Source organism: Gilliamella sp. BG1 (genome assembly GCF_046635625.1).
Classification (GTDB): domain Bacteria; phylum Pseudomonadota; class Gammaproteobacteria; order Enterobacterales; family Orbaceae; genus Gilliamella; species Gilliamella bombi.
The window spans coordinates 1-57,671 of record NZ_JBIDFG010000009.1 but is presented as its reverse complement, the minus strand read 5'-3'; the positions used below and the strand labels follow the sequence as shown (position 1 = coordinate 57,671).

Annotated in this window: 59 protein-coding genes, 1 tRNA gene and 1 CRISPR repeat array (1 of these 61 running past the window's edge); of the genes, 25 read left to right on the top strand and 35 right to left on the bottom strand. The window is 35.2% G+C overall.

The genetic code is table 11. The features are described from left to right. The 4 genes from ACGH80_RS06130 to ACGH80_RS06115 form a co-directional block, all read right to left on the bottom strand. On the bottom strand, positions 1-326 hold the 5' portion of the coding sequence (locus ACGH80_RS06130; protein WP_411630695.1) for a hypothetical protein. The gene continues 556 nt to the left of window position 1, outside the view; the window shows 326 of its 882 coding nt (coding positions 1-326); the start codon lies at positions 324-326; its stop codon lies off the left edge, out of view. Between the two features lie 127 nt (positions 327-453). Continuing rightward, positions 454-765 carry a hypothetical protein gene (locus ACGH80_RS06125; RefSeq protein WP_411630694.1) on the bottom strand — a complete coding sequence of 104 codons (312 nt, stop codon included), beginning with the start codon at positions 763-765 and terminating at the stop codon, positions 454-456. A 147-nt stretch (positions 766-912) separates the two neighbouring features. Continuing rightward, positions 913-1,506, bottom strand: a complete 594-nt coding sequence (locus ACGH80_RS06120; RefSeq protein WP_411630693.1) for a hypothetical protein — start codon at positions 1,504-1,506, stop codon at positions 913-915. Between the two features lie 183 nt (positions 1,507-1,689). Continuing rightward, entirely contained in the window at positions 1,690-2,142 is a 453-nt protein-coding gene (locus tag ACGH80_RS06115; protein ID WP_411630692.1) for a hypothetical protein, read from the bottom strand. Between the two features lie 131 nt (positions 2,143-2,273). Here ACGH80_RS06115 and ACGH80_RS06110 point away from each other — a divergent pair, with 131 nt between their 5' ends. From ACGH80_RS06110 to comJ, 3 genes are all read left to right on the top strand, one after another. Continuing rightward, positions 2,274-2,774: a CPCC family cysteine-rich protein gene (locus ACGH80_RS06110; RefSeq protein WP_065589974.1), complete on the top strand. Its 501-nt coding sequence runs from the start codon at positions 2,274-2,276 to the stop codon at positions 2,772-2,774. A gap of 78 nt (positions 2,775-2,852) precedes the next feature. Then, positions 2,853-3,287 carry a hypothetical protein gene (locus ACGH80_RS06105; RefSeq protein ID WP_085164770.1) on the top strand — a complete coding sequence of 145 codons (435 nt, stop codon included), beginning with the start codon at positions 2,853-2,855 and terminating at the stop codon, positions 3,285-3,287. 323 nt (positions 3,288-3,610) lie between these two features. Then, positions 3,611-4,093: a competence protein ComJ gene (gene comJ / locus ACGH80_RS06100; RefSeq protein WP_085164772.1), complete on the top strand. Its 483-nt coding sequence runs from the start codon at positions 3,611-3,613 to the stop codon at positions 4,091-4,093. Positions 4,094-4,476: 383 nt separating this feature from the next. Here comJ and ACGH80_RS06095 read toward each other — a convergent pair whose 3' ends face one another. Next, positions 4,477-5,085: a riboflavin synthase subunit alpha gene (locus tag ACGH80_RS06095; protein ID WP_174798153.1), complete on the bottom strand. Its 609-nt coding sequence runs from the start codon at positions 5,083-5,085 to the stop codon at positions 4,477-4,479. A gap of 165 nt (positions 5,086-5,250) precedes the next feature. On the opposite strand from ACGH80_RS06095, the gene crcB reads away from it, so the two are divergent. Together crcB and ACGH80_RS06085 are read left to right on the top strand one after the other, a co-directional pair. Next, positions 5,251-5,628 carry a fluoride efflux transporter CrcB gene (gene crcB, locus ACGH80_RS06090; protein WP_085164775.1) on the top strand — a complete coding sequence of 126 codons (378 nt, stop codon included), beginning with the start codon at positions 5,251-5,253 and terminating at the stop codon, positions 5,626-5,628. Positions 5,629-5,734: 106 nt separating this feature from the next. Beyond that, on the top strand, positions 5,735-6,133 hold the full coding sequence (locus ACGH80_RS06085; protein ID WP_065589978.1) for a cell division inhibitor SulA: 399 nt from the start codon (positions 5,735-5,737) through the stop codon (positions 6,131-6,133). Positions 6,134-6,883: 750 nt separating this feature from the next. Here ACGH80_RS06085 and ACGH80_RS06080 read toward each other — a convergent pair. Further along, on the bottom strand, positions 6,884-8,374 hold the full coding sequence (locus ACGH80_RS06080; protein WP_411630691.1) for a hypothetical protein: 1,491 nt from the start codon (positions 8,372-8,374) through the stop codon (positions 6,884-6,886). Positions 8,375-8,975: 601 nt separating this feature from the next. On the opposite strand from ACGH80_RS06080, the gene asnA reads away from it, so the two are divergent. Continuing rightward, positions 8,976-9,968 (top strand): aspartate--ammonia ligase, encoded by a 993-nt coding sequence (asnA, locus tag ACGH80_RS06075; protein WP_085164779.1) that lies wholly within the window; start codon positions 8,976-8,978, stop codon positions 9,966-9,968. A 71-nt stretch (positions 9,969-10,039) separates the two neighbouring features. Here asnA and ACGH80_RS06070 read toward each other — a convergent pair whose 3' ends face one another. The 3 genes from ACGH80_RS06070 to ACGH80_RS06060 form a co-directional block, all read right to left on the bottom strand. Next, positions 10,040-10,393 (bottom strand): DUF1161 domain-containing protein, encoded by a 354-nt coding sequence (locus tag ACGH80_RS06070; protein ID WP_085164780.1) that lies wholly within the window; start codon positions 10,391-10,393, stop codon positions 10,040-10,042. 419 nt (positions 10,394-10,812) lie between these two features. Continuing rightward, positions 10,813-11,076 (bottom strand): SemiSWEET family transporter, encoded by a 264-nt coding sequence (locus tag ACGH80_RS06065; protein ID WP_034914233.1) that lies wholly within the window; start codon positions 11,074-11,076, stop codon positions 10,813-10,815. A 491-nt stretch (positions 11,077-11,567) separates the two neighbouring features. Then, positions 11,568-12,977, bottom strand: a complete 1,410-nt coding sequence (locus tag ACGH80_RS06060) for a PLP-dependent aminotransferase family protein (protein WP_296318043.1) — start codon at positions 12,975-12,977, stop codon at positions 11,568-11,570. 201 nt (positions 12,978-13,178) lie between these two features. Here ACGH80_RS06060 and pdxS point away from each other — a divergent pair, with 201 nt between their 5' ends. Further along, a complete protein-coding gene (gene pdxS / locus ACGH80_RS06055) occupies positions 13,179-14,066 on the top strand; it encodes a pyridoxal 5'-phosphate synthase lyase subunit PdxS (RefSeq protein ID WP_174798149.1) in 888 nt (295 codons plus the stop codon). Next, positions 14,066-14,665, top strand: a complete 600-nt coding sequence (gene pdxT, locus ACGH80_RS06050) for a pyridoxal 5'-phosphate synthase glutaminase subunit PdxT (RefSeq protein WP_174798148.1) — start codon at positions 14,066-14,068, stop codon at positions 14,663-14,665. Before pdxS ends, pdxT begins: the two co-directional genes overlap by 1 nt. Before the next feature lie 357 nt (positions 14,666-15,022). Here pdxT and ACGH80_RS06045 read toward each other — a convergent pair whose 3' ends face one another. Continuing rightward, on the bottom strand, positions 15,023-16,003 hold the full coding sequence (locus ACGH80_RS06045) for a hypothetical protein (RefSeq protein WP_411630690.1): 981 nt from the start codon (positions 16,001-16,003) through the stop codon (positions 15,023-15,025). Between the two features lie 599 nt (positions 16,004-16,602). Beyond that, positions 16,603-18,310: a CRISPR direct-repeat array (repeat unit 28 nt; unit sequence TTTCTAAACCGCCTACTCGGCGGTAAAC). A 370-nt stretch (positions 18,311-18,680) separates the two neighbouring features. Here ACGH80_RS06045 and ACGH80_RS06040 point away from each other — a divergent pair. The 3 genes from ACGH80_RS06040 to ACGH80_RS06030 all read left to right on the top strand — a co-directional run bounded on the left by ACGH80_RS06040 (position 18,681) and on the right by ACGH80_RS06030 (position 20,452). Then, positions 18,681-19,037 (top strand): ArsC family reductase, encoded by a 357-nt coding sequence (locus tag ACGH80_RS06040; RefSeq protein WP_174798146.1) that lies wholly within the window; start codon positions 18,681-18,683, stop codon positions 19,035-19,037. Positions 19,038-19,051: 14 nt separating this feature from the next. After that, positions 19,052-20,191, top strand: coding sequence for a succinyl-diaminopimelate desuccinylase (gene dapE / locus ACGH80_RS06035; RefSeq protein ID WP_411630689.1), 1,140 nt, complete (start codon positions 19,052-19,054; stop codon positions 20,189-20,191). Between the two features lie 72 nt (positions 20,192-20,263). Further along, a complete protein-coding gene (locus tag ACGH80_RS06030; protein WP_065589987.1) occupies positions 20,264-20,452 on the top strand; it encodes a YpfN family protein in 189 nt (62 codons plus the stop codon). Between the two features lie 8 nt (positions 20,453-20,460). On the opposite strand, the gene cysZ is transcribed toward ACGH80_RS06030, so the two are convergent. From cysZ to ACGH80_RS05995, 7 genes are all read right to left on the bottom strand, one after another. After that, positions 20,461-21,291, bottom strand: a complete 831-nt coding sequence (cysZ, locus tag ACGH80_RS06025) for a sulfate transporter CysZ (protein ID WP_411630688.1) — start codon at positions 21,289-21,291, stop codon at positions 20,461-20,463. Between the two features lie 200 nt (positions 21,292-21,491). Next, the gene (locus ACGH80_RS06020; RefSeq protein WP_411630686.1) at positions 21,492-23,516 is read right to left on the bottom strand and encodes a tRNA(Met) cytidine acetyltransferase TmcA; all 2,025 of its coding nucleotides are present in this window, start codon (positions 23,514-23,516) and stop codon (positions 21,492-21,494) included. Between the two features lie 4 nt (positions 23,517-23,520). Continuing rightward, entirely contained in the window at positions 23,521-23,976 is a 456-nt protein-coding gene (locus tag ACGH80_RS06015; RefSeq protein WP_065560553.1) for a DUF441 domain-containing protein, read from the bottom strand. Continuing rightward, complete coding sequence (gene purC, locus ACGH80_RS06010; RefSeq protein WP_085164803.1) at positions 23,976-24,686, bottom strand: phosphoribosylaminoimidazolesuccinocarboxamide synthase; 711 nt, start codon at positions 24,684-24,686, stop codon at positions 23,976-23,978. Before purC ends, ACGH80_RS06015 begins: the two co-directional genes overlap by 1 nt. 65 nt (positions 24,687-24,751) lie before the next feature. Then, positions 24,752-25,519, bottom strand: coding sequence for an outer membrane protein assembly factor BamC (gene bamC, locus ACGH80_RS06005; protein WP_411578812.1), 768 nt, complete (start codon positions 25,517-25,519; stop codon positions 24,752-24,754). 30 nt (positions 25,520-25,549) lie between these two features. Next, positions 25,550-26,428 carry a 4-hydroxy-tetrahydrodipicolinate synthase gene (gene dapA / locus ACGH80_RS06000; protein WP_065589991.1) on the bottom strand — a complete coding sequence of 293 codons (879 nt, stop codon included), beginning with the start codon at positions 26,426-26,428 and terminating at the stop codon, positions 25,550-25,552. Between the two features lie 95 nt (positions 26,429-26,523). Then, positions 26,524-27,282 (bottom strand): Nif3-like dinuclear metal center hexameric protein, encoded by a 759-nt coding sequence (locus ACGH80_RS05995; protein WP_411592310.1) that lies wholly within the window; start codon positions 27,280-27,282, stop codon positions 26,524-26,526. Between the two features lie 221 nt (positions 27,283-27,503). Between ACGH80_RS05995 and rnt the strand changes: the two genes are divergently transcribed. Continuing rightward, complete coding sequence (gene rnt / locus ACGH80_RS05990) at positions 27,504-28,190, top strand: ribonuclease T (RefSeq protein ID WP_411630685.1); 687 nt, start codon at positions 27,504-27,506, stop codon at positions 28,188-28,190. An 84-nt stretch (positions 28,191-28,274) separates the two neighbouring features. On the opposite strand, the gene ACGH80_RS05985 is transcribed toward rnt, so the two are convergent. From ACGH80_RS05985 to ACGH80_RS05975, 3 genes are all read right to left on the bottom strand, one after another. Beyond that, the gene (locus ACGH80_RS05985) at positions 28,275-28,601 is read right to left on the bottom strand and encodes a Grx4 family monothiol glutaredoxin (RefSeq protein ID WP_034914241.1); all 327 of its coding nucleotides are present in this window, start codon (positions 28,599-28,601) and stop codon (positions 28,275-28,277) included. A gap of 325 nt (positions 28,602-28,926) precedes the next feature. Further along, a complete protein-coding gene (locus tag ACGH80_RS05980) occupies positions 28,927-29,832 on the bottom strand; it encodes a hypothetical protein (RefSeq protein ID WP_411592306.1) in 906 nt (301 codons plus the stop codon). 994 nt (positions 29,833-30,826) lie between these two features. After that, entirely contained in the window at positions 30,827-31,369 is a 543-nt protein-coding gene (locus tag ACGH80_RS05975) for a hypothetical protein (RefSeq protein WP_411578815.1), read from the bottom strand. A gap of 374 nt (positions 31,370-31,743) precedes the next feature. Here ACGH80_RS05975 and ACGH80_RS05970 point away from each other — a divergent pair, with 374 nt between their 5' ends. Next, positions 31,744-31,917 carry a hypothetical protein gene (locus ACGH80_RS05970; protein ID WP_296318052.1) on the top strand — a complete coding sequence of 58 codons (174 nt, stop codon included), beginning with the start codon at positions 31,744-31,746 and terminating at the stop codon, positions 31,915-31,917. Positions 31,918-32,549: 632 nt separating this feature from the next. Beyond that, positions 32,550-33,017, top strand: coding sequence for an STY0301 family protein (locus ACGH80_RS05965; RefSeq protein ID WP_065610104.1), 468 nt, complete (start codon positions 32,550-32,552; stop codon positions 33,015-33,017). Between the two features lie 29 nt (positions 33,018-33,046). On the opposite strand, the gene ACGH80_RS05960 is transcribed toward ACGH80_RS05965, so the two are convergent. After that, positions 33,047-33,118 (bottom strand) — tRNA-Arg (locus tag ACGH80_RS05960). A gap of 125 nt (positions 33,119-33,243) precedes the next feature. Here ACGH80_RS05960 and ACGH80_RS05955 point away from each other — a divergent pair. Then, positions 33,244-34,002: an MlaA family lipoprotein gene (locus ACGH80_RS05955; RefSeq protein ID WP_065589588.1), complete on the top strand. Its 759-nt coding sequence runs from the start codon at positions 33,244-33,246 to the stop codon at positions 34,000-34,002. Between the two features lie 116 nt (positions 34,003-34,118). Here ACGH80_RS05955 and ACGH80_RS05950 read toward each other — a convergent pair whose 3' ends face one another. Next, the gene (locus tag ACGH80_RS05950; protein ID WP_411630683.1) at positions 34,119-34,934 is read right to left on the bottom strand and encodes a TIGR03915 family putative DNA repair protein; all 816 of its coding nucleotides are present in this window, start codon (positions 34,932-34,934) and stop codon (positions 34,119-34,121) included. A gap of 2 nt (positions 34,935-34,936) precedes the next feature. Continuing rightward, positions 34,937-36,202, bottom strand: coding sequence for a putative DNA modification/repair radical SAM protein (locus tag ACGH80_RS05945; protein ID WP_174798126.1), 1,266 nt, complete (start codon positions 36,200-36,202; stop codon positions 34,937-34,939). Between the two features lie 261 nt (positions 36,203-36,463). Between ACGH80_RS05945 and fabB the strand changes: the two genes are divergently transcribed. Further along, positions 36,464-37,675, top strand: a complete 1,212-nt coding sequence (fabB, locus tag ACGH80_RS05940; RefSeq protein ID WP_296303081.1) for a beta-ketoacyl-ACP synthase I — start codon at positions 36,464-36,466, stop codon at positions 37,673-37,675. 629 nt (positions 37,676-38,304) lie between these two features. On the opposite strand, the gene ACGH80_RS05935 is transcribed toward fabB, so the two are convergent. From ACGH80_RS05935 to nlpD, 7 genes are all read right to left on the bottom strand, one after another. Beyond that, positions 38,305-39,750, bottom strand: a complete 1,446-nt coding sequence (locus ACGH80_RS05935; RefSeq protein ID WP_411630682.1) for a hypothetical protein — start codon at positions 39,748-39,750, stop codon at positions 38,305-38,307. 656 nt (positions 39,751-40,406) lie between these two features. Next, positions 40,407-40,721 (bottom strand): hypothetical protein, encoded by a 315-nt coding sequence (locus tag ACGH80_RS05930; protein WP_143421978.1) that lies wholly within the window; start codon positions 40,719-40,721, stop codon positions 40,407-40,409. A 141-nt stretch (positions 40,722-40,862) separates the two neighbouring features. Beyond that, positions 40,863-41,456, bottom strand: coding sequence for a UbiX family flavin prenyltransferase (locus ACGH80_RS05925; RefSeq protein WP_034910921.1), 594 nt, complete (start codon positions 41,454-41,456; stop codon positions 40,863-40,865). Positions 41,457-41,681: 225 nt separating this feature from the next. Next, positions 41,682-42,890 carry an aldose 1-epimerase family protein gene (locus ACGH80_RS05920; RefSeq protein WP_411630680.1) on the bottom strand — a complete coding sequence of 403 codons (1,209 nt, stop codon included), beginning with the start codon at positions 42,888-42,890 and terminating at the stop codon, positions 41,682-41,684. 178 nt (positions 42,891-43,068) lie between these two features. Beyond that, the gene (locus ACGH80_RS05915) at positions 43,069-43,647 is read right to left on the bottom strand and encodes a thymidine kinase (RefSeq protein ID WP_034910926.1); all 579 of its coding nucleotides are present in this window, start codon (positions 43,645-43,647) and stop codon (positions 43,069-43,071) included. A gap of 113 nt (positions 43,648-43,760) precedes the next feature. Further along, positions 43,761-44,513, bottom strand: coding sequence for a 2,3-diphosphoglycerate-dependent phosphoglycerate mutase (gene gpmA / locus ACGH80_RS05910; RefSeq protein ID WP_065590495.1), 753 nt, complete (start codon positions 44,511-44,513; stop codon positions 43,761-43,763). A 118-nt stretch (positions 44,514-44,631) separates the two neighbouring features. Continuing rightward, complete coding sequence (gene nlpD, locus ACGH80_RS05905) at positions 44,632-45,702, bottom strand: murein hydrolase activator NlpD (RefSeq protein ID WP_065590494.1); 1,071 nt, start codon at positions 45,700-45,702, stop codon at positions 44,632-44,634. Between the two features lie 417 nt (positions 45,703-46,119). Between nlpD and rsmI the strand changes: the two genes are divergently transcribed. The 3 genes from rsmI (at position 46,120) to moeA (ending at position 49,635) form a co-directional block, all read left to right on the top strand. Continuing rightward, the gene (gene rsmI / locus ACGH80_RS05900; protein WP_411630679.1) at positions 46,120-46,947 is read left to right on the top strand and encodes a 16S rRNA (cytidine(1402)-2'-O)-methyltransferase; all 828 of its coding nucleotides are present in this window, start codon (positions 46,120-46,122) and stop codon (positions 46,945-46,947) included. 205 nt (positions 46,948-47,152) lie between these two features. Next, positions 47,153-48,244, top strand: coding sequence for a redox-regulated ATPase YchF (ychF, locus tag ACGH80_RS05895; RefSeq protein ID WP_034910937.1), 1,092 nt, complete (start codon positions 47,153-47,155; stop codon positions 48,242-48,244). Between the two features lie 164 nt (positions 48,245-48,408). Next, a complete protein-coding gene (moeA, locus tag ACGH80_RS05890) occupies positions 48,409-49,635 on the top strand; it encodes a molybdopterin molybdotransferase MoeA (protein WP_174798123.1) in 1,227 nt (408 codons plus the stop codon). 30 nt (positions 49,636-49,665) lie between these two features. Here the strand turns inward: moeA and ACGH80_RS05885 are convergent, their stop codons facing one another. The 4 genes from ACGH80_RS05885 to folB form a co-directional block, all read right to left on the bottom strand. Further along, complete coding sequence (locus tag ACGH80_RS05885; protein ID WP_174798122.1) at positions 49,666-50,094, bottom strand: EamA family transporter; 429 nt, start codon at positions 50,092-50,094, stop codon at positions 49,666-49,668. Position 50,095: 1 nt separating this feature from the next. Continuing rightward, positions 50,096-50,302, bottom strand: coding sequence for a hypothetical protein (locus tag ACGH80_RS05880; RefSeq protein WP_296300858.1), 207 nt, complete (start codon positions 50,300-50,302; stop codon positions 50,096-50,098). Positions 50,303-50,364: 62 nt separating this feature from the next. Then, the gene (locus tag ACGH80_RS05875) at positions 50,365-51,369 is read right to left on the bottom strand and encodes an MBL fold metallo-hydrolase (RefSeq protein ID WP_296300857.1); all 1,005 of its coding nucleotides are present in this window, start codon (positions 51,367-51,369) and stop codon (positions 50,365-50,367) included. Positions 51,370-51,397: 28 nt separating this feature from the next. Beyond that, positions 51,398-51,769 (bottom strand): dihydroneopterin aldolase, encoded by a 372-nt coding sequence (folB, locus tag ACGH80_RS05870; protein WP_034910947.1) that lies wholly within the window; start codon positions 51,767-51,769, stop codon positions 51,398-51,400. 97 nt (positions 51,770-51,866) lie between these two features. Between folB and rsmE the strand changes: the two genes are divergently transcribed. The 6 genes from rsmE to purM all read left to right on the top strand — a co-directional run bounded on the left by rsmE (position 51,867) and on the right by purM (position 56,316). Next, entirely contained in the window at positions 51,867-52,592 is a 726-nt protein-coding gene (rsmE, locus tag ACGH80_RS05865) for a 16S rRNA (uracil(1498)-N(3))-methyltransferase (protein WP_174798120.1), read from the top strand. A gap of 182 nt (positions 52,593-52,774) precedes the next feature. Beyond that, positions 52,775-53,731 (top strand): glutathione synthase, encoded by a 957-nt coding sequence (gene gshB, locus ACGH80_RS05860; protein ID WP_411630678.1) that lies wholly within the window; start codon positions 52,775-52,777, stop codon positions 53,729-53,731. A gap of 3 nt (positions 53,732-53,734) precedes the next feature. Further along, positions 53,735-54,187 carry a GNAT family N-acetyltransferase gene (locus tag ACGH80_RS05855; RefSeq protein WP_065590487.1) on the top strand — a complete coding sequence of 151 codons (453 nt, stop codon included), beginning with the start codon at positions 53,735-53,737 and terminating at the stop codon, positions 54,185-54,187. Between the two features lie 21 nt (positions 54,188-54,208). Continuing rightward, positions 54,209-54,766 carry a YqgE/AlgH family protein gene (locus ACGH80_RS05850; protein WP_034910961.1) on the top strand — a complete coding sequence of 186 codons (558 nt, stop codon included), beginning with the start codon at positions 54,209-54,211 and terminating at the stop codon, positions 54,764-54,766. A 3-nt stretch (positions 54,767-54,769) separates the two neighbouring features. After that, complete coding sequence (gene ruvX / locus ACGH80_RS05845; protein WP_065609713.1) at positions 54,770-55,180, top strand: Holliday junction resolvase RuvX; 411 nt, start codon at positions 54,770-54,772, stop codon at positions 55,178-55,180. A 98-nt stretch (positions 55,181-55,278) separates the two neighbouring features. Continuing rightward, complete coding sequence (gene purM / locus ACGH80_RS05840) at positions 55,279-56,316, top strand: phosphoribosylformylglycinamidine cyclo-ligase (protein WP_411630677.1); 1,038 nt, start codon at positions 55,279-55,281, stop codon at positions 56,314-56,316. Between the two features lie 171 nt (positions 56,317-56,487). Here the strand turns inward: purM and ACGH80_RS05835 are convergent. Then, positions 56,488-57,671 (bottom strand): hypothetical protein (locus ACGH80_RS05835; RefSeq protein WP_411630676.1); only part of this gene is annotated, 1,184 nt, incomplete at its 5' end.

The window sequence follows — 57,671 nt, the reverse complement described above, 5'->3', positions numbered from 1 at the left end:
TTTAGACTACCACTAATCGAAAAATTCTTAGGTAATGCTTTGATTTCCGTATTTGTTAAATATAAATAGCCACCAATAAGTATATTTTCAGGTAATTTTTTGATTTCTGTATTTGTTAAATCTAAATCACCACTAACAGAAAAATTTTTAGGTAGTGCTTCAATTCTTGTATAAGTTAAAATCAAATCTCCGTTAACAAACAAGTTTTCAGGTAATACTTTAATTCCTTTATTTCTTAGATTTAAATTACCATCAACTGTGATCGTATTGTCTTCAATGAGGTATTTTATACCTTGTTTATTTAGTAATTCTAAAAATTTTTTCATAATTTCTCTTTAGCGATAAAAACTGTTTTAAATAGACTACATTAATGTGGTTAACAACGGTAAATTTTACTACTACAGATTTTTGCTTAAAAACGGAAAGACCTTTTTTTGACCCTCCCATTTTGGATTAATCAAAAAAATCATCATTTTCAAGGTAATAAATAATAGCATCTAATAAATCTTTTTTTGTAGCATTAGGATGATGTTCAAGTTTATTATCGATAATGGCTTGAAATGTCGGATATTCTAACCATGCATCATATTTATCAGGTGAATCATCCATTTCATCAAATTCATCTTCCGTCTCTGCAATGTAATAATTGGCATTTTTAATGCAATTGATCTCATTTATAAATTCAGGTTCTACAAAAAAAGACCAAGGTTCATTCAAATTTTTATAAATACGGAACAAATTATCAATTCCTCTTAAAGTTTTCATTCATAATCTCCAATTATTATTTACAATAAATTGTATCTGGCTATTTTCTGCCATCATCACAACCATCGTCTTTATTTATTTCATTATTCCACTCTAAACTGACTTGCTCATCATAGCATGGTGGAATTTCTTTAGTTAGTTATTGGTTTATGTTGATTGCTCAAAAGTCATATATGTATTTTTATTTTCATCTAAAAATATATATAAATAGGATATATCATGGCTAATTTGGGTTATATCTAATTGACCTATAAAAATTAACGGTTTGTTATCTACGGTTGGCCAGTTTGGGGATTGAAGCCATTTAGGTCTATTTTTTAAGAATTTAAAATCTTTCTTAATTTCTAATTTTAACGCTCTTTCCAATTCAACTCCAACTTTATCCCGATGTTTATTCATGATTAAATTAAAGTATGGTTCAGTTAAATTTAACCAGCTTGGCTGAATTTTCATAAATAGATCATACTTTTTTTTATGTTCATTATTTAACGAGAAGTTAATATTTCTTTTAGCGAGAAACTTTGAAAGTAAATCTTTACTATCAAGTTCACCTGATGGCAATAAAATATCAATTTCAATAAGATATAAAAATGCGTTTTTATATCTGCTGGTATAGGGGGGAATTTGATGCTCTTCAGATAGAAGATCTTCAATATCCTTATTATAATAAAGTTCTTTTTGAAAATCCTGCGGAGAAAGCGAGCCTGCCAAATAGCTTTTTATAATATCGATAGAGTTCATTTTTTATTACCTTTTGGGTATCGCAACAGATCAAGGGCAACATTTCTTTTTTCATGTAACTCAATTTTAATTGATTAAATTTTGAGATCTTCTTTTGAAATGTTATCTCTATTTTTTCCTTATATAATCAATAATAATCATATATTAATTGATGATGATAAACAAATCACACATTATTCCAATTCAAAAAATGACGCCCTTTAATGTACTGGATATCACCGCAGGCGATAAGTCAGCTTGCTGATAAATTATAGTGCTTCCACTACAGAAGTGGATTTCAATTTGTTCTATATTATCTATATGGTTTACTGTATGCTCAGGCAATAGTTGGATAATATTAGCTGGTAATAAAGCATTAAAATTTGTTTTCATTATTCCATAAGTATCATGGATAGTGATACCACTAAATTTATGGTTATCTTCAGATAAATTAATGAGTTCATAGCCACTATGTTCTTTTTTATCAACACCTACTTCTATATCAAAAAGCCCGATTTTAGCCGTGTACAAAATGGCTGATTTCATTGTTTCTATTCGGCAATGTCGAAAAAAAGCATCTTTCGCTAAAGCAGAAAGGCACTTCAAAAAGCCACCATTGTTAATAATATCAATAAGATCAATATTTAATTTTCCCATATTTAACATTCTATCTTTTTATTGTCCCTGTTTTTCATTTATCATAAGCATAAAATAAAAAGCCAGATAGTAACAAAACTATATATCTGATAAATTAGACGATTTATCATTTCATTATTTACATTAACCCAATGAAAACACTCAGCCGAAAACTTGCTTTAACACTGTTAGCTATCGAAATGATTACACAATCCACAAAACAGGATATTGAAAATATACTCTTTGCAAATTATCTTGATAAAGAAGGCCAACCTTTAGCATATAACAATATTTATGATGATGCCATTGAGCAATTTTTATTAGGCTATTTTGTTGGCATTAAATTGAAAGGCTATTCTAATCAATATCTAAAACAATATATTAGTGCTTTATACCGTGAACCTATTACCATTATAGGGGACGAAGATATCTTGCATGCATGCCCTTGTTGCCATTATTTAACCTTAACTCATCAAGGACAATACGATGTTTGTCCATTATGCTATTGGGAAGATGACGGCACACAAAATAATGAACTAAACCATTATAGTGCAGTTAATCACTCAACATTAAGCAAATATAAAGCAATATTCGACAAACAAAAAGCTACGTTAACAAATATTCCGTATAAATTAGCTAATAGACATTTATAATACTTGCATCAAATCTAGGTTTGATTATGCAATAAATTAACCACGCTTTTGGAGATTAACATATAAAAGAGTGCTTAGATGACAAAAATATTAGCGTTATGGAATAAACAAACATTACCTATAAAAGACGGGATTTACTTTTCTACTGGTGAATCGATATCCCTTTCAACCCAGTTTTATCCCCAATTATTAATTAAAAAAGGGAAACCATTCAATCTTAATCTTTTTTTGGATAAAGATCCTGATAATATCACTAATATAGATATCACAAAAAAAATCACCATAACTAATGGTAATCAATGCTTTTTAGGTGAAGGAAGTTATGGTTCAGAAGGGTTTATTGCCTACTTAACGCCTAAAGATGATTTAAAATGGGTGATCTATTTCGAAACATCAAACCCATTCATTAATGCAACTGAATTGCCAAATCACTTTCTTATAGTGGAATCAAGTGCCGATTTCAAAATAGTGATTGAATTAAATAACCCAATAAATCTTATTTTAACTAAATAAGATTTATTATATTGTTTTTACCCATACAAATAACGCCAAATAACACATGAGGCTAAAATAAATGAGAAACCTGAAAAAGTAATATATGCTTTAACAAAGATATGGCATAATCACCCAATATTCAAAAATCCAAAAGAAAAATAGAAAACAAAAGCCTAGATGGCTTATTAATTTTTACAAAATGGTTAAACCACATAAAGCAATTTTAAGTAAATGCCTTATACATTATTATTTGCGAATTATTTTTATAATTTGATATTAACAATCTGGCAATTTCCTACATTTAATTTGATGATTTTATGGTATGTAAAGGAATATCTCTGATGGAGAAAAACAAACAACAGGTTGTAGATTTATTAATATCTCATAGTCAAATTTTAGTCAGATCTAGACCATACAGTGAAGAATTATCGCAATGGGGTAAACAAAATATTGCACAAGGTGCAGTTATTCATAAGGATTATGTCATTTTTGACCCATTACCTGATGATGTTTTCGGTGCAAACGTTTTTTTAACCTTATCAGATAGTTTTACAATGGATAACCAAACCCAACGATGCATTGTTGTTCCCTTTTACACACATCCCAAAAATACGATTGAGGTTGCCTCTGCCACAGAAAAATTTACTATTAACCTACAATTAGATGCACCATTATATTCACTGTATTATGAAATCTGCGAAGGTGATGAAGTTTTTTATAAATTTACCTTTATACCTGCACTTGTACCAATCACAGCTCACTACATTATTGATGACCAATGGGGTGGCAAAAAAGGAAAAATACTCCAATCGGGTAAAGTATAACCATCTTCAACCTAATTAACACTAATCAAAGCATAAAAATAAACCAACAAGAACTAAATTGTTTTTGTCTGTGGTGGAAATGTTAAAAATCTTGTCAAAAACTTTCAGGTAACTATATGTTTAAGTAAAAAAAGCATTTAAATATAAACAGTATTCAAGTATAAAATTAAATTTTGTTGGTATTAAATTGTCGATATACCTTAACTACTAATCAAAGGTCTCCAAACGTTATAAAAGATTATTACCTATTTTAATAAAACATTCAGGTAGACCATTGATTTCAGGTTAAACTAACGAAAATACTTAATTAAAATAAACCAGTTACTCGATAATAATCTAATAATATTTTTCTCAAATTAATCGAGAATCAAAATTAAATATTATCAATTTTTTGCTGCCAATACCCGTTCAACTGTATCAACAATGGCTTGAGTTTGGGAATCAATTTCGATATTAACTTTATCTCCGACTTTTTTAGCGTCTAACGTGGTAATAGCTAACGTTTCAGGGATTAAATGAATAGCAAAACGATCTTCTTTTACCTGCCCAATTGTTAGGCTTGCACCATCAATGCCAATAAAGCCCTTATATAATACATATTTCATAAATTCTTTCGGCAATTGTAACGTCATCTCACAATTTGTGGCAGTTTTTTGAATATCAACAATAGTTGCAGTGCAAGATATATGCCCTGACATCACATGACCACCAATTTCATCACCATATTTAGCGCTACGCTCAATATTCACAAAATCATCGATTTTTTTATCACCCAATGTCGTTAATGCAAGGGTTTCTTCCATAATATCAAACGACACGATATCTTTATCGACCCTCGTTACTGTTAAGCAACATCCATCATTGGCAATCGACGCCCCTATTTCAATTTTATTAGTTAATTGATGCGGTAATTTAACTTTATATGTTCTTAATTTATTTTGATCAACAATATCAATAATCTGACCAACGCCTTGAACAATGCCTGTAAACATAGATATACCTCAAATTTTCTTAATATTGAATATTCTATCTCAATCTGATTAGGATTTCCTATTTCTATTTTCTACTGGTATGATCGTTTTATATATTTTCCGATCACTTAGTATCTATAGCGATAACAAATTCATATTTCAAAGTATAGTCAAGGATATATCATTATGTTAAAACTGATTTTAGCCATTTCTGTCGGTTCAGTAGCGGGGGGATTAATGCGTTGGTTCTTATCACTTAAACTCAATGTTATTGCTTTTACTATTCCACTAGGTACATTGCTATCTAATTTAGTTGCTGGCTATATTATTGGCTTTGCAATTGCCTTTTTTAATCACTCTAACCTTTCTGCTGAATGGCGGTTATTGGTAATAACAGGTTTTTGTGGTGGCTTATCAACTTTTTCAAGCTTTTCTGCCGAGGTGGTTAACTTTTTACAAGACGGTCGAATATATTGGGGTTTAGCAACAATATTGATTCATGTAATTGGTTCAGTTTTAATGACATATTTAGGTATTTTATCGTATCAATATTTGCGTTCTTAAAATAACTCAATTAATAAATCACATAAAAAATAATCATAAATAGAGTTTACAACCTTAAAATACTGTATTAATATACACTGTATAGAAAAACAGTACAGAGGTTATTATGCTTATTGAACATTCTACACAACAACTTATGGCTATTAATTTTGAGTCCCCTTTTCAACAAGTATTACAACAACAACGCCCTTTATTAAAATCACTTAATAAAGCTAAAAAATGGCAATTATGGCTTTCTGACCGACCAATGTTAAAACGTTCATGGGTTAATACTGCAGGGTTAGATAAACACAAAGTGATTCATCTAGCAAATTTAAATAATGAAGACCTAGTATCAACCATTGAAAAAGTCTTACAATACAAAACCTGTAGCTATATAGTTGCTTGTATCAATAACCTTAATGAACAAGACAAAGCACGTTTACAAAAAGCCGTATCATTAAGTGATACTTGTCTACTTTTAGTACACGATGAGCAAAGTGAACAATCTATCCAATATCATTAAAAACAAACATATTATTTAAATAAAAGCATATTTTTTAATTTTAGAAAGCAAATCTAAAATGTTTAATAAACTAATATACCACTATAAAAATTAAGTTAAGTATTTGATGTATAAAAAATCAGGGCTGAGCATTTAGCAATGTTCAGCTTTTTTTGATAGTTGTTAATAATAGTAATTTATAATAGCAATTGACACAGTTTTTTTCGAGAAACCTTTCCAATCGCCGTCATGGGTAATTAATCTACAATAACGATTTTTTTGGCAAATAGAATTTACTTAGTAATTAAAATTTTTTGCCTTGCTACTACAATCAGCCATTTTAAAGTATTCTGTTGTACTACGCCTAAAACGGTTATTTTCCAAAGATGTGTTACTTTAATTTGAGTTTGATACGTTAATAATAAGGTAGTTAATAAAGAATAATCAGACTATTTGCTTTCATAGTCCAATCTATGTTTTTAATTAAAATCAATGCGTTATAGATTGTATTCTTTTTTATTATTGTGGCTTTATTTTTCAAGAAAAGCGCTTTTATTATTTAATAACAGTCGTTTAATAACAACTGGTTAATAACAAAAGCGCAAATTTTTAAATCTTATTAGTCGGGGCGTTTTTTGGTTTTAAGTTATTAAAGCTTAAGGCCAACTGGTTTTGCCAGCCGATGCTCCATTGAGCAGCGGCTTAGTTCTTGGCTAGATTGTTCTTGATTAACGCCATAAATATCCCTGTGCTTTAAAACTGAACTAACCACTAAAACGTGCAAATAGCAGAAGCATCATAAAACCCATAAGATCCAGTAACCACGCCTTCGTATACAAGAAACGGATTACTTCCCATTATATCACTCGTCCAATGCTGGTATCCGAAATCAGCATCGGTATATCCATCAATCAGTGCGCCCCACTCGGTAAATAAACCAGCGCCTATTCGTCTCTGAGGATAATTACCTATTGATAAAGGAGTAGCGCCATTTATGTCTTCTACACATGGGAAACTATCATCTATACCACATTTCGCATTAGTTAAATCGCTTATCCGAGGCAGACGATAACCTATGCTATTACACCAAGATTCTTGCTCAGAAAATGTCCCTAACTTGTTTCCTCGTGCAACAAACCACTGCTTTAACTTAAATCCATATTTCACTACCACATTACCACTACTATCTCGACCCTCTAATTCAAATACCTGTGGTAAATTTGGCACGGAAATTAGACCTGGACTATCTGACTCTTTTTGACTATCACTTGCCGCTGGCCCTGTCAACTTAACGCGCGTTACAACTTTTTCACCCCCCCCATTAGTAACCACTTCTTTCGTTACTGTCGCTGTGATTCCCCCGTGTGTAACTGGCGACCAAGTCAACTGACTTTCATCTATTCCACCTATGAGTAAATCAAAATATAAATTGTGCGCACCCGTGGTCGGGAAATTTAGGTTGTATAAATCAGGATTAGTTGATTGAACGAAAAATCCGTCCCTATAATTCCATATGTCACCTGGACCATCCAGACCACCAGCGAGATTTGGCTTTACAGAACAGATTTGAGGGAGGGTATTTGGACTAATGTAATACGTTACCGAACCTCCTTCGAGTATACTATAAGATGGGTCACCATACATAGTAGTTAATTGGATATCTGAACTATCTAATCTCACTGCATAAGGTGCACCACATATCGTTAATCTACTATCATTATTACGATCAGAATTAATCCATTGACCATTTTTATCCAATATAGACAAAGTGATACCCCCACCTGCCATTATAAGATCTCCATCATCATCACGCAATTTACCTTGTTCCACCAACTCTGGCATATAGATCGTCTCTCTTAATGGCGGAACTATTATATTAATATTACCCCAAGTATACTCTACAGGTACCTTAATTGGTGCTGTCGGTGATGAGGGATTATTTTGTGGTGTAAATGTTCGACCGTCAGATAACTTAATAGCTAATAAGCTATCTATATTAGTCTCTTTAGTGACACCATCATCAAGCGTTAAATAGGGGGCTGTGCCTTGAATGGTATTTGATGTAGTGGCCGATAACGCTTGCGATTCCAATGAATACGGCAGTAACAACAACGGCGCCAGTACCAATTGAATTTTTAAAAATGATTTTGTAGATAATTTCAGAGATATAAATAAGTTTTGAGCAAACACTCGCCGAATAAAATTATTCGATAAATTTAAGACATAGGCTTGCCAAGTCTTGTGACAAAAATGATATTGCATTATGATTCATCCATCAAGTACATTGTTTTATTGTTTTATTGTTATTGTTTTATTGTTATTGTTTTATTGTTATTGTTTTGTTTTATATTTATTAGCTTGTTAAATAAGCTTGTTTTCCTAAATCGATGGAAGTATAGCCGTTAAAAAAATAGTTGGCTAGTTCTTGAGCTTACTTTTTTGTAAAGAAATGTAAAGATAGAAATGATTCAGCTTTAGCAATAAGTCAATTTTTTAGCAAAATATAATGTTAAGTTTATAATAAATTAACTTTTTATTTTTAATACTTAATATCACTACTAACCGACAAAACACAAAACCGCCAGTTTGGCGTGTTAACCTAACTTAGTGATCATGCATTTTGATGTTGTGATAAGACAAGCATATTAACCTTATGGCGCTATAAGTATGTTTTGCTCTAAAATCGCTCAGGTAGACAATTGATTTTATTGAAGTTTTTAAATTTTATTTTTTAGCAAAATCAAACGTTTATTCAATTTAAACAAGTCAATGCTTTACCTTTCTATCTTCATCTTGCAAAATTCACTCATCTAGTTTACTTTACTGATACACTGAAAATTAAATAAATGATTAGAGCGTAAACATGACGATATCATTTAAAGAGCAGCAACAGCAAATTAGCTTTGTTAAGCAATTTTTTGCTGAGCAACTTGCCGAGCGTTTATCACTTATCGAAGTGCAAGCTCCGTTACTAAGTAAAGTTGGCGATGGTATTCAAGATAACCTTTCAGGTACTGAGCACGCAGTGCAAGTTAAGGTAAAAGCAATACCTAATGCACAATATGAAGTGGTACATTCACTAGCTAAATGGAAACGTAAAATCTTGAGCGATCACCATTTCAAAGTTGGCGAAGGAATCTACACTAATATGAAAGCATTACGCCCAGACGAGGAGCAACTTTCGCCAATTCACTCAGTTTATGTTGATCAGTGGGATTGGGAAAAAGTAATTCGTCCAGAAGATCGCAATTTAACTTATCTAAAACAAGCGGTCGAAAATATTTATGCTGCCATTAAAGCGACCGAAAAAATTGTTTCACAACAGTATCATCTTTCACAATTTTTACCCGAATCTATCACCTTTATCGATAGTGAGCAGTTATTAAAACGCTATCCAAATTTATCCCCAAAAGAGCGTGAAAACGCAATAACTAAAGAGCTTGGAGCTGTGTTTTTAATTGGTATTGGCGGTAAATTATCAAATAATGAAAAGCACGATGCTCGTGCACCTGATTATGATGACTGGAGCAGTGAAAACGATTTAGGATCTAATGGCTTAAATGGCGATATTTTAGTGTGGAATCCAATTTTGCATAGCGCATTGGAAATTTCATCAATGGGGATTCGTGTCAATCCAGAAACGTTAAAACGTCAATTAAAACTAACAAATGACGAAGATCGTTTAGAGCTTGCTTGGCATAAAGCATTAATTAATGGCGATTTGTTGCAAACCATTGGTGGTGGAATTGGGCAATCGCGTTTGGTTATGTTGCTTTTACAACAAAAACACATTGGTCAAGTACAATCAAGTGTATGGGACGAAGAGGTTAAAGCAAATTATAGCCATTTGCTCTAGTCACAAACATATAAATATAGGGCATTACGCCCTATTTTTCTGCAAAAATTACATAATTAATTTTTAACGGGTCATTTACCTTCGACTGGTGTTGATTCGGTTGGGGTGTTTATTGATGGTTCTGCTTTATCATTACGGCTTTCAGTTTCATCTTTTGTATTAGCTGGCTGAGTTTGTGTTTGCGTTGCTAAACCATCCAAACGAACATAAACAATACGTTGTTGACCACGATCGCATGAACCAACAATTTTACCTTCAATTTGTTGTTCTGATTTATCAGATGGTTCAAGTTTTAACTGAAATTGTGAAGGATCAACACCGTTGTTTTTGATTTTTTCAGCAATATTAGCACTAATTTCATCACAATTTGAAGCTACAGCCAACATGGGTAAACTAAGTAAAAATATACCGATTAATTTTTTCATTTTCTTTCCCTTTTGACGGTTATTTGATTTTTGGATGCATTATAAAACTATCTATTAGTCTGTCTATCTTCTTTTAAGATGTACTTAAAAATAATCTGCCAGCATAATTGCAAATTTCAACAAATCTATCATTTTGTCGGTAATATTAAAGCAAATCGATTAACTTGATTTATTCACTGTACAATTTGATAAGTATTTAACAAACCTGTTAATAACTCAATAACATTTTAATTATTAAATAATTTTCTAAATGATTAAATATTAATCTGAACAATTTTTGAGTTAATTTGATAACAAAAAAAAATCTTTTTTTACAATTCTTGTTGAAATTTACTATGAACTCAAACAATAAAAATGCTACCCAAAAAGCGATAATATAAGAGCAACTGATTACTTGTTACATAATGATATTATGTAAATTATAGAGCAGTAAAAAAAGCAATTAACCCAAAAATTACTCCTGGCGAATTAGCAATTGCTAGTGGCCAATCTTTCTTTTCTTGTAGCAGCCCATAGCAGACCCATAGCGAGCAGTTAATGGAAGCGGCCAATGGTTGAATTGGGTTTGTTTTCAATCCATGCAAATTATCGATGATTTGTGGAATATAAGAAACATACATCCCTAATGACGCCACTGTAGCGATAATACCTAAAATACGAAAAGCCTTAGATGAAAGATGCAAAATAGTCTCCTAATATCGTTTATGGTTTTCACCTGATGCTTGTAATTATAACGAGTTAGAATAGTGACAGTAAACTAACATATTTGGTTCAATGGTAAAGTATAGTTAAAAAAAGGTAAGCAATTAGCCAATTTTTAATTAATCCCTAATGTTATTTATAAGTGATTTTATATTTAATCATAATGTTATAAAAATTTTTCATTTGTTTGCATTGCGTTACAAAAGCAAATAACAAGGAAAAACTAATTTCAATAATTGGTTAAAAGGTGATATTTTGCTCAATTGCCTATTGAGCTTTTTTGAGTGTGGTTTATTTGCGGATAATTAAAAAAGGGGCTTAAGATATTTATTCACTTTATGACTTAATAAGTACTGAATAAACCTGTTGATAACTCTGCAATCAATTGATTATTAATATATTTATTAAAAAGATTAAATATTAAACTACCAAAAAATCAATTTTATTTTATCTAAAAAAGCAAGTGTTTTTATCATATTTTTGAGATTATTTGCTGTTCAAAATGCCCATAACTTAATCTAATTGTCCCTAAGTTATCGCCAAAGTCAGCCCCTTGCGATACCGTCACTCCTTTTGATAACAGTTTATTAAGCACAGCTAATTCTTGCGCTACCGTTTTTACAGGTAAATGCGCATATAAATGAAAGCCACCTAGTGGAGGTTGATAAGTAATCTCACCACCGAAATAGCAATCCAACCAATGCATTAACTGCTCTGCTTTGATTTGTAACGTTTGCCGTAGCTGTTGTTGATGGACAGTGTGATGATGTTGTAGATATTCTTGAGCTAATAATTGCGGCAATATACTTAACCCCGAATCAATGTGTTGCCGAATATTGGACAGATTTTTGATAATATTACGCGGTGCCACCATCCACCCAATACGAATATTTCCTCCTATATATTTTGATAGCGATCCTAAATAGATAACTTGATTATGCTGATCCCATTTTTTTATGGGCAATACTGGCAAATTTGGTTTAAACGCTAAACTGCTATAGGCGTCATCCTCAACAATACCTATACATTGCGAACGACAAAATGCAACAATTGCCTGTTTTCGTCTATTACTCATAACAAAGCCCATTGGGTTTTGAAATATAGGATTCAAAAATAACCACTTTATTTGATGTTGTTGTACGCAATTTGATAGGCTTTCAAGGGTAATACCTTCATTATCACATTCAATACCATATAAACGTAATCCAGCAGCCTGAAACAAAGGTAAAGAGTAAAAATAGGAAGGAGATTCAATTCCAACTGCATCTCCTGGCTTAAGTAAACCCTGTGTAATAAGAAATAACGACTGTTGCGTGCCCGATGTAATTAAAATTTCGTTAATATCAACTTGCATAGAAAACTGAGTTTGCATGTAAGTTGCAATTTGAGCTTTAAGCGATGGTAAACCTAATTGTAATGCATCGCTGTTTTTTTCATGCATAATCAATTCATTTAACGAGGTATCAGGTAGCTGGAGTTTGGGAATTAAATTAGTTGGCAAATCACCATTAGCCAGATCGCAAATATGCACTTGTTGCGCACGCACTTGTGCCACTTTTTGTTGATAAAATGATTTTTTATCTCGATAAAAATGGGCTGGTAAACGCCAATTGATCGATGAATAGGTTTGCACGCCCCATTTTTTATTATTGACATAAGTGCCACTGCCTCGACGTCGAAGTAGTATGCTTCGTTCAGTCAACAGCTCCAGTGCATGTACTACAGTTGAGCGGTTAATCTGTAACATTTTAGCTAGCTCCCTTTCTGAAGGTAACTTTTCGCCAGCAATCAAAATTCCTTGCTCAATATAATGTTCAATTAAGTGAGTCAATTGTTGAAAAAGTGATCCTTCAAATTGGGTTAGTTTTTGTTTTTGCCACATATTTTATTTTAGACACTTGTTTTCTTAGAAAATGCATTAAAAATCAAATAAAATCAATAGTCTATCTGAACTATTTTTATAATAACACCAACAAATCTAAAATTGGATGGCTTTATTATAGTCCAATTGGCTGTTTCGTCTAACTGTTTCTTTTTGAATAATACTTTTCAAACAAGGCCAATTTTCAACTAGGAGTAAAAAATGAATCAAATTACAGGAACACAGACTGTTAAACGTGGTATGGCACAAATGCAAAAAGGCGGCGTAATTATGGATGTTGTTAATGCTGAACAAGCTAAAATTGCCGAACAAGCTGGTGCAGTTGCGGTAATGGCTTTAGAGCGAGTACCATCAGATATTCGAGCAGCTGGCGGTGTCGCTCGAATGGCAGATCCTACTATTGTTGAACAAGTCATGAATGCTGTTAGCATACCTGTTATGGCTAAAGCACGTATTGGCCACATTGTTGAAGCACGTATTTTAGAATCAATGGGGGTTGATTATATTGACGAAAGCGAAGTACTAACCCCAGCCGATGAACAGTACCATCTTCTTAAAGATGAATTTACCGTGCCTTTTGTTTGTGGTTGTCGTGATTTGGGTGAAGCACTGCGTCGAATTGGTGAAGGAGCATCAATGTTACGTACCAAAGGCGAACCAGGAACAGGGAATATTGTTGAAGCTGTTCGCCATATACGTAAAGTCAATGAGCAAATCCGTTTGATAACAGGAAAATCAAAAGATGAGCTAATGACTTTTGCTAAAGAAATTGGCGCACCTTATGAACTTGTATTACAAGTAAAACAACTAGGTAAGTTACCAGTTGTGAATTTTGCCGCTGGTGGCGTTGCGACCCCTGCCGATGCAGCACTTATGATGCAACTAGGTGCTGATGGTGTTTTTGTTGGATCGGGCATTTTTAAATCTCAAAATCCAGAAAAATTTGCCAAAGCCATTGTGCAAGCTACTACTTATTTTGATGATTATCCACGATTAGCCGAATTATCAAAAGGATTAGGCGAGGCCATGAAAGGCATTGAAATCAGCACACTTGCTCAATCAGAAAGAATGCAAGATCGAGGTTGGTAATGGCAAAATCATCCAAACTAAGCAATGTTAAGTACATTGGTGTGCTCAACTTACAAGGAGCAGTTAGTGAGCATATTTTGATGCTAAATAGTATTGATAATGTACAAGCAACACTAGTTCAGAAACCGGAACAATTAGCTAATTTAGATGGTTTAATCATTCCCGGCGGAGAGTCGACCACAATTAGTCGATTAATTAAACAAAATGGGCTTTTAGCGCCCATTCAACAATTTGCTAAACAAGGCAAAGGAATTTTAGGTACTTGTGCTGGGCTAGTGCTTTGTGGCAAAACGACAACTCATAACGAAGTCGAATTATTAGATTTGATGGATATTTGCGTTGAACGCAATGGTTTTGGTCGGCAAATTAACAGCTTTGAGACAATGTTAGATATACCAACTATTGGTGAGCAAATTCCAGCAGTATTTATTCGTGCTCCATATATTGCAAAAGCTGGTGAGCAAGTCAATCAGCTAGCTTTTATTGATAATCATTGTGTAATGGCGCAGCAAGATAACATTTTGACTTGCTCATTTCATCCCGAACTAACCGTCGATAATCGAATTATGCGTTACTTTGTTGAGAAATGTTGTAATTAATTTATTAATATTTATTTTATATTGTTGATAATGGATTATTAATGACTAGCTTAAGCGTTCAATAAAATTTCTGAACACAGCTAATAACCATAGCCAGCTATTCTGTCGGTAGACATCCACTGCCCTCGTCTGAGGGCTTTTTTGATTTATATGCCACCTACTCGGCGGTAAACGCACTCTATGAATGCGCTTTGATTTGAATACTTTTCTAAACCGCCTACACGGCAGTGAACGCCAGAAATGCGGGGAGAAACTGTTCGTGGGTTTTCTAAACTGCCTACACGGCGGTAAACAATTTTATGATAGTTAAAGTATCAAAATAGGTGTTTCTAAATATTGGCCTCGGCGACCTCAGGACTAAGGTCTAAGGTCCAAGGAGCAAACAACATAAGTGCTGTAAAACGGGAAGTACCCATAGAAGTTGCCAAAGTGTGAGCCCACAGTGAACGGGTGGCTATCCTTAACCTTAGCAGCTTCCGTCCAGTAGTCGTCGTCGGTATCGCTCATCCAGTAGTTGTCGTCGGTATCGCTCGTCCAGTAGCGGTTGTCGACAAAGCTAGCACCAGTGTAGCCGTACATGCTGCCCCACTCGGAAAAAAAGCCTGCACCAATATAGCGCATGTAATTATTATCTGATGAAGATGGGCTGGCGCCTACAGGACCTGCCGCGTTAGTTAAATCCCTGATCCTTGGCATCCGGTAGCCTATATTATTACACCATGCTAACTGGTCATTATGACGTCTACCATTAACATATCCATTGGGATTATCCCGAACGACGAACCACTGCCTCAACACAAATCCATATTTTACTACCTCAATGCCATATCTATCTCTACCCACTAACTCAAACGTTTGCGGTAACTTTGGTACAGCAATTCGGCTAGGATTTGGATTATCCCATTGATTTCTGGCCTCTGGACCTGTTAACTTAACACGGGCGACAACTTTTGCAAAATCCTCCCAAGGAATCCAATAGTCATTATTAGCTACAACATTTGTCACTGTTGCTGTAATTCCCTCATGCGTGACCGGTTCCCATGTCAAGTCTCTCACATCTATTCCTGTTATAAGTAAATCAAAATATAAATTATGCGCTCCTGTAGTTGGAAAATTGAGGTTGTATGATTTAGGATCGATTGATTGAACTAGGAAGCCCTTCTTAGGATTCCATATGTCAGCTGGACCTGCGTATTCGTCATTACCCAAAAATAGATTCGGCCTTGCATAATGGATAACTGCCGACGGTAGCAGTATTGCATCACTACGATTACCCGTTCGAACCTTTTTGCCATTCGCCTGTACATTCCATAAAGAAGACAATAATAACAATATCAATACTAACGGAACTTTTCGGAATAATTTTGATAATAATTTGAAAAATAACTTTGAAGATATAAACGTGGTGGGGTTAAAAATCCAACTAGTGTGTTTATCTGATAAATTTAAGACATAGTTTTGCCAGGTTTGGTGTTTGGTGTTTGGTGTTTAAAATGATAATGCATTACGGCTCACCTGTCAAGTAAATTAATGATTTATTTTAATTTTTATGTTTATTTGATTGTTTAATGAACTATTCCTTTAAGGAGATTAAAGTATAGCTATTTTAAAAAAACTTGGCTAGTTTTTTATGCAATTTTTTAATTAGAATACGGTGTTAGGTTTTGTAAGTCTTAACTTTTGTGAAAATAATGAATATTGGTGATAATTTCTAAACTAAGGAATTAGTGAATTACCTAACAACCAATGGACATATAATCCTTACCATGTTATGGGATGTATTACGCCCATAAAATCGTTCAGGTAGAGTATTGATTTTATTTAATTTTTTATTTTCATTAAAATCAACCAGTTATACAGAAATTTCTATTTTTTATACAAAATACCGTCTACACGGCAGTGAACTAATCGATTTAAAGCAAGTAGTGATAAAACAATTTCTAAACTGCCTACTCGGCGGTAAACTGGAAATTTGATAAAAATAAATATCCGAAATTTTTCTAAACCGCCTACTCGGCGGTAAACTAGATAGTGAATAGACTGGAGATAAATAAAATTTTCTAAACCGCCTACTCGGCGGTAAACTTTTTTTCGGTCTGTCAAAGTAAACCTTGCGATTTCTAAACCGCCTACTCGGCGGTAAACCATTACTAATTAGCTTTTGTCTTAGCACGCAATTTCTAAACCGCCTACTCGGCGGTAAACCGAAGTCGTGCCGTTCTTGCCCCTGAATAATTTTTCTAAACCGCCTACTCGGCGGTAAACAAGAATCGCAAAAAAGGTTATTTTAATGGCAATTTCTAAACCGCCTACTCGGCGGTAAACTAGATATAAAAACCAAGCCCAAACATTGATATTTTCTAAACCGCCTACTCGGCGGTAAACGATTCTAATTCTAATTTTAATGAAGATTCTAATTTCTAAACCGCCTACTCGGCGGTAAACGAATATCACGATAGACTAAAAGTAGAATTGTGTTTCTAAACCGCCTACTCGGCGGTAAACCTGACTTTAGGCTCACCATAACGAGGAATATATTTCTAAACCGCCTACTCGGCGGTAAACTTTCTACACTGTTAGCGTCACCGTATAAGTATTTTCTAAACCGCCTACTCGGCGGTAAACTTAATGCTGGTGTTTGTGTATTTACATTCTCGTTTCTAAACCGCCTACTCGGCGGTAAACACAAAACGGTAGATTGTTTCGTTGTTCTAACATTTCTAAACCGCCTACTCGGCGGTAAACTTTTAGATGCTGATATGCAAGAATTGCCACACTTTCTAAACCGCCTACTCGGCGGTAAACTCGTGTGCATTGTATGCATTGGTAAACAAACATTTCTAAACCGCCTACTCGGCGGTAAACTGATATTGGTTTGATTAGCGGCTATACAGATTTTTCTAAACCGCCTACTCGGCGGTAAACTCTATTTTACCACCGTCTAAACCATCAGGCTTTTTCTAAACCGCCTACTCGGCGGTAAACAGTTTATCGGGTAGATCAACATAAACGGGTGCTTTCTAAACCGCCTACTCGGCGGTAAACAAGCTCGTGTTAAAGAGCTGCCGTTAAATGGATTTCTAAACCGCCTACTCGGCGGTAAACTTCAAGATTGTCAACAATAAAAACCGTGTGCTTTTCTAAACCGCCTACTCGGCGGTAAACGCCAAATTTTGAAACAGACGCCATTTTTTTTGTTTCTAAACCGCCTACTCGGCGGTAAACATGATTTCAACTTGTTCTCCGTTAATTATCGGTTTCTAAACCGCCTACTCGGCGGTAAACTGTTTATTAATCAACAACTTACATTTTTAGCGTTTCTAAACCGCCTACTCGGCGGTAAACGGATTTGATGCAAATTCTGTAAGCAACGATTTTTTCTAAACCGCCTACTCGGCGGTAAACAGCGAACGGATGAATGGTTTAACGCGCGACTATTTCTAAACCGCCTACTCGGCGGTAAACATTGAATTAGTTCATTACACTGATGACGTTATTTTCTAAACCGCCTACTCGGCGGTAAACAGTTACTTAGCAATAAGTCAATTACAATTTATTTTCTAAACCGCCTACTCGGCGGTAAACTCCCATTAAAAAAAGTGACTAAATGACTACTGTTTCTAAACCGCCTACTCGGCGGTAAACTAGAAACCGATATAATATAAACCTTGTTTCGCAAAAGACAAATAGGATTTTTGCTTTTGAAAACCCTTTTTTTTAGAGCTTTTTTAGTGTGTTGTTTTTATTTGATTTTATTTATTGTTAAAAAAAAAGGGTTAGCAATAGTTTGATCTTTTTAAAATGAGTGAAATTATCTGTTCAAAAATTCATTTCTTAACTCACCATCCAAAATATTTAAAATTTCAAGCTTTCACTAGCGACTATTTGGCATTAACAACTAACATTAGCTATGAGTATTAATATGAATTAAAACAAATAAATCCCTTTAGTTTGCCGCATCAGGCCGATAACTGTTATAATCTTTATTATTATTTTCAATGTTGGATCACCTACTATGTACATCATCTACGGTATCAAAAACTGCAACACGATGAAAAAAGCTTTTACTTGGCTTGATGATCATCATGTAAGCTATCAATTTCATAATTATAAAACCAACGGGCTTTCAGACGAGCTGTTGGATGATTTTTTACAATTAGTTGATTGGCAAAGCTTGCTCAATACCCGAGGTACTACTTGGCGTAAGTTAGATGAATCTATTCGTGCTGAGGTCAATAATGCTCAAACGGCTAAAAAGATTATGTTAGCCAATCCATCTATTTTAAAACGCCCTTTGCTTATCGATGGGAAGCGTGCATTGTTGGGCTTTTCAGAGGAACTTTATTCACAATTTATTTCGCAATCTAAATAAAAATCGAGACCACTATGACTGAACCTGTTATTGCACTGACTCAAGCACTCATCGCCGAAAAATCAATAAGTCCTGACGATAAAAATTGTCAAAAAATGATTATTGAACGGCTAAAACCGCTCGGTTTTACTATTGAAGAAGTTAATATTGGAAAGACCAAAAACTTATGGGCTTATCATGGCGAAGCTAACAGCAAAACCTTAATGTTTGCAGGACATACCGATGTCGTACCTGCTGGTGATGAAAGCAAATGGCTTTATCCTCCGTTTTCGCCAACCATTGATGAACAAGGCGTGCTTTATGGACGTGGTGCATCTGACATGAAAAGTGGCGTTGCTGCCATGGTTTGTGCGGCTGAAGATTTTGTTAAGCAACATCCAAATCACGCTGGGCGAGTAGCTTTTTTAATTACATCGGACGAAGAAGCCGATGCAACCGATGGCACTGTTAAGGTTGTCGATTTGCTAATGAAACGTCAAGAACGTGTTGATTATTGTATCGTGGGCGAACCGTCAAGCGATGCTGTACTTGGCGATCAAATTAAAAACGGTCGCCGTGGTTCACTAACAGCTAATTTAGTTGTGCATGGTATTCAAGGTCATGTGGCCTATCCTCACCTTGCCGATAACCCTGTCCATCGCTTTGCTCCTGCATTAAATGAACTAGTTAGCACTGTTTGGGATGAAGGCAATCAGTATTTTCCTCAAACAACTATGCAAATTGCCAATATTAATGGTGGTACAGGTGCCGAAAACGTTGTGCCGGGTGATCTAAGTGTGCAATTTAACTTTCGCTATAGTAGTGAATTGACCGATACGATAATTAAAGCGCGCGTTGAGCAAATTTTACAAAAACATAATTTGAACTATACGTTATCTTGGCGATTATCAGGGCATCCTTTTTTAACGCCACAAGGCGATTTAACTAATGCTGCTGCAAGTGCTATTAAGGAATTTACCAACATTGATACTAAGCTATCGACCAGCGGCGGTACGTCGGATGGACGCTTTATTGCTAAAATGGGCTGTCAAGTGATCGAACTAGGTGTATTAAATAAGACTATTCACAAAGTCAACGAAAACGCCAACTGCAAAGATATAATTACCTTAACTGCAATTTATAACCGCATATTGGAAAAATTACTGTTGGCATAATTGTGGCACAATTGTTATTGTGCCTAGCTATTATAACTTGGAGATAGCGATTTTAATCTAAGAGGAAGTACGATGGAATGGCTTAAAGATTACTGGTGGATAATTGTGGTAATTTTAATTGGGATTTTTATTAATACTATTAAGGCGCTGAATCGACTAAGTTATAAAGCGTATCTTGAAAAAAAGAAAGGGATAAAACCTATCCCTTATCAAGATGATGACGACGATTGGCCATCAACAAATTCGACGAAGAAAAAATAACTCCCTGCTTAACGAAAGTCTTGGCTACTACTATCAAATAAGGCTTGATGACGGTAGCGATCAACCCACATTGCCGTTGCGCCACATACCGCAATAGGCATAACAATTAAATTAAGCAATGGCACCATGGTAAAAAAGCTGACTATCATACCAAAAGTTAAATTATCTACCCGATCTTGCTTGAGTAATTCACGCATACGGTGAAAAGTAATTTTGTGGTTATCAAAGGCATAATCAGCATATTGGATATTAATTTGCCAAGCGGTAAATAAAAACCAAACCACTGGCGTTACTGATTGCCCAATAACAGGAATAAAGTAAGTTAACAGTATCGGAATTGCCCATAATAAATAGTTAACTAGTTTTTGTAATTCACGGCTAAAAATACGAGGAAGATCCTTAATAAGACTTATCCACGACATATCTGCTGCGGGAATCCCCGTTAATTGTGCTTCAACTTGTTCAGCTAACAAGCCATTAAACGGAGCCGCTATAATATTGGTTACCGTACTAAAGAAATAACAAAACAAAATAACCAAAGCTAAAATAACCATAAAAACAATAATATAACCAAGCCAATGCAACCAACTTGGCATATACGACACTCCCCAATCAACCATGCCCGAGATAGCCGTAAAGAACCAATAAAATAATGCTGACATAATCACAACATTGGCAATTAATGGTAAAAAAACAAATCGCTTAATACCTGGACTAAACGCCAATGACCAGCCTTTAAAAAAATACTCAATGCCTGTTGTGGGTTGATTGTTTGGTTTTTGAGTTTGTTTTTTTGAATGGCGATGTTGTGCTTGGTTTTCTAATTTATTTTGCGTCACATTCGATTCCTTTTTAATTAAAACGAATTATGTTGAAACTAGTTAAGTTTAAACTAGTTGGGTAAAAATTAAGTTGAACTTAAACATGGTAACTATTGTAAACATAGCCCTTGGTAACCTGCAATGATAATCAGCTATCTTTATTATTGGTTTTTTCGTCAAAAAGCACATTATTGCCATTATTTACTAACTATGAATCGCTAACTATGAATTGCTAACCATGTTTTGATCTCTTGCTTGATGGTTTGCATTAATGCATTTTTTCCTGCAAGTTGATATGAACTAATGAGCAAAGATTGATTGTTTTTGCTTTTTATCAGTGCTGATAACACAGGCAATGTTAGTTGTTGCTGTGGTTGTGATTGTGGTTTTTGCGATTGTTGATGCTTTTGATTATAGCGAACTAATCGACACAGTGTGGCATAAGTGGCTTCAAACGGTCGATGATAGTAAGCAAATCCATTTAGTTCATCAAAATCGTAGGCGTCTAAATCTTGTGTTAGTTGTGACTTATCCTTACTTTCAATCATCTCAGTAAATGGTAAATCAATAATATCTTTGAGCCAATAAACATTACGATGTAATTTTTGTTTTAATTTAATGGTTAGATTTCGCCCTGAATCAGTTAATGGCTTTAGCGCCATAACTGAATAACTACCACTATTTGCCTGTTTATGACTACTGACGTGCACCAAAACAAACCCACAAGCAATCCAAAATTGGTAATTAGACGGGGTATAAGCAAAGCTAACCGATAAAAAGTCAATATTCTGAGCTTTGGCATCTTCAAAGATAGCTTGCACAAGTTGCCTTGCTATATTCCGTCGCCGATAGGCACTAATAACCGCAATACGATTAATCCGAACTGAGCGCAATTTAGCCGCCTGCGGCTCACCTGCGTGGGCGACTAACGACTGTGCTACTAAATTACCTTTTGGTCGACGCTTACCTTGCCACACTTCGGTGATTAAACTATCAGGTAAGTTACCTTCAATAACAGTCAGTGCAGCAGCTATTTGGTTATTGTTAGCTGTCGCTTGCCAAATTGTCAAATTTTGCGCATCAAACAGACGTCTTAAATCAACTAACGTAGTTTGGTAATGAGCTACTTTCAATAAATAAAATATTGACCTTAATATATCAACATTATTACGTTCAACTTTTGAATATTGGATTAATGATGGGCATGCATCAAAATTATCGCCCTGTGTTAATAAACCATTAAGTAACAATCGATCGCTAAATTGCTCTAGCATATCGCCTGCCTGCCAGCGGATAGGGCTAAATAGCTGAAAATATTGATATGCTTTATTTGATAACAATTTCAACAAAAAGCCCTGTCCTGTGCCCTCATACCCATCAGCAGTCGTTGTTAATAATACTCGAGTGTTATTTGTTTTAGCTAGTTTTAACAATTTTTCCAGCATGGGAAGTGGGATCATGGCAGCTTCATCAATAATTAAATAATCGGCAACGGTAATACATGATTGAGCAATTAATTCATCTGGGGCAAAAAATGGGGTATCGGACTTAGCAAAAGCAAAAAAGGTGGTCAGTGCTGATTTATTTGGTGCTGTCACAATACAACGTTGGTAATGGCTAAATAATCCAGCTAGTGCCGATTTACCGCGTCCACGTTTAGCGACTAATACGTTAATAGGCTTAGTGCTATTTAATAATTGTTTTAAAGTTGCTTGTTGCTCGGCTAAATCACAAACGTCATCAATAATAACTTCAGGCAGGGATATCTTAGAGGATATAACCTGTTTTGATGAAATTTTAGGATAAATTGATAAACCAAATTCAGTTAAAGTCTGTATTAAATGGGCAACGAAATTAGGCACATTAATGGGCATTTGGCTTTCGTTCCAGCGTAAGCTATCTTGATCATGCCAAGTAGACAGATTCTTAGGCAATAATAAAACCAATATACTACCTTTAACTAACGTGCCAACAAGCATAGCAAAGGCATCAAGATTAAATCCTACCGTTGCATCAAAAATAGCATGTCGATACTGCCGTCCCAACAACTGTTTAGTTTGATTGGGCGGTATTACATCAGAAATTAATGTATTGGGTAAATAACTAGAAAGTTCAAAGTGAGATGTAACCGTTAACCAATCACCTGAGTAATGGCAAATAGCCTGGCTAAGTTGCTCGAATAACTGTGTGGCTTCACCCTGTAACACCCATAGCGTTCTTGTGCTGTTGGGATACTTGTGCATAAGGTTAACTTTTTCCAATTAACAACGACAAAATACCTGCAGCAATCAGAGGACCAACAGGAATACCTTTGAAAAAAGCCACACCAATTAGCGTACCAATAATTAAACCATTAATAATTGTAGGGTGCGCACCAATGAGGGATATACCTCGCGTACCTAGCCACGATACTAAAATTCCAACAAAAATAGCTAATATAGATTGCCAAGTGGTAAATGATTTAGCAATATCGCCTATTTTTAACGAGCCATCAGCTAAAGGCACCATCATTGCGGCAGTTAAAATAACAATACCAATTGTTAAGCCATATTGATTTAAAAACGGAAAATAAGTGGCAAGCGGCGTTAATTTAAACAGTAACAATAACAGCACTGCAAATGTCACGGTATTATTGTGTGTTAAATAACAAAGCGCCGCTAACCCCAAAAGTAGAAAAAAAGAGATATCAAACTGTGCGAACATTACAAAGGAACACCAATTCGTTTTGCTACTTCTTCATAGGCTTCAATCACACCCCCTAAACCTTGGCGAAAGCGATCTTTGTCCATTTTTTTCATTGTCTCTTTTTCCCACAAACGACAACCATCAGGAGAAAACTCATCACCCAAAGTGATTTCGCCTTTAAATAATCCAAATTCGAGTTTGTAATCAACCAATATTAGTCCTGCTTTATCAAACAAATCAGTCAAGATGGTGTTAATTTTAAAGCTAAGTTCTTTCATTCTAGCAAGTTGATCATCGCTAGCCCAACCGAAAGCCTTGCAGTGTGATTCATTAACCATTGGATCATGCAATGCATCGTTTTTTAGGAATAATTCAAACGTAGGAGGATTTAAAACTTTACCTTCTTCAACTCCTAAACGTTTAACTAAAGAGCCCGCGGCTCGATTACGTACCACACACTCAACAGGTATCATTTGCAACTTTTTAACCAGCACTTCATTGTCAGATAATAAGGCTTCAACTTGAGTTGGAATGCCAGCTTCACGCAATTTGCTCATAATAAAATAGTTAAATTTATTATTAACCATGCCTTTACGATCTAACTGTTCAATACGCAAGCCATCAAATGCCGATGTATCATTACGAAACTCAAGAATTAATAAATCGGAGTTTTCGGTGGTATATACTGTTTTAGCTTTACCACGATAAAGCTCAGCCAACTTTTTCATGTTTATAACCTTATATCAATTGCCAATAAATAATTAAGGAGCTATTCGCTCCTTAAATTCCAAACTTACTCTTGATTTGCACCGCTTACTGCTGTTGCTGGTTTTTTGCCTTCGGCGTTTTCTTTTTCAGCCTCTTTATCTTGTGCTTTTCGTGGTACAGTCCGAACTGAATCAGGTGCAACATCATCCATTATGTCATTAAATAAACTTACAACATAGCGTTGCACTTCAATTGGTTGCGAAATTAAATCTTCAGTACCACGGGTTAATGAGGTGATTGAAATGGTGATTGTTTCAGTATCGCCTACCAAGTTTCGTGTCATTGAATAAGTGGCTTCAACGGCTCGATTTTCGTCTGCACGCACCATAAAGGCTTTATTGGTTTTAATGCTGTTATTATCACGGCTAGCGATAAAGATATTTTTCTTATTTAGGCTGTTAGGAATACGATCCCAGACATTATTGCTTAATGGCACATTAAAAGTGACCGAACCGTTATTATAAATCGCAAATGCATCTTGAATAGTTGGGATCGGTAAAATTGGCGGTCTAATATCAAGCTTTTTACCTAATTCGCCTTTAACCTCAGTTTTAACAACATAAAAATCGCCACTTTCCGCAGGCACCGAAACACCTTCAGGAATAATTAACGGTTTTAACGTAGGTGATTTAAGGTAATCTTCATTACCTTCAACTTCACGCTTATAATTTTGATCACTACCACAGCCAACAAGAAATAAAGAAGTCACAACGGTTAAAACAGCTGTTTTTTTAATGACGTTACCTTTAAATAAGGTTAAGTTTAATGTTCTGTTTAATGTGCTATTTAACATAAATATCTGCTTTTAAAATTAAAGGTTATATTACAATAAATTCGCGTCTTTTAACGCTTGTTCAACCGCAGGAATTGACGATGTGCTCAATGAGACCATTGGTAATCTAATTGTTGCATTTTGCATTAAACCTAATCTTGCACAAGCCCACTTAGCTGGTGTTGGATTGGGTTCAATGAACAAATTGTGATGTAAAGCCATTAAAGTATCGTTTAAATTGCGGGCTTCTTTAATTTGATTATTAGCCGCAAGCTGACAAACTGTAGCAACCGCCTTAGCTGCAACATTAGCTGTAACAGAAATAACGCCATCGCCACCTAAAATCATAAAATCTAAAAAGGTTGAATCATCACCACTCAATAATTTAAAATCAGGCCCAACCAATTTTCGAGTAGGATAAACTCTCGAAAGATCGCCTGTTGCATCTTTTAATGCAACAATATTTTTGATTTTAGCTAACCGTCCAACAGTTTCAGGCTTGATATCACTACTCGTACGGCCTGGTACATTATATAAAATCTGTGGCAACTCCGTACTTTCGGCAATAGCTTTAAAGTGCTGATACATACCTTCTTGTGTCGGTTTATTATAATAAGGTGCAACCGTTAAACAGCCTACGACGCCAATATTTTCGACCTTACTGGTTAATTCTATAGCCTCCTTCGTTGCATTTGCGCCTGTGCCAGCAATAATGGCAATGCGCCCATCAGCATAGTCAATTGTTCTTTTAATTACATCAATATGCTCATGGTGATCAAGTGTTGCTGATTCGCCTGTTGTACCAACCGAAACAATACCCGATGTTCCATTTGCAATATGATATTCGACCAATTTTTTTAAGCTTACGTGGTCAACGTTTCCTTTTGTATCCATGGGAGTAACAAGTGCGACCAGACTTCCTGTAAACATAAAATGACCTCTCATATAATTGGTTTATAACACAACGTAAAGAATAAAAATCTGCGGATAAGTATGCGATATTTCTAGACTAAATTCAACTTTTGTTATACAGGATTATCAATATCGACAAAAATAACCTCAACACCGTAACAGCTCGCTAACCATTCACCCAATTTTTTAATACCGTAACGTTCGGTAGCATGGTGTCCAGCGGCATAAAAATTAATACCATATTCACGTGCAATATGGATAGTGCGTTCAGACACTTCGCCAGTAAAAAAAGCATCCACTCCCATTAATGCTGCTTGTTCAATATAATCTTGCCCTCCACCACTACACCATGCAATACGATTAATAACTTGTGGAGCATTATCTCCACAAAATAGTACACGTTGTTGGTTATTGTGTAATACTTGCTCAAGTTGTTGTTTAAATTGTAAAGCAGTAAGTGGCTTGTTTAATGTACCAGTAAAAAGCAGATCGGTAATGTCATTGCGTTTATCGACTGAAATCCCCAATAAGTTAGCCAGTTCAATATTGTTGCCCAAAACAGCATGACCATCTAATGGCAAGTGATAACCATATAAATTAATATCGTTAGTTAACAGTGTTTTAATCCTTTGATATTTAATACCTGTAATGGTTTGTGGTTCACTCTTCCAAAAATAACCATGATGAACCAGAACTGCGTCAGCTTTTAATTCAACCGCCTTATCTAACAATAACTGGCAAGCGGTCACGCCTGTGACAATTTTATTCACTTGCTTGCGCCCCTGCACTTGCAATCCATTTGGCGCATAGTCACGATAACGACTAATTTGTAGTTCGTTATTAATAATCTGTTCTAATTCAAAGTTGTGCATTATTCGCTCAATTTTAATATTATTTAATAATAATTGATGATTATAATCACTTTAACCAATAATCGCACCTACTCATTGGTTTAATGTAATTTGAATAAAACTACTGTATTGGCTTTTTACAAAGATTAACAAATTGAATACAAACTCTTGTAGCCAATGCTAGGCGAACTGGTTAAAAGATGGCATAATAACACCTTTTTTGATAGATAAGAAAAATTAACGTGCCAAACGCCAAATTATGTGAACGCTTTCGTGGGTTTTATCCTGTTGTAATTGATATTGAAACGTCTGGATTCGATCCAAAACTCAACGCTATTTTAGAAATCGCCGCTATCACCTTAAAAATGACCCCAGATGGTTGGCTAGAGCCAGATCAATCCTTACAATTTAATGTCAATCCATTTAGTGGTGCAATTTTAGAACCAGCAGCCCTTGCTTTTAATGGCATCGATCCTGATAATCCACTTCGTGACGGTGTTGACGAAAAGCTCGCCTTAGACGAAATTTTTAAAATGGTTAGATCTGGCATAAAAGCTAGTGAATGTACTCGAGCAGTGATTGTTGCTCATAACGCACACTTTGATCATAGTTTTTTAATGGCGGCTGCTGAACGCACAGGCATAAAACGCAACCCATTCCACCCATTTGCTACCTTTGACACTGCGTCACTCAGTGGTTTGGTTTTTGGCCAAACAGTGCTCGCCAAAGCCTGTCAAGCAGCGCAAATCACATTCGATCATAAGCAAGCTCACAGTGCGCTATATGATACACAAAAAACGGCAATACTTTTTTGTAAAATTGTTAATCGACTTAAATCACTTGGAGGATGGCCTTTGGCTGTTACAGATTCCGATGTAGATACAAAAATCGAAAAAGATTTAGATAATAAACAACAATATGAACAGTAACAATTTCAAGAGTAAACAGTATTAATTTACAAAAATAAAAAAGCGCGCCTATTTTGCGCGCTTAATTTACCATACTGCATTAAATTAGGATTTATACTTTTCCGCAGTTTGCTTAATAAGCGTTTGCAGTTCGCCTGTTTGAAACATCTCTAGCATAATATCACAACCACCTACTAATTCGCCTTCAACCCATAATTGTGGAAACGTTGGCCAATTAGCGAATTTAGGTAATTCGGCACGAATATCAGGGTTTTGTAAAATATCAACGTAAGCAAACGCTTCACCACATTGCGACAAAACCTGCACCGCCTGAGCCGAAAAGCCACAGCTTGGCAATTTTGGCGAACCTTTCATATATAAAATAATCGGGTTATCGGCAATTTGTTTTTTGATTTTGTCGAGTGTTGTCATTTCAGTCGTCATGCGATTTCCTTGGTAATTTATTGTAATAATGCGAGCTATTTTAACGTACAATTTTGCTTGTTCCTACTGGTATCTTATAACCAAGCTACTTAATGGGGATTTTTAGAGCAAATTATGGAGGCGTTATTTTTTAAAACAATTAAAATAGAAAATAATAAAACCAACCTAATCCCTGACGTTTTTTAGCTGGGATAAGTGGGTTTTACTGGATTTACCTTTGCACAAGGAGCCTCTTTGTCGACTCGTGGCCTTCTGCTTAAGCAGAAGGCGCTTTCTTTAATTAGCCTATCACTCAAGGATTAAGAATTAAATGCTAAGGAGTTGTACAAATCACATACGAGGAGAAACTTGGAAAAAGACCCATCACGCTACCATTTCCATTTACAACGAATGAATCATCACCTGTCCAGTACTCTCCGAAGCGGTTGAAGTTTGTACCAGAGTAACCGGCCAACAGCCCCCATTCCGTAAGAAATCCTGCCCCTATTCGGCGCTGATAATGATTACCTGTTGATGATGGCGTAGCACCGACAGCTCCATTACATCGCCTATCTGTATTCAAACCAAAACACACAGCATTAGTCAGATCCTTTACCTGTGGTATACGATATCCTAACCCCCTACACCAATCAGCTTGCTGAAAAGAATACGCTCCTTGATCTCCTCTGTGAACAAACCACTTTTGTAATACAAATGCATATCTTACTATCTCATTACCGCTTCTATCTCTCCCCACTAATACGAATTCCCACGGTAACCTTGGTACAGTAATTCGACTTGGATAAGGATTATACCATTGAAATCTAGCCTCTGGCCCCTTTAGAGTAACACGTGTTACCATTTCTTTAGTCCATCTATCGTTTGTCATTGTCCTTTTTACGGTGACGGTTATTCCATCATGCGTGACTGGTGTCCATGTCAATTGATCTGGATCAACTCCCTTTATCGCTAAATCAAAAAATAATCCATCAGCCCCTGTGGTTGGAAAATTAGATTTTGGATCTGATTGAATGGGAAATCCCTCTTTTGTATTCCATGCGTCAATAGGACCTGCATATTGATCTGTACCCCAATCCTTATTTGGCCTTACATAACTAATAGCAGGTACAAAAGGTTCATCTGGTAATGGTTCCTCTGGTAATATTGTGGCATCACTACGATAATTATTCGCTCGACCACTTGTGCTAGCTAATGCATCTAAACTCCATGAATAGGGCAATAATAACAGCCCCAACACCAACAAGATTTTTCGGGACAACTTCGATGATGAGTTGAGAAATAATTTGGAAAATATAAATGAGTTTCGAGCAAAAACTCGTCGGATAGAATTATTTGATAAATTTAAGGCGTAGGTTTGCCAGTGCTTGTGCCTTGTGCCTTGTGCCTAAAATAATAATGCATTTTATTTCACCTGTCAAGTAATTATTTGTTTTATTTAGATTTTTATAATTATTCGCTTATTTAATAAGCATGTTTTCCTATAGTGATAAAAGTATAACCATTAAAAAAATAGTTGGCTAGTTTTTTAGCGAATTTTTTGTAAAGAAATGTAAAGATGAAAACAATTCAGCCTTAGATAGGAATAAATTTTCAATAAAAATATAAAGTTATATTTATGGCCATTTAGCTTTTTGTGGAATTATTAATATTGGTGATAACGTTTGAGTTAGTAAATTTTTATGCTTTCTTCCACTTTAATCATTTATCCATAATATTCTCCTCGTCCCAAATTGGACAGAAGTTGCCTTCAAAATATAAATAAAAATCATAAGAGAAAATACTAAAGTCAAAAATTTGAGTGTCAAATTCAAACAACAAACAGCAAATTATTCGTTATCTGATGCTCGTCTCTCTATCAGCAAACTTACTAACACCTAGGCAGGATAAATTAACAAAAAACTTAAAGACATTGAGTCTGCATCATAATGCAAAGGACATAAAATACTCAATAATACATGGGTAACTGATACAACTTATATTAAAACAGATAAAGATGGTTATATTTGCCCATAATTATCGATTTATATAGACAAACAGTAATGACTAGTCAAACTAGTTATCACATATGTTATGTTTTTAGCAAAATTATATTATACAAAATTTTATGCCTTTCAATTGAAAGAAGCACCTACTTTATTTTCTTTAACTTAATGTAATAATGCGATTATTCCTACAATTAGCTAAATAAAGTGAATAATCGCAACCAATTACCACTAGTGATTTATGGACTTATTATTAATTTTTTGTGTTATGAATGTAGTAAAAAATTTCATCACTTTTAAAATAAGAAGAATAAAAAAATAAATGACGAAAGGGAATACAAATATATAACTCCACATAATAACAAAAACAAAGAAATCAGTTAGAAAATAATCTGTATCAATAAATAAATAGACAGCATTATCAAAATCTTCCTTAGTTAAATAATTGATACGGAATAAAAATGTACCCAGTCCTAGAATCGATATAATGGCAAATACAAATAATAAAAATTTAATAATTAACGATTTAAATGAAGTTGATTTATTATCTTTAGGACCAAATAGGATCATTTTCGCTGATTTAATAAACATGGTAATAAAAAAAAATAAATAGCAAATTGATGCCAATATCATCACCATACCAGCACTACCAGCTTGTTCACAATTATCAGCTCGCATACAAAATATGTAAAATAACAAAAATACCCCATAACTAATTAATAACTCTTTAATCAATTTCCTATCTTTTACATAATCTTTAATTGTTTCAATCATTCCCTACACCATCTTCTAATTAAATAAACCTATATCAACCTAAGCAGAACTAATGCTAATAATAATTTTATCTTAAATTTAATAAGCTGAAGAATAATGCATTATGATCTGTTTAATTTCAATTATTATTTAATATAAATTTTTTATTGTTATTTTGACAAATTTACTAATTTGGAAACAAATTTTAGATGTTAATTGATATATTGATTTAGAATTATGGTCCTTGCTGAACTTAGACCAACGACCAATTGGTTAAGAGTGACACGTATTATTTTAATTTATTATAAATTAATAAAAGAAGATGTTAGCTAATTCGATTACTGTATACTTATTCACTATTTTTTAGTTTACTTTACATTATTTACAGCACAAATATGTCACAACAACATAAGTTTCCTGTTTTTTGGAAACACCCTAAAACCAAAATCCAAGTCGCTGAAGCTCACCTAAATGAAAAATCATTTAATAACCTATTTCATAACCAAGGTGTGTCAATTACTTGGCGTCAGTACATCAGGTTATTATGTCTGGCTAAAATACCGCATTAAATCAGTAAAATTCTAGTATATCAAAAAGCAGTATTGGCACCATAAGGCTAGTTTGAGTAAGCAGAGTCGCCTCATGATGCCAGAGATATAGACTATCAAGTTTCATATTAGCCATGTTTTGCAACAATTTAGATTACGAAGTCAACCATGACATAAATACCAGCATCCATAATAATATCGTTCCCAATACGTTAGATTGACAATTTAACCTTATAAGCCTAATGCAATATAAATAACTGATATCGCTTATATTAAAATAAGTGAAGGTTGGTTATATTTGTTGGTGATTATCGATTCATACGGACAAAAATTGATTACTAGGCAAGCTAAGTTTAATTGTTAACAAGTGTAAACCAGTATCATGCCAATAATCACTTAAGCTTAAGGGATTGATGGTATATTCGCTATATAAACCCTTAATTTACTAAAAATAGCCAAACAAAGAAATCAACAAAATCAATAAGTTTTCTGTCTGATTTTTATCACTATTAGTTTAAAAAACGAGCCACCTATAAATCTACCATAACATACTAAATATCTTTAAAAAACTGAGTAATATCTTCTTTTTTACACTTGACGTAATTGATAACATTGGCATAATTGCACAATCAACACTTTATCTGGATCTATCCATGAAATATAAAATAATCAACCTTAGTATTTTCTTTTTAGCTTCGATTAGTGCTTTACCCTCTGCTCAAGCCAACGAAATAATTTGCCCAAGCTCAATAACAATTAAATCTGCTCATTTAGATATAGATAATCTACCTGACGATTGGATGGTTTCTGAAAAGAAAGATGCGTTATTATTGCTTGATGGCTTTGGCGTCTATTCTGACAACCCCGCTAAAAAAATCCAGCAAAAACCAGATGCTGGTATCATTGATGGCAAAGAACATCAAACAACCTGGAGCGTAAACACCACTTACGACCAAGGAGGTAGTTGGGTCAGTTGTGATTACAATTATGGTGAAGTAAATCTAATAAAAAAAATCGCTACAACCATGAAAAGTTGCTGGGAAATTGATTCGATGGATCAATTCGATCGATTACACATCACGCTTAAGTGTAGTACTAGTGAATTGCAAGAAGTTAAATAGGTTTTGAATTTTATTGAACGGTATAATTTCGACCCCAGCAGGAATCGAACCTGCAACTAGCCCTTAGGAGGGGCTTGTTATATCCATTTAACTATGAGGTCATAGGTTGTACATTTTAATAAATTTTATTAGATAATGCCATTTAAATAACGAAAAATTTTCTATTTTAAGTAATCATGATACAATCGCATCATAATTAACCTCATTACTTTTAATCGAAGATACTATGAAAAAACGAATTGTTGGTATGATGTTTTCTGTAATGGCACTCACAAGTTGTGCTACTTATCAAGCCGAAACTAATTCCTATAGTGATCCGTTATCAGGTTTTAACAAAACCATGTTTGATGTTAACTACTATGCGCTTGATCCCTATGTTTTGCGTCCTGCCGCAGTAGCTTGGAAAGATTATGTTCCGTCTCCTGTTCGTACAGGTGTAGTTAACTTTTCATCTAACCTTTCTGAACCCGCTTCAATGGTGAACAACTTATTACAAGGTGACGTTCATAAAGCTGGAACACATTTAGCACGATTCTTTTTAAATACCGTTTTCGGTTTTGCTGGTTTGATGGATGTTGCTAGCATGTCTGATCCACAATTACAAAAAGGCGGCAAACGAACTTTTGGTGATGTTCTTGGTCATTACGATGTACCTTATGGTCCTTATGTTGTACTGCCATTTTATGGTTCAGCAACATTGAGAGAAGAAGGTGGTGGTATTGTTGACACCCTTTATCCTCCACTTGTTTGGATAGATTGGCAATGGATGTTGGCACGTGGTGTAATTGATGGCGTTGAAGCACGTGCAATGGCAATCGAGTATGAAGATCTGATTAAAAATAGCGATGATCCTTATAACTTTATGCGTAATGCTTACTTCCAGCGTAATGACTTTATTGCATCGGGTGGTAAAGTAGATGAAAATAAACAAAAACAACGTGAAGAATCGATTAATGATGTTATTAATGATATCGATTCGCAATAACTTTTGTTAAATTATGTACTTTTATTAAATCATGTTAAAAACCGCCGTTATTTGGCGGTTTTTTTATGTTCTTTTATTTATGATAATACTAATTTAGTCATTTTTTATTTACATATTTATTTTGATATTGATTTCATTTCTGGTAAATATTGCCAAAATCGGCTTGGCATTTGCTGACGTTGTAATTTAGGATTGATTCGTTCTTTTATAGTTAATGCATTACAATAACGTAACCACATATTCTGAAATAGTACTTCGTCCTTAGATAGGTAATGTTGATTCACCTGACTATTAATAATCAGATCATCTTTATCAACGAGCGAGATCGGTTCAATACTGTGTAAATTATAGATATAACCATATTTGCGCTTTTCATCATATATAACCCACTTTTGATCGGCAAAACGATCTTTAAAAAATTTAAGAACCAAAGGCAATACGTTATAAATAGGAGCAATATTCGAAAAATAGATCTTATCTTCCCTTTCATTAGGCATTGTCGTATCTTTAAGAGGATTGTCAATTGCACTAAAACGAACAAATTGCATTATACGATGTCGCTCCCGACTAACTTTTTTGGCAATATCATGTACAAATAACACATCTTTATCGGCAAAATCCGTTTCGATTGATTTAGATGATTTAAATACCTTGCAAATATAACGAAAAACAATTAAATCACTTTCAGGCAATTCTGATAACCAAACATACATTAAATGACGAAGCGCTGCTTTACTAATCTTATTAATTAACGCCAAACGTACACGCTCATATTTAAGATCACAAAATTCAACATTATGCCTATTAGACACTAATAGCGGTTTAACCTGCCCAATAGCCAACAGGCATTCAGGCATCTTTTTGAGTTTAAAAGCATCAAATACCGCACATAGCAATCCTTCAAAGCTTTTATCATAATAAAACGCCAACATGTCTACCACTCCATGACTAATTGCTGTGAAATATTATCTTGTTTATCTTCTAACAAAGGCGGATCTTGCAACGATAGTCGGATATATTCGGCCGAAGAATCAAGCAATTTAAATTTTCTCATTTCATGACAAACAACAAAAAATTTTGCTCGCTTTAAAACAACACCAATACGTTTAAGCGCATCAAAAGTAAGCTTACGATGACGTCTTGCCATCACAATTAACTTGGCCGATTTAACACCAATGCCTGGTACTCGCAAAATTTTTTGATAGCTATCACGGTTAACATCAACGGGAAAAAACTGCGGATTACGGATAGCCCAAGCCAGTTTAGGATCAACGCTTAAATCAAGATCAGGATATTGATCGTTAACAATTTCATCAACATTAAAATCATAAAAACGCAATAACCAATCGGCTTGATATAAACGATTTTCTCGTACTCTTGGTACGTCTTGTACAACAGGCAACCGCTTATCGTAACCATTAACAGGAATAAATCCCGAATAATAAACTCGTTTCATACTTGGGCGTTTGTAAAGCTTGGCGGTTAATTGCAAAATCTGTTTATCTGATTCATCGGTTGCGCCAATAATAACTTGAGTACTTTGCCCAGCAGGTACAAATTTGGGTGTAGTGCGAAATTTTTTGCGATCTTCGATATTTTCTAACACATTTTGATGTATTTGACGCATAGGCTGATAGATACTTTGATGATCTTTATCAGGTGCTAATAATTTAAGATTTTCTTCAGTTGGAATTTCTAAATTAACACTCATTCTATCAACCAATAAACCTGCTTGATTAATTAACTCATTACTAGCACCAGGAATCGCTTTCATATGAATATAGCCATTAAAACCATATTCATTTCGCAAAATCTTTACCACTTTAATCATTCTTTCCATGGTATGATCTGGACTTCTTACAATGCCTGAACTAATAAATAAACCTTCAATATAATTACGGCGATAAAATTCAATGGTCACATCAGCCAACTCACGTGGTGTAAAACCTGCTCTTGGAATATCATTACTTTGACGATTAATACAATAAGCACAATCAAACATACAATAATTAGTGAGCATAATTTTAAGTAACGAAACGCATCGCCCATCGGCAGTAAATGTATGACAAATACCAGACTTATGTGCACTACCAATGCCTTTACCTTTATTACCTCTTGAAGTGCCACTTGATGAGCAAGAAATATCATACTTTGCCGATTCAGCTAATATCTCAAGTTTAGTTATCATTTTTTCGTTCATATTGTGCCATCAAAATAACTGTTTATTTATACAGTATACAGTAATTATATTAAGCTTAGCAAGTAAATATTGTCGACAAAATCACTGTTACCTACGCTACTTAGGCAATTCTATTGATTTGATTACTTTTATATAAATAATTAAGACAATATCAAAAGATATAAATAAAAACATGGCAAGGTATTGTTCAGCTTACAACTGTACGCTATAATCAACAAACTTTTTTATATGAAGCCAGATAACTTAGGAGCTAAATAGTAAATGAAACGAGTTGTAATTACAGGGTTAGGAATTCTTTCAAGTATTGGGAATAATACTAAAGAAGTCTTAGAATCACTAAAAGTAGGTCGTAGTGGTATTACCTTTTCTCAAGAAATGAAAGATAGCGGGATGCGTAGCCATGTATGCGGAAATGTAAAACTTGACACTACTGGACTCATTGATCGCAAAGTTGTTCGTTTTATGAATGATGCTTCTATTTACGGTTATCTTGCTTTACAACAGGCTATTGAAGACGCAAAATTAACCCCTGAACAAGTCTCTAACCCTCGTACTGGCTTAATTGCTGGTTATGGTGGCTCAACTAAAACACAATACAATGTAGTAGCCGGAATGAAAGAAAAGGGATTACGAGGTGTAGGTCCTTATGCTGTAACCAAATCAATGTCATCGGCGATTTCGGCTTGCTTAGCAACTCCATTTAAAATTAAAGGAATTAGCTACTCAATGACATCTGCTTGTGCGACATCAGTTCACTGTATTGGTCATGCTGCTGAACTTATTCAACTTGGCAAACAAGACATCGTCTTTGCGGGTGGTGGTGAAGAACTTTGCTGGGAAATGTCTTGCGAATTTGATGCCATGGGCGCTTTATCAACCAAATATAACGACAACCCAGAAAAAGCATCACGTGCTTATGATAAAAACCGTGATGGTTTTGTTATTGCTGGCGGTGCAGGTATGGTTGTAGTTGAAGAATTAGAACATGCGCTTGCTCGTGGTGCTCATATTTATGGCGAACTGGTTGGATATGGCGCAACGTCGGACGGTCATGACATGGTTGCCCCATCAGGTGAAGGCGCAATGCGCTGTATGCAACTTGCCATTCAAGATTTAGATGTACCAGTTGATTACATCAACACCCACGGCACATCAACCCCAGTTGGTGATGTCAAAGAATTATGGGCAATCAAACAAGTATTTGGCGATAACATCCCTGCTATTTCATCAACCAAATCAATGACTGGTCATTCATTAAGTGCAACAGGTGCGCAAGAGCTTATCTATTCATTATTAATGTTAGAACATGGCTTTATTACACCAAGTATCAATATTGATGAACTTGATGAAGCAGCAATCGGCATGAACATTATTACTGAACCAACCGAGCGTGAACTAACAACAGTCATGTCAAATAGCTTTGGTTTTGGTGGTACTAATGCCTCAATTGTAATGAAAAAATATAAAGTTTGATAAGTAAATTTGATTAATATCAATCGAAAAAACCGTTCTAGATTGAACGGTTTTTTGTAAGGTTGATAATAAAAATTAAATATTTATAAAACGTTACTTAAAAATAGCCGTGTTTGTTCAGCAGCAATCTTAATCAACAACGGCAATAGCAACAAGCAAAGCTTCGGCTTTAGCAATAGCATCGATTTTAATCATCTTTTTGACATCCATATAATTATCTGCATTCGGCTTTGATGCCATGATGAGGCAAACTTATCAAAATTATGGTGCTATAAACGTCTTTCTTACTTTAAAATTGTTCAGTTAGACTATTGATTTTTTATTTTTAAATAAAGTCATATACTTATAGGCTAGTTGTTTATTACATTGAATTTGGCTTTTTAAGAAAGGCGCTTTTGTTATTTGATAATAGCTATTTAATAACAACTTGTTAATAACAAAAGCGCAAACTTTAAAATTGTCTCGGTCTGGCGTTATTTTGGCTTTTAGTCATTAAAGCACTAGGCTCGCAGGCTTTGCCTGCTCAAAGCCCCAACATGCGCTGGGGTTTTATTTTTCTTATATTTTCCTCTCAGGCACCATAAGCCCCCCCTTTTCGCCCTAGGGATTAAGGACTAAACACCTAATAACTAAGGTGTGGTGCAAACAGCCCAAAGGCCTCTGTTAGGAATGTCGCTGTAGAGGTCGCCTGAGTGAGAGACGACAGCAAACCAGTAGTTACCTGCTGCGTCACTTGTCCAGTAATCGTAGAAGACGAAGCCCGCATCAGCGTAGTAGAGCATGACGCCCCATTCCGTGAAAAAGCCTGCTCCTATGTGACGCATGTGATAATTACCATCAGACGACGGAATGGCGCCATCTATGCCATTTATACAAGGAAAGTAACTATGTACACCACACTTCGCATTGGTTAAATCGCTTACCCTTGGCATTCGATAACCCAAACTATTACACCATGTAGTTTGATTAGAATGGCTAGTTCTTTGACCTCCTCGATTAACGAACCACTGCCTCAATTCAAATCCATACCGAACCTCATTACCACTTCTATCCCTTCCAACCAATTCAAAGGTTTGTGGCAAAGATGGACGTCTAAGTGAACTTGGATTATCTGAATTTATCTGAGTACTATTAGCTTTAGGACCATTCAGCGTTACCCTCGTTACGTTCTTGGACTTATCTCTAATCCAAATATCAGCTGATATAGTGCTCCCTTGTGGGTCTGTGAATGTTCCTGTATGCGGCCTAACCCAACTCACCGTTGCCGTTATATCACCACGTGTGGTAACCGTCCAACTCAACTGACTTGCATCTACCCCAGCAATAAGCAAATCAAAATACAATCCATCTGACCCCGTAGTTGGAAAATTCAATCCGTAAGATGACGGGTTTGTTGACTGAACTAAAAAGCCCTTAGCTGGATTCCATATGTTAGCTGGGCCTGCATAACGTGGGCCGTCGTAAGAAACAATACCACTTGTTCCACCCACCAACAAATTCGACCTGACCGAACAAATAACGGGTTGTGACGGTGGAGTGATATAATACTCCGCTGTTCCTCCACTAAAAGTACTACTATCTGGCAAACCATATTGTGTAGTTAAACTACCTCCAGTACTACTTAAAGTTACCTTATAAGGTGCATTACATATATCTAATGCATCACTACGATTAATGGTATTGCCATCTTTATCCGTTATTGCTAACGATATACTTCCTGATGCAGTAATTTCACTTGCTCCCTGTCCATCTCCATCATCGTCTCTCCATTTACCTTGTGTCACTAAATCATTTATATTTATTGAGTCGCTTGATGGCGGGACTATCATTTCAATATCAGCCAAGGTATCCCCTACATTAGATAACTCGATTGGCGAGGTTGGTGATGAAGGATTATCTTGCGGTGCGAATGTTCGACCATCCGATAACTTAATACCTAATAAATCCTCTGTTTTAGTCACTTTAGTAACACCACCATCAAAGGTTAAATAAGGCGCAGTACCGTGAATGCGCTCAGAAGTCGTGGCCGATAATGCCTGCGATTCAAAAGAGTACGACAATAACAACAACGGCACTAATGCCAATGGGATTTTTGAAAATAATTTTGTGGATAATTTCGATGATATAAATAAGTTTCGTGCAAAAACTCGTCGAATAGGATTATTTGATAAATTTAAGACATAAGTTTGCCAGTGCTTGTGCCTTGTGCCTTGTGCCTAAAATGGTACTGCATTTTGTTCCACCTGTCAAGTAATATTTTGTTTTATTTAGATTTTTTATAACTGCTCGCTTATTTAATAAGCTTATCTTTCTAAAGCGATTAAAGTATAGCCATTTAAGAAATAGTTGGCTAGTTTTTTTGCGGACTTTTTTGTAAAGAAATGTAAATAAATTTAAAGAAACATAAAGATAAAAACAATTCAGTTATAAAAATAGGTGAATTTTTTAATTAAAATGTGGTGTTAGCTTTAGGACTTTTTGACTTTTACGGAATGATTAATATTGATGATAACATCTAACACGCAAACACACCAAATAGCCCTGTTTGGCGTGCTAGCTTTACTTCGTTATCGGCATATTTTGGCGCTCTGATAAGGCAAACTTATTAACATTGTGGTGCCATAGGCGTGTTTTTGCTCTAAAATTATTTATATAAAACATTGATTTTTTGATTTTATTTAAATGAGCTAATTACAGGAGGGATGAGTAAAATTATAGTTTTTAGAGAAATCTAAAAATCTTCTTCTTTTTTCCAATAAATTTTACGCCCAAATCCCAGCAAATTATTCGTCATTTTCACATAATGTAACTGTAATGCCCAAATTGGTGCTTTAATAACTCTTGCAAAGGGAAATGCCCGATAATATAGCGCATAGGCATGCTCAGCTTGTTGTTTTTGTAATCGTGTTGCTTGAGCTTGAAATTGGATCCCTTGGATCTGTGCAACCGTCTTAGGCGTAATACTGATGGTGCCCGCTATTAGTGGGTTTGTTAACATGGCTTTAGCGTGTTCGGTTTTTAATTCGGAAAGAAGATACAGACACATTACCGATTCATCAAAAACATAAAAGGTGTTACATGCCCATGGTTTGTTGTCAGGTAAGATTACGTTTAGCGATAATACATGGTTATTTTTAATAAATTTTATGATTTTAGAGTCGGCTTGCATATTTTTTATTTATTGGTGTTATTCGGTTTTAGTGTTTAGGTGCAGATCTTCGCCCCATCGTGGTAGCGATGGGATGTTAATATCAAATAGGTCAAGTGCTCTTGCTACGCTATGGGTGATGATATCATCCAAACATTCAATATGCTGATATAAAGCTGGTACTGGCGGGCATATTACACCACCCATAAGTGTCACGGTTTCCATGTTTTTTAGGTGCGTTAAATTTAAGGGTGATTCACGAACCATTAATACCAAGCGACGACGCTCTTTTAATGCAACATCAGCAGCACGAGTAAGTAAGTTATCTGATAAGCCATGTGCTATGGCAGCTAGAGTCCTCATTGAGCAAGGTGCAATTAGCATACCCATAGTTTTAAACGATCCGCTTGCAATGGCCGCACCAATATTATTGACAGAATATACTTTATCAGCTAGTGATTCTATTTGTGCTATGCTGGTGTTAGGGAATTCGTAAGCGCGCGTTATTTGTGCTGCTTTTGATATTACTAAATGAGTCTGAATATCAAGTGATTTTAAAAGCTCTAACGCTTTTATTCCATAAGCAAACCCTGTTGCACCACTAATGCCAATCACTATCCGCTGGAGAGTCATGTTTATCCTATATTAATAAAATTGTTAATCATTATTTTATTTAGTCTACAAATTATATTGTACATTTAAAAATAAGCGATATTAAAGCTAGTTATTAATTTAGTGACTATACCTATCTATTGATAGCGAATCAAGTAGCTAAGGCTACTATCATGAATATTAAGTGTTGAGATTATTAGGTTGTTTTATGGCTACCATATAAGGTTGGTAGCCATTTTTAATAATTTATTCTTTAGCTATTGGTTCATTTACAATTTTTGTTTCTTGCTTACCTTGAATAGCTTTAATTTTTTGTTCATATTTTGTTACAGCATCTTTGCTAGATAATAAACTATAAGTTAAAGTAAATTCAGTGCTTTGTCCTGGTTTAAGCTGACGTACACGTTTTTGCTCACGTTCGATAGTCACTGGATAAGCAAAACTGGTACCTGGCTCTAAGCCTGTAACATAACCTTGCTTGAGGGTATCGGTATTTTTCCATAATGATAGTACGGGTAGCTGTTTAGTATTAAAACTAATACCAGCTGCTTTATCACCTGCTTTATTGGTCACCATAACTTGTGTTTCGCCATTCTCCTCAGAAAAAGGATAAACATTAAATACCATTTCATCAAAATCTTTAGTTGGACCTAGATAAGTTTGCCATGTATCAAGGCCACCTTTTGCATAATCGTTAAATGGAGATATTTCTTTAACTGGTGCAACAAATTTAGCACCATCTTCAAGAATAGGTGTACCAAAATTACTATGGTAGATAATTTGATAATCACGGATATAATCACTCTTATTGGTGAGAACGTCGTGGACCGTAAATTCTCTACTTCCTGGCACATAGATCAGCGATGCCCAAGTTTCTAAATTGCTTTTTTTGAAAGTATTTTCTTTAATTAACCCTTTAACTGTAATGGTGTACGGTGCTTTGTCCGATACATCAACAATTAATTTAGAAACAGGTGTATTTTGCGCACGACCATGAAGCGTATACATGATGCCACTATCTTGCACAGCATGACCTGTCCATTCAAAACCACAACGAACCATCATTTCGTTAAAGCCATCTAGCCAACCAAGCCCTGCCCGACTTTCTAAGTTAATATATTTAGGATGAACGATTTCATCTACTGGTGAATCCCATCCCATGCGAACACCATCACCAACAACAGACAAAATACCTAATCCACGCGTTGGAATTAATTTAATAGTGAAATTATCACTAGAAATTGTTAGTAGTTCAGTTCCGTCTTGTTTACCACCTTTAAGGATCGTATTTTGAATAGCGAATTTTGAACCTTTTATTCCTAAATCTTGACTCGAAACTGACCAATTACCTTTGGCAATACCTTTTTCGTTATCAGTTAATACAAATTCTTTAGCATTGGCATTATAACTAACTAAACTAATCACAACAGCTAGTGAAATAATTTTGATTTTCATGGTGATTCCTCATAGTTAACAAAATAATACTGAATCGTGTCAGTTAATATGACATAAAATAAAAAGAATCAACAAAAAGAAAATCGCAAAAATGAGAGTTTATTCACACTTTTCCAAAAGCATATTGCATATGTACAAGCAATTTGTTGAAAGAAATAAGTGTGAAATTTTAAGAGGATCAGTTTTTAGGCCTTATTTGCCCTGCTTTCCAGTGTTTTCGGCATACTGAGTGGTATTCGCTATCACCTAGATGAATAGAATTTCCGAATTTAACAATTTTACCGTCTTGTCCTTCCAATAAAATCATAGTTGCTTTTTTGCCACACCAGCATACAGTTTTGAGCTCTCTAAAATTGTCGGCTATTTCAAGTAGTGTTTTAGAACCTTCAAACAGGTGTCCCATATAATCGGTTTTGATACCAAAAAACATGATTGGTACGCCATATTCGTCACATACATCAGATAACTTCCAAATAGTATTACGCGATAAAAACTGGCTTTCATCGATTAGTATACAGGCATAATTGCTTTGTTTGATATGCTCAATAATTTCATCAACCGTTGTGTCATCAAGCTGTAACGCTTTTTTGCGTAATCCTAAGCGAGAAACAATTTCAACTGCCGAGTCACGAGTATCGACTGATGATTTAAGTAATAAAGTCTGCATATTATTACTTAAATAATTATGGTCAATTTGTAAAAGCTCTGTGGATTTTCCGGCATTCATTACGCCATATATATAATAGATTTTAGACAAAATTAAATTCTCAAAATTAGATTAAATCAATAAAAGTGGTTAAATAAAATGATAATTTGGATAATAAAAAAGGTAAGTTAAATAACCTACCTCTTTAATAGTTTATTGAATAATTATTTTGCTTTACCTTGGTTGGCAACAGCAGCTTGTTTTGCAGCGATTTCGTCAGCATTGCCTAGGTAGTAGTGTTTGATAACTTTCATATTGTCATCAAATTCATACACTAATGGCACACCAGTTGGGATGTTTAGTTCGATAATATCATCATCGCTGATGTTGTCTAAATGTTTTACCAATGCACGAAGTGAATTACCATGAGCAGCAATGATAACACGTTCACCTTTAGCTACACGTGGAGCAATTGTTGATTCCCAGTAAGGTAGTACACGTTTAATAGTTAATGCTAGGCTTTCGGTTAATGGTAATTCTGATTCAGGTAGTTTGCTATAACGTGAATCGTGACCAGGAAAACGTTCATCTGATTTTTCAAGTGCAGGAGGTGTAATTGCAAAGCCACGACGCCATAATTTTACTTGTTCATCACCATATTTTGCTGCTGTTTCAGCTTTATTCAAACCTTGTAATGCACCATAATGACGTTCGTTTAGCTTCCAGCTTTTTTCAACAGGTAACCATGCTTGATCTACTTCGTCTAAAACGTGCCATAATGTGTGAATTGCACGTTTTAATACTGAAGTGTAAGCATAATCAAATGCGAAACCTTCTTGTTTTAGTAATTTACCTGCTTCAGCCGCTTCTTTGTTACCTTTATCAGATAAATCAACATCAGTCCAACCACAAAAACGGTTTTCTTGGTTCCAAACACTTTCTCCATGTCGAATTAGCACTAATTTTTTAACTGCCATGAATATAACTCCTTTGTTACGTAGATTAAATTTTTGGTATATTCTGTCATAGACATGCTAGGTTATTACCGTGCATGCCCATTTATTTTGAGCCAACCAGACTGACTCAAAACGTTTATTATTTGGGTAAGTATTTTAACGGGTCAACTGATTGCGCTTTGTAACGAATTTCAAAGTGTAATCTAACTGACGAAGTGCCAGTTGCACCCATTGTGGCTATTTGCTCACCTGCGCGAACGGCTTGTTGTTCTTTTACTAATATAGATTGGTTATGCGCATATGCTGTTAAATAGTCATCATTATGTTTAATAATGATTAAATTACCATAACCTGGTAACGCATTACCAGAATAAACAACGCGTCCATCAGCCGCAGCCAAAACCTTATCGCCAATTGAACCCGAAATATCAATACCTTTACTTGCCTTTGAGAATTTCTCAATAATCTTGCCTCGTGCAGGCCATCGCCATGAAATATTGACTGCTTTTGAATTTATAGTTGGACTTCTAGTAGAATCATCTAGCGGTTCAGTGATTGTTTCAGTTGTTTCAGTTGTTGTTGGACGTTTATTTTTATCTATTGTGGTAATTGAAGTCGTTGTTGTTTTGGTTATTGTTGGTTTAGTTTTAGCTTGTCCAATCACTACAGATGAATTATTGTTGTTTGATTTATTTGTTGTTGTATTATTGGTTGTGGTTTTTTGTGTTACCACAACAGTTCCGCCACTAACGTCTAATACTTGCCCAACATTAACGGCAAATGGTTCTTTGATATTATTTTTAGCTGCTAGTGAACGGTAATCATTACCAGTTACCCATGCAATATAGAATAAAGTATCGCCTCGTTTAACAGTGTAAGTATCGCCTTGATATCCGCCTTTTGGAATGTCGTCGTAATTACGATTATAGACAATACGCTCATTACTAATCACCGTGCTAGTATTGTTAGCGGTGTTGGAATTTGAAACCGTCGCCTGCCTTGATGATGGAAGGTTATGATTAGTAGGAGTAGAAACTGTTCTACCGCCTGTTGATATATTGGCAGGTGGTTTGGTATAGACAGAAGAAGTTGATGATCCACCTGCGCCAGAAATATCTTCAATTTCGGCCTGCTCAGTTTGCGTACAAGCAACAATCAACAAACTTAAGCAACTTAATGTAAGTATTTTTTTCAAAGCAACACCTTTCATTCGTAAATTTTGTTTTTGACTATTTTGTGTTCAATAGCATTTATACATCTTATTTTATCAGCACATTTTAGCGTTTTTATAGTAAAAACGCTATTATATTGATTAGTTATTAGTTAAATCAATAAATTCATCTAGAATTTCACGATGAAAACCTTAAATTTGTTATTTGATTATTCTTGCGATCTATAACCACTAAAATTCAAACTGAGCTAATATAATTTCTTTATTATCCAAAGGTATAATCCCAATCAGCTTATGCTTAATTTTGTTATAAGCAAGCTATTTTTCTACTTTTGATTAACTAATTATTCAGGCTTTGTCGGATTTATTTTGAATGTAACGAGTATATACAATAAAATAGGTTTTCGTACAGTACCTTTGCCGTATTTCTAAAAAAATTTAATGTGATTTAAAATAATGACTTTATATATTGTTGCCACCCCCATCGGAAACTTAGATGATATTACACTCAGAGCCATCAATACACTGAAAAGTGTCGATCTTATTGCGGCTGAAGATACTCGCCATAGTGGTTTACTTTTACAACATCTTGGAATAAAAGCAAAATTGTTTGCTTTACATGATCATAATGAACAAGAAAAGTCCAGTATTTTGATTGAAAAACTTAAATCTGGCTTATCAATTGCTTTGATTTCTGATGCTGGCACTCCGTTAATTAATGATCCCGGGTATCATTTAGTTAAGGCTTGTCGCGAAAATAACATAAAAGTAGTTCCCGTTCCTGGTGCTTGTGCTGCGATTGCTGCTTTATGTGCATCAGGGTTGCCGTCAGATAAGTTTATTTATGAAGGTTTTTTACCAGCTAAAACTAAAGCTCGCCAAGATTGTCTTGTAAAATTGTTAGACGAACCACGAACAATGATTTTTTATGAATCAACACATCGTTTATTAGACACGCTTAACGATATGCAAACTATTTGGGGACCAAATAAGCAGATCATTTTAGCTAAGGAACTAACCAAAACATGGGAGACCATTGTCAGTTTTAAGGTTAATGAGCTGATTAATTGGCTAAACGAGGATACTTCTCGTCAAAAAGGTGAATTTGTATTGATTGTTCAAGGTCATATCAAATGCGATGATGATATCGATCCTCAGGTAATTAGTACCCTTAAACTATTGCAAAAAGAATTACCGCTAAAAAAGGCAGCAGCCATTACTGCTGAAATATATGGACTTAAAAAAAATCAACTTTATCAAATTGGTTTAGATTCCGAACAATAATTGGGTCGTTAAGTAACATTACTTGGTATGGCTTATAAAACGGTTTTTAAAAAGCGTTGACTGGATAATAAACTAAATGATTATTACTAATTTGCTTAATTATCGGTTGATTTATTGATAAGAAGATTAGCACAAATAGCGCAATTTAGTATATAATCGCCCCTTATTTTTAAGATATTTTAAAACAAAAAAGGTAACAAACAGTATGGGATTTAAATGTGGGATTGTCGGATTACCGAATGTAGGTAAGTCAACACTTTTTAACGCACTAACTAAAGCTGGCATTGAAGCGGCTAATTTTCCGTTTTGTACTATCGAGCCAAATACTGGGGTTGTACCAATGCCCGATCCCCGTTTAGATGAGTTAGCTAAAATTGTTAAACCACAACGCACATTACCTACTACCATGGAATTTGTTGATATTGCTGGGCTTGTTAAAGGCGCATCAAAAGGCGAAGGTTTAGGAAATCAATTTTTAGCTAATATTCGTGAAACAGAAGCTATCGGTCATGTAGTGCGTTGCTTTGAAAACGAGAACATTGTCCACGTTGCGGGTAAAATCGATCCTGCTGAAGATATCGAAATTATCAATACCGAGCTAGCATTAGCCGATCTTGAAGCGTGTGAACGAGCAATAACTCGCCAACAAAAACGCGCTAAAGGTGGTGATAAAGACGCCAAATTTGAAGTGGAAATCCTTGAAAAGTGTTTACCTCATCTTGAGCAAGGCAAAAAGCTACTCTTATTAGATCTTAGCAAAGAAGAACTTGAAGCCATCAAATACCTTAGTTTTTTAACATTAAAACCAACAATGTATATCGCTAATGTGAATGAAGATGGTTTTGAAAATAACCCTTATTTAGATAAAGTAAAAGCAATAGCAGAGCAAGAAAAAGCTGTTGTCGTACCTGTTTGTGCTGCAATTGAAGCAGAACTTGCTGAACTTGATGATGCCGATCGTGATGAGTTTATGCAAGATTTAGGTTTAACCGAACCAGGCTTAAATCGTGTAATTCGTGCTGGCTATAGCTTACTTAATCTGCAAACTTATTTTACCGCAGGTGTAAAAGAAGTTCGTGCTTGGACAATTTCAGTTGGTGATACCGCACCTCAAGCAGCAGGAAAAATTCATACTGATTTTGAAAAAGGCTTTATTCGTGCGCAAACCATTGCTTTTGATGATTTTATTAAATACGGTGGTGAACAAGGAGCTAAAGAGGCAGGCAAAATGCGTGCTGAAGGTAAAGATTATATCGTGCAAGATGGCGATATTATGAACTTCTTATTTAATGTATAGTTGATTATTTTACGTCGCCTTTTGGCGACGTTGTTATATTGATATCCATAATAACTAATTAATATTGATATAAAATTTGTTTTTTACTTAAACGTAGTGTTACCTGAAACTTTTTGTCAACTGAACCAATAATAGATTGGTAAATATAAGGACAGCCCACTTTTATGTTACTCACTTTTCAACAAGCCAAGCAACAACTACTTCAAAGCGCATCAACCATAAAATCGCTGCATAGTGAAAAAGTTACGTTATTTGATGCATTAGAAAGGATTACCGCTGAACCTGTAATTTCCCCTATTAATGTACCTAGTTTTGATAATTCAGCTATGGATGGTTATGCGGTTCGGTTAGCAGATTTTAAACAATCAAAATTGTTGCCACTGGCTGGTGCTATTTTTGCAGGTGATGATATAAACAATCTTCATTGGCCACAAGGCACTTGTTTACGCATTATGACAGGAGCTCCAGTGCCAAATGATGCCGATGCGGTTGTTATGCAGGAGCAGACCGAAAAATCTGATCTAGGGATTACCTTTTTAAGTAACGTAAAAGCTGGCGATAATATTCGTCGTATAGGTGAAGATGTTAAAAAAGGTGCGATCACAGTCAAAAAAGGGACTAAATTAACGATACCAACACTATCGACACTTGCAACATTAGGCATTAGTGATCTTGTTGTCTTTAAAAAATTAAAGGTAGCCATCTTATCAACGGGTGATGAATTAACCCCCATTGGTCAGCCATTATCTGGCAATGGCGCTATTTATGACAGCAACCGCTTCACACTAAAATTATTATTAACCAAACTTAACTGTGAGGTTATTGATCTCGGTATTATTGCTGATGATCTTACCGAAATCAAAAAAGCGTTAATAACTGCATCAAGTCAAGCTGACTTGGTGATAACAAGTGGAGGCGTATCCGTCGGTGACGCTGATTATACCAAAACTGCACTTGAAACATTAGGACTAATCAATTTTTGGAAGATTGCAATGAAACCAGGCAAGCCTTTTGCCTTTGGCAAAATTGGCAATGCACTATTTTGTGGTTTACCTGGTAATCCCGTTTCGACCTTGGTGACATTTTACCAATTAGTGCAACCTTTGATTTTGACGCTTTCAGGGCTTGAATATTCATCCATGGATTTTAGCTTTAAAGTTAAAACAGCAACAAATCTTAAAAAGACTGTCGGTAGGTTAGACTTTCAACGTGGTATGCTGCAAATCAATGCACAGGGCGAATTAGAAGTAAGTATAACTGGAGCGCAAGGTTCGCATATTACTCAGTCATTTAATCAAGCAAACTGTTTTATTGTGCTTGAACAAGAACGAGGCAATGTAGCTAAAGGTGAACTTGTTACTGTTGAGCTATTCAATGCGCTATTAAAGTAGCCTAGGTTCAGGTTAATGCACTATTTAATATCAAAATAGTGCAACCAATATAGCCCCTGCCGCAATCATAGCGACACCAACGCCAGCTAACAACGAGATCTTTTCACCAAATAAAACAGCAGCAAACACAACAGCAAAAACTACGCTTAATTTGTCAATTGGCGCAACTTGCGACACCTTGCCTTCTTTGATCGCCATAAAGTAAAATAGCCAAGATAGCGCACCTGCAATACCGCTTAGCGCAATAATAAGTAATGCCTTTTTATCATTAAAAAAGGTGTTGATAAGATTTAATTTACCCTGAACAACCACCACACCAACTAAAAAAATAGCCATTACAATGGCACGAATTGCAGTAGCGGTGTTAGCATCAAGATGTTGTAAACCAATTTTCCCTAAAATAGCAACACTGGCCGCAGTAATGGCAGAAAGTAATGCGTAAATCAGCCATGCACTCATATTAATATTTATCTACTTTGAATAAATATTGTTGATTATTGGAATTAGTATTACATTGTTGCGATTTATTCATTACACCACGACAATCTTCTAAAACACCGTGCGCTTTTGACCAATGATAAGTTTTGCCTTCGTCGTTTTTCCCTCCACATCCAACTAATGCTAGGCTAAACATTAAACAAGATAGCCCAATAATTGCTACTTTCATTTCTTTCTCCTTTTGGCAAATACATTAAATAATTATAGGTATTACATTTGTTTCTATTGAAGTTATTTTAATTCATAATTAATACGTTTAATAGCTAAATTACCACCTATTTTTAATAGATGAAAAGCGCGCTCGGCTTTGTGTTCAATTAATAATTGAGGTGGTTCATCTAATGGTTCATCAGCTAATTCAAATGCCCCCCAATGAATGGCTATTGCACAATGACAATTGAGTTCGTCATATAACTGCACAGCTTGTTTAGGATCGATATGCTGTGATTGCATATACCAACGTGGTGCATAAGCCCCAATTGGAATTAATGCCAAATCAATTGAAGGAAATCGCTTAGCGATCTCTTTTAATTCAGCAGAGTAGCATGTATCACCCATAAAATAGACCGTCTTTGATTGATCTTGATTATCAATATTAGATTGAATCACCCAACCACACCATAATGCTTTGTTTACATCAAATAACCCACGATTGCTCCAGTGTATAGCCGATGTTGCGGAAAAAGTAAGCCCATCAACAGTTACACTATCCCACCAATCTAATTCAGTAATCTGTTTTGCTCCCAATTTTAATAATGCTTTTTTTAAACCAAGAGGAGCCATTATTACAATATTAGGAAAGCGCGCAATTAATTTCCGAATGCTATGATAATCAAGATGATCATAATGGTTATGTGAAATTACAATAAAATCAATCTGCGGTAGTTGTTCGATTTCTAAAGCTGGAGGTGTGCGACGTTTCGGTCCGATCAATTGTAATGGCGAAGCTCGTTTAGAAAAGATAGGATCTGTCAAAATCATTTTACCGCCCAAACGAATCAATGTTGTTGAGTGACCAATCCACCAAACTCTATCATCGGGCAAGTCAAGATTTATTTGCTCAAACCACGTCTGATTAAAGTTGTGATAACCCTCTTTAGGAGGTAAAACTTTACGTTCAAAACGCCAACGCAAAAACTCACTTATTTTTATTTTAAAAGATTCGTCGTGCCTAAACCCTTTAGCTGTATGATGTTTTTTGTTAGTAATTAAATCTTGCTTTTTATTATCTATCATTGTTACAGTATCTTTACCACTAGTTAGTTTATTTATTTGCCGTACGTTCAATTATTACAGCAACATTTCGAGCATTAGCTATTGCATTCGGTTTGGATACTTTAACTTTAAGCCAATTAACCGAAAATTGTTGAATAATACGCTCAGCAATACGCTCAGCAACACATTCAATCAATTCAAAATTCGAACATTCAACCAATTGTGTTATAGTTTGACTAACCACAAAATAATCTAAGCAAAGTGATACGTTATCACTTTCTCCAGCAGGTTTATTATCCCACGCCATTTCAAGATCAATAATTAATTTTTGTTTGATGGTCTTTTCCCACTCATATACGCCGATGGTGGTTAAAACAGTTAATCCTTCGATTAATACCCTATCTTTGCTATATGTATTCATACCTGATTCCAAAACATAAGTTACATTAAATAGAGATTACCGAATCTTGTTAAATTACGCTATAATTTATTGCAAATAATATAAGATATACAAAATTATGACTCGAATTTTTCAACCATTTACCATTGAGCCAAATAGTCTTGTTACCCTAGATGATAATGCATTTAACCATCTTATTCGCGTGTTACGCATGAAAGTAGGTGAAAATATTATTTTATTTGATGGTTCAAACCATATTACTCCTGCAGTTATACATGAAATCAATAAAAAAACAGTTACAGTAAAAACCTCTTTGCCCATTTTAGATAATCGTGAATCACCATTAGATATTCACTTAGGGCAAGTGATTTCACGCGGTGAAAAAATGGAGTTTACAATTCAAAAATCAGTCGAATTAGGCGTAGCGAGTATTACCCCACTCCTTTCTGAACGTTGTGGCGTCAAACTTCATGAAGAAAGGCTCGAAAAGAAAATCCAGCAATGGCAAAAAATTGTTATTTCTGCTTGTGAACAATGCGGTCGAAACGTGATCCCAGTTATTCATCCAGTAATGAAGTTAGAAAGTTGGTGTGCTAGTTTAACCGAAGGCTTAAAACTCAATCTACACCCCAAAGCTGAATATGGTATTAAACAGTTAACTAATACGCATAAACAAATTTACTTACTAATTGGACCTGAAGGTGGTTTATCTGATAATGAAATTAGCATGACACATAACTATCATTTTTCTGACATTTTACTCGGTCCTAGAGTGTTGCGAACAGAAACTGCAGCATTAACGGCTCTCACCGCCTTACAAGTACATTTAGGCGATCTAGGATAAATATATCTTATACAAATGATAAGTAATGATTGCTTTGCAACTGAACTTGTAACGAGTATGATAACAACAAATATTAAATTTTAATTTGGGTATTATGATTAAAAACCTGTTAAAAAGTTTCAGGAATACCCATGTTTCAGTATAAAACAATTTTATAAAGACAAAATAGGTAAGGAGTCATCATGATAAAGCTGGGCATTGTAATGGATCCAATTAGTCACATCAAAATAAAAAAAGATACCAGTTTTGCCATGTTACTTGAGGCGCAAAAAAGGGGTTATGAACTTTTTTATATTGAAATGAATGACCTTTTTCTAGATAATGGCGAAGCTTATGCCACAACTCGCTCTTTAACAGTTTATAACGATAAAGATCATTGGTTTGAGTTTGGGCAAGAACAGACCATTGCACTTAGTGACCTTGATACGATTTTAATGCGTAAGGATCCCCCTTTTGATACTGAGTTTATTTATGCCACTTATATCCTAGAAAGAGCCGAGGCAAAAGGTGTATTAGTGGTCAATAAACCACAAAGCCTACGCGATTGTAACGAAAAGCTTTTTACCGCTTGGTTTGCCGAGTTTACACCAAAAACCTTGGTTACACGTCAAACACAGCATATCAAAGCTTTTCACGAACAACACCATGATATCATTTTAAAACCACTTGATGGCATGGGGGGCTCATCCATTTTTCGAATCAAACAAGACGATCCCAATGTTTCAGTGATTATTGAAACGTTAACCGAACATAACACACGTTATTGCATGGCTCAAAACTTTATTCCTGCGATTAAAGACGGTGATAAACGTGTATTAGTGGTTGATGGTGAACCTGTACCTTATTGTTTAGCACGAATCCCTCAAAAAGGTGAAACTCGTGGCAACCTTGCTGCTGGAGGACATGGCGAAGTTAGAGCTTTAAGCGAAAGCGATTGGCATATAGCTAAAAGCATCGCCCCAGTTTTAAAAGAAAAAGGCCTACTATTTGTAGGACTTGATATCATTGGTGATAAGTTAACCGAAATTAACGTTACCAGCCCAACCTGTGTTCGTGAAATTGAAGCAGCTAACCCAGGCCTTTCAATTACCGGTATGTTAATGGACGCAATAGAACATCGATTAAATAAAAAGAGTTAAACAATGATTAGACAATATAAATCTGAAGATTTAAATAGCGTAATGACAATATGGTTGCAAGGTAATTTGCAAGCTCATAACTTTATCAATCCTGAGTTTTTTAAACAAAATTGTGATTTAGTAAAAATGTTAATTCCAATGTCTACTTTATACGTTCAAGACCTTGATGGAGTTAAAGGGTTTATCGGTATAACTGAAAATTATATTTCAGGTCTATTTGTAGATGAAGCTTTTCGCCGGCAAGGAACAGGTAAAGCTCTTGTTGAAAAAGCAAAACAACGCCATAACGAACTGTTGGTACATGTTTATAAAAAAAATACTAATGCGATCAACTTTTATCTTTCTCAAAATTTTGAAATTGTTTCAGAATCGATCAATGAAGAAACAAATGAACCAGAATTATTAATGCACTGTAATGTTGAACACAACGTTAAAATTGGCAAATGTGCATTATAAAATTAACTTGAATGTGAAACTATGAATTTAAAAAACCATTTTATTATCGCAATGCCAACACTTGATGATTCTATGTTTAGTCATTCAGTTATTTATATTTGTGAACATAATCGTGATGGCGCTATGGGGATTATGATTAATAAACCAATTATTGAACTTAATGTGGCAACCGTTCTTGCACGTTTAGAAATTACATCACCTACAAGTTGCGCAGAACTAGAACAACCTGTATTTTGTGGTGGCCCCATTGCTGATGAACAGGGTTTTATTTTACACACACCTTTAGATGGGTTTGCTTCTAGTATTCAGATTTCAGATGATGTGATGATTAGTACTTCGCTTGATGCACTTAAATCAATCGGCTCTCCTGAACAGCCCCAAAATATCTTTTTGGCTTTAGGTTATTCAAGCTGGCAGTCTCTACAACTCGAAAATGAAATTGCTCGTAATGATTGGTTAGTGGTTGATGCCGATCCTCAAATTATTTATGAAGTTGCCATTGATGAACGTTGGCAAAAAGCCGCTCAATCACTTGGAATCAATATGAATACTATTTCACACCAAATGGGAAATGCATGACCCATGGCAACCATTATCGCATTTGATTTTGGCACTGCCAGTATTGGAGCGGCTATTGGACAAGATATAACTAAAACAGCCAATCCTTTATGCTCGTTTAAAGCCCGCGATGGTATTCCTAACTGGCAAGCTATCGAAAAGGTATTAAATGAGTGGAAACCTGATTTTTTAGTCGTTGGGCTTCCCCTAAATATGGATGGCACCGAACAACCATTAACAGCCCGAGCTCGTAAATTTGCTAATCGGTTGCATGGCAGATTTGGTTATCAAGTACATTTGCAAGATGAGCGGTTATCGACCGTTGAAGCAAAATCACATATTTTTGCTTCACGAGGTTATCGAGCACTTGAAAAGGGTCATGTTGATGCAACTTCTGCCATTATTATTTTGGAAAGTTGGTTTGAAAATAATTAGTAATTTTATTTAATTGGTTATTTTGTAAATAATTAATCGCCATTAAATTTCATCCTTGCTAAAATAGTAACAACTTTTTATTGTAAGGACTACTTACCGTGTCAAACAACAATTCTCTTAGTTATAAAGATGCTGGTGTCGATATTGATGCTGGCAATGAACTTGTTAATCGTATTAAATCTGTTGTTAAAGAAACCAAACGACCTGAGGTTATGGGTGGACTGGGTGGCTTTGGCGCACTGTGTGCTATTCCACAAAAATATAAAGAACCTATTTTAGTATCTGGTACCGATGGTGTCGGAACTAAATTACGTCTAGCCATGGATTTAAATCGCCACGAATCAATCGGCATCGATTTAGTAGCAATGTGTGTTAACGATCTGATTGTACAAGGTGCTGAACCTTTATTCTTCCTTGATTATTATGCTACCGGCAAACTTAATGTTGATGTTGCAGCCACTGTGGTAACTGGTATTGCTGAGGGTTGTAAACAATCGGGTTGTGCTTTAGTTGGCGGTGAAACAGCCGAAATGCCGGGTATGTATCATGGTAATGACTATGATTTAGCAGGATTTTGCGTTGGTGTTGTTGAAAAGTCGGCTATGATTGACGGTAGTAAAGTACAAGATGGTGATGCATTAATTGCATTAGCATCAAGCGGTGCTCATTCTAATGGTTATTCATTAGTGCGTAAAATTATTGAAGTCAGTGGCGTAAACCCTGCTACCGAACAGTTAAATGGCAAAACACTTGCTGATCATTTACTTGCACCAACTAAGATCTACGTTAAGTCCGTTCTTGACCTTATTACTCAAGTTGATGTGCATGCCATTGCCCATATTACAGGCGGCGGATTTTGGGAAAACATCCCTCGTGTTCTGCCTGAAAATACTCAAGCAGTCATTAATGAAGCAAGTTGGCAATGGCCAGCAATATTTAATTGGTTACAACAATCGGGAAATGTTAGCCGTCACGAAATGTATCGAACTTTTAACTGTGGTGTTGGCTTAATTATTGCTTTACCAAAACAGTTAGCCAATAAAGCAATTACTTTACTAAATAATCATGGTGAAAAGGCTTGGCTATTAGGTGAAATTAAACACGCTACATCAGGCGAGCGCGTTGTAATAAAATAAATTGTATTTTCATATTATCCATCCATTAATATAATGAATTAGATGGATAATATGCTACTTTTTCAGATCGTTATTGCCAGCTGGTAACAATTTGCAAACGTCTAACTGTACCATTTAATAAATCTTTTTTAGCTATTATTTTGTGACAAACGATCGAGTTACTTTATCACATTAAGGACTTACACATGCTACTCTATTTGTATTATATAAATGACTAGAAATAGCCATAGTATTAATGTTACCACCACCCGAACCAACGCTATACCATTCATTCCTACTTCGCATTTGATAAGCCCAATAGTCGTAGACATTCCAGTCAGTACCAGGATAACCACTATTTGCGTCGCTCATAACGCCCCACTCATTAAAGAATCCTCCAACCCAGTGGTTACCGTCTCGGTAACTTAAAGCTCTTCGGTACATATCGATATTTCTGCCAGGTATACCACTATTCCAACCAATATCTGGACGATTCGCATTAGTATAATCTTCAACACCAGGAATCCGATAACCATATCCTAAACTGTTACAAAAATTATGTGCATTCCAATACCCGTTTGCTTCTCCAGAGAGAGGGATAAACCAACGCTCTATTTTAAAATTATAAATTAAGTGACCACCAATATTATCAGAATATATTTTAAATTCTGTTGGTAAGAATTTTTTATTTTCCCAGCTTCGAGTCGGTCCAATTAGTTCAACTTTTAGAGCCCGCACCCTCTCTGGATAGCTAATACTTCCCCAACCATGCGTAGTTGCCACACTTAATTGCAATGTTACGTTCCCTTCAGTTCCCTGTACTGTTGAGCCATTGACTGCAATAACTTGCTCTGGTGTAATACCTGCCAACAGCAGGTAGAAAAACATTTTGTTTGAGCCTGTCGTTGGAAAATTATTAGTTGGGTTGTTAAATGGTTGCACTTTAAAACCTTTTTTTCTAACCCAATATTCCCTTTGTTCATCACCTTGTTGTGCGTGTAAACTTGGCTGTGCAAAACAGACTTTTGCATTTATTCGATTCGGATTAATATAGTAACTATGGTTAGCATTATTAAAGTAAGTAGTTTTAGGTATACCGTATTCAGTTGATAAGTAGCCCTCCGTTGCACTTAATGTGAGCTGATAAGGTGCATTACAAAAATCTAATTCCCTATTTGAGTTAGCTTTAACATCCTCCGTAATATCTTTTCCACTGCTATCTTGCCATTTAATCGTTAATTTGCCAGTTGCATTAATGCCATCATCCCCGTCATCATCTCGACCATAATTATACGGTGTATTAACCAAATTAGTTAACGAAACTTCAGGATAATTTGAAACAGGCACTATGGTTTGAATATCAGCAAAAGTGTTGG

Coding starts and splice junctions, on each gene's coding strand:
- ruvX (WP_065609713.1), top strand. CDS start 54,770: ATGGCAACCATTATCGCATTTGATTTTGGCACTGCCAGTATTGGAGCG.
- dapA (WP_065589991.1), bottom strand. CDS start 26,428: ATGTTTACAGGAAGTCTGGTCGCACTTGTTACTCCCATGGATACAAAA.
- ACGH80_RS05920 (WP_411630680.1), bottom strand. CDS start 42,890: ATGAAAATCAAAATTATTTCACTAGCTGTTGTGATTAGTTTAGTTAGT.
- asnA (WP_085164779.1), top strand. CDS start 8,976: ATGACGATATCATTTAAAGAGCAGCAACAGCAAATTAGCTTTGTTAAG.
- gpmA (WP_065590495.1), bottom strand. CDS start 44,513: ATGGCAGTTAAAAAATTAGTGCTAATTCGACATGGAGAAAGTGTTTGG.
- ACGH80_RS06105 (WP_085164770.1), top strand. CDS start 2,853: ATGACAAAAATATTAGCGTTATGGAATAAACAAACATTACCTATAAAA.
- ACGH80_RS05855 (WP_065590487.1), top strand. CDS start 53,735: ATGATTAGACAATATAAATCTGAAGATTTAAATAGCGTAATGACAATA.
- bamC (WP_411578812.1), bottom strand. CDS start 25,519: ATGTTAAATAGCACATTAAACAGAACATTAAACTTAACCTTATTTAAA.
- ACGH80_RS06060 (WP_296318043.1), bottom strand. CDS start 12,977: ATGTGGCAAAAACAAAAACTAACCCAATTTGAAGGATCACTTTTTCAA.
- ACGH80_RS05985 (WP_034914241.1), bottom strand. CDS start 28,601: ATGACAACACTCGACAAAATCAAAAAACAAATTGCCGATAACCCGATT.
- ACGH80_RS06120 (WP_411630693.1), bottom strand. CDS start 1,506: ATGAACTCTATCGATATTATAAAAAGCTATTTGGCAGGCTCGCTTTCT.
- ACGH80_RS05945 (WP_174798126.1), bottom strand. CDS start 36,202: ATGAACGAAAAAATGATAACTAAACTTGAGATATTAGCTGAATCGGCA.
- ACGH80_RS06095 (WP_174798153.1), bottom strand. CDS start 5,085: ATGTTTACAGGCATTGTTCAAGGCGTTGGTCAGATTATTGATATTGTT.
- ACGH80_RS06020 (WP_411630686.1), bottom strand. CDS start 23,516: ATGCACAAGTATCCCAACAGCACAAGAACGCTATGGGTGTTACAGGGT.
- nlpD (WP_065590494.1), bottom strand. CDS start 45,702: ATGAAAGGTGTTGCTTTGAAAAAAATACTTACATTAAGTTGCTTAAGT.
- pdxS (WP_174798149.1), top strand. CDS start 13,179: ATGAATCAAATTACAGGAACACAGACTGTTAAACGTGGTATGGCACAA.
- ACGH80_RS06015 (WP_065560553.1), bottom strand. CDS start 23,976: ATGTTCGCACAGTTTGATATCTCTTTTTTTCTACTTTTGGGGTTAGCG.
- ACGH80_RS05970 (WP_296318052.1), top strand. CDS start 31,744: ATGTCACAACAACATAAGTTTCCTGTTTTTTGGAAACACCCTAAAACC.
- ACGH80_RS05850 (WP_034910961.1), top strand. CDS start 54,209: ATGAATTTAAAAAACCATTTTATTATCGCAATGCCAACACTTGATGAT.
- fabB (WP_296303081.1), top strand. CDS start 36,464: ATGAAACGAGTTGTAATTACAGGGTTAGGAATTCTTTCAAGTATTGGG.
- folB (WP_034910947.1), bottom strand. CDS start 51,769: ATGAATACATATAGCAAAGATAGGGTATTAATCGAAGGATTAACTGTT.
- rsmE (WP_174798120.1), top strand. CDS start 51,867: ATGACTCGAATTTTTCAACCATTTACCATTGAGCCAAATAGTCTTGTT.
- dapE (WP_411630689.1), top strand. CDS start 19,052: ATGACTGAACCTGTTATTGCACTGACTCAAGCACTCATCGCCGAAAAA.
- moeA (WP_174798123.1), top strand. CDS start 48,409: ATGTTACTCACTTTTCAACAAGCCAAGCAACAACTACTTCAAAGCGCA.
- ACGH80_RS05880 (WP_296300858.1), bottom strand. CDS start 50,302: ATGAAAGTAGCAATTATTGGGCTATCTTGTTTAATGTTTAGCCTAGCA.
- ACGH80_RS06085 (WP_065589978.1), top strand. CDS start 5,735: ATGCTTATTGAACATTCTACACAACAACTTATGGCTATTAATTTTGAG.
- ACGH80_RS06125 (WP_411630694.1), bottom strand. CDS start 765: ATGAAAACTTTAAGAGGAATTGATAATTTGTTCCGTATTTATAAAAAT.
- ACGH80_RS05875 (WP_296300857.1), bottom strand. CDS start 51,369: ATGATAGATAATAAAAAGCAAGATTTAATTACTAACAAAAAACATCAT.
- ACGH80_RS06115 (WP_411630692.1), bottom strand. CDS start 2,142: ATGGGAAAATTAAATATTGATCTTATTGATATTATTAACAATGGTGGC.
- ACGH80_RS05950 (WP_411630683.1), bottom strand. CDS start 34,934: ATGTTGGCGTTTTATTATGATAAAAGCTTTGAAGGATTGCTATGTGCG.
- purC (WP_085164803.1), bottom strand. CDS start 24,686: ATGAAAAAGTTGGCTGAGCTTTATCGTGGTAAAGCTAAAACAGTATAT.
- ACGH80_RS05975 (WP_411578815.1), bottom strand. CDS start 31,369: ATGATTGAAACAATTAAAGATTATGTAAAAGATAGGAAATTGATTAAA.
- ACGH80_RS05995 (WP_411592310.1), bottom strand. CDS start 27,282: ATGCACAACTTTGAATTAGAACAGATTATTAATAACGAACTACAAATT.
- ACGH80_RS06040 (WP_174798146.1), top strand. CDS start 18,681: ATGTACATCATCTACGGTATCAAAAACTGCAACACGATGAAAAAAGCT.
- ACGH80_RS06030 (WP_065589987.1), top strand. CDS start 20,264: ATGGAATGGCTTAAAGATTACTGGTGGATAATTGTGGTAATTTTAATT.
- comJ (WP_085164772.1), top strand. CDS start 3,611: ATGGAGAAAAACAAACAACAGGTTGTAGATTTATTAATATCTCATAGT.
- ACGH80_RS05925 (WP_034910921.1), bottom strand. CDS start 41,456: ATGACTCTCCAGCGGATAGTGATTGGCATTAGTGGTGCAACAGGGTTT.
- ACGH80_RS06080 (WP_411630691.1), bottom strand. CDS start 8,374: ATGCAATATCATTTTTGTCACAAGACTTGGCAAGCCTATGTCTTAAAT.
- ACGH80_RS05965 (WP_065610104.1), top strand. CDS start 32,550: ATGAAATATAAAATAATCAACCTTAGTATTTTCTTTTTAGCTTCGATT.
- ACGH80_RS05955 (WP_065589588.1), top strand. CDS start 33,244: ATGAAAAAACGAATTGTTGGTATGATGTTTTCTGTAATGGCACTCACA.
- ACGH80_RS05930 (WP_143421978.1), bottom strand. CDS start 40,721: ATGTGTCTGTATCTTCTTTCCGAATTAAAAACCGAACACGCTAAAGCC.
- ychF (WP_034910937.1), top strand. CDS start 47,153: ATGGGATTTAAATGTGGGATTGTCGGATTACCGAATGTAGGTAAGTCA.
- rsmI (WP_411630679.1), top strand. CDS start 46,120: ATGACTTTATATATTGTTGCCACCCCCATCGGAAACTTAGATGATATT.
- crcB (WP_085164775.1), top strand. CDS start 5,251: ATGTTAAAACTGATTTTAGCCATTTCTGTCGGTTCAGTAGCGGGGGGA.
- ACGH80_RS05885 (WP_174798122.1), bottom strand. CDS start 50,094: ATGAGTGCATGGCTGATTTACGCATTACTTTCTGCCATTACTGCGGCC.
- gshB (WP_411630678.1), top strand. CDS start 52,775: ATGATAAAGCTGGGCATTGTAATGGATCCAATTAGTCACATCAAAATA.
- pdxT (WP_174798148.1), top strand. CDS start 14,066: ATGGCAAAATCATCCAAACTAAGCAATGTTAAGTACATTGGTGTGCTC.
- ACGH80_RS06070 (WP_085164780.1), bottom strand. CDS start 10,393: ATGAAAAAATTAATCGGTATATTTTTACTTAGTTTACCCATGTTGGCT.
- ACGH80_RS06110 (WP_065589974.1), top strand. CDS start 2,274: ATGAAAACACTCAGCCGAAAACTTGCTTTAACACTGTTAGCTATCGAA.